The 55,997-nt window shown below is 70.6% G+C and carries 57 protein-coding genes (2 of these 57 only partly in view); 43 read left to right on the forward strand and 14 right to left on the reverse strand.

The features are described from left to right. Both ABIE38_RS12285 and ramB read right to left on the reverse strand, forming a co-directional pair. Positions 1 to 139: the start of a carboxymuconolactone decarboxylase family protein gene (locus ABIE38_RS12285; RefSeq protein WP_354056635.1), read on the reverse strand. 440 nt of this gene lie to the left of the window's left edge; only the first 139 of its 579 coding nucleotides appear in the window; the start codon lies at positions 137 to 139; its stop codon lies beyond the left edge, outside the window. Positions 140 to 144: 5 nt separating this feature from the next. Continuing rightward, the gene (gene ramB, locus ABIE38_RS12290) at positions 145 to 1,599 is read right to left on the reverse strand and encodes an acetate metabolism transcriptional regulator RamB (protein WP_354056637.1); all 1,455 of its coding nucleotides are present in this window, start codon (positions 1,597 to 1,599) and stop codon (positions 145 to 147) included. A gap of 193 nt (positions 1,600 to 1,792) precedes the next feature. Here ramB and aceA point away from each other — a divergent pair, with 193 nt between their 5' ends. The 9 genes from aceA (at position 1,793) to ABIE38_RS12335 (ending at position 11,156) form a co-directional block, all read left to right on the forward strand. Next, entirely contained in the window at positions 1,793 to 3,082 is a 1,290-nt protein-coding gene (gene aceA, locus ABIE38_RS12295) for an isocitrate lyase (RefSeq protein ID WP_354056639.1), read from the forward strand. 160 nt (positions 3,083 to 3,242) lie between these two features. Further along, a complete protein-coding gene (locus tag ABIE38_RS12300) occupies positions 3,243 to 4,163 on the forward strand; it encodes a 3-hydroxybutyryl-CoA dehydrogenase (protein ID WP_354056640.1) in 921 nt (306 codons plus the stop codon). 5 nt (positions 4,164 to 4,168) lie between these two features. Beyond that, complete coding sequence (gene metE / locus ABIE38_RS12305) at positions 4,169 to 6,469, forward strand: 5-methyltetrahydropteroyltriglutamate--homocysteine S-methyltransferase (protein ID WP_354056642.1); 2,301 nt, start codon at positions 4,169 to 4,171, stop codon at positions 6,467 to 6,469. A 77-nt stretch (positions 6,470 to 6,546) separates the two neighbouring features. Beyond that, complete coding sequence (locus ABIE38_RS12310) at positions 6,547 to 6,855, forward strand: hypothetical protein (protein WP_354056644.1); 309 nt, start codon at positions 6,547 to 6,549, stop codon at positions 6,853 to 6,855. An 89-nt stretch (positions 6,856 to 6,944) separates the two neighbouring features. Continuing rightward, positions 6,945 to 8,153 carry a DUF445 domain-containing protein gene (locus ABIE38_RS12315; protein ID WP_354056646.1) on the forward strand — a complete coding sequence of 403 codons (1,209 nt, stop codon included), beginning with the start codon at positions 6,945 to 6,947 and terminating at the stop codon, positions 8,151 to 8,153. A 147-nt stretch (positions 8,154 to 8,300) separates the two neighbouring features. Continuing rightward, on the forward strand, positions 8,301 to 8,822 hold the full coding sequence (locus ABIE38_RS12320; protein ID WP_187700505.1) for a helix-turn-helix domain-containing protein: 522 nt from the start codon (positions 8,301 to 8,303) through the stop codon (positions 8,820 to 8,822). Between the two features lie 79 nt (positions 8,823 to 8,901). Continuing rightward, positions 8,902 to 10,014, forward strand: a complete 1,113-nt coding sequence (locus tag ABIE38_RS12325; RefSeq protein ID WP_354056648.1) for a hypothetical protein — start codon at positions 8,902 to 8,904, stop codon at positions 10,012 to 10,014. Between the two features lie 153 nt (positions 10,015 to 10,167). Further along, the gene (locus ABIE38_RS12330) at positions 10,168 to 10,449 is read left to right on the forward strand and encodes a DUF2516 family protein (protein ID WP_354056650.1); all 282 of its coding nucleotides are present in this window, start codon (positions 10,168 to 10,170) and stop codon (positions 10,447 to 10,449) included. Beyond that, positions 10,446 to 11,156: a MerR family transcriptional regulator gene (locus ABIE38_RS12335; RefSeq protein ID WP_354056652.1), complete on the forward strand. Its 711-nt coding sequence runs from the start codon at positions 10,446 to 10,448 to the stop codon at positions 11,154 to 11,156. The genes ABIE38_RS12330 and ABIE38_RS12335 overlap by 4 nt, the downstream gene beginning before the upstream one ends. Positions 11,157 to 11,162: 6 nt before the next feature. Here ABIE38_RS12335 and purU read toward each other — a convergent pair whose 3' ends face one another. Continuing rightward, a complete protein-coding gene (purU, locus tag ABIE38_RS12340; protein ID WP_182610499.1) occupies positions 11,163 to 12,029 on the reverse strand; it encodes a formyltetrahydrofolate deformylase in 867 nt (288 codons plus the stop codon). Positions 12,030 to 12,083: 54 nt separating this feature from the next. Here purU and deoC point away from each other — a divergent pair, with 54 nt between their 5' ends. Then, entirely contained in the window at positions 12,084 to 12,785 is a 702-nt protein-coding gene (deoC, locus tag ABIE38_RS12345) for a deoxyribose-phosphate aldolase (protein WP_354056654.1), read from the forward strand. A 30-nt stretch (positions 12,786 to 12,815) separates the two neighbouring features. Here deoC and ABIE38_RS12350 read toward each other — a convergent pair whose 3' ends face one another. From ABIE38_RS12350 to ABIE38_RS12365, 4 genes are all read right to left on the reverse strand, one after another. Then, a complete protein-coding gene (locus tag ABIE38_RS12350; protein ID WP_354056656.1) occupies positions 12,816 to 13,766 on the reverse strand; it encodes an NADP-dependent oxidoreductase in 951 nt (316 codons plus the stop codon). A 44-nt stretch (positions 13,767 to 13,810) separates the two neighbouring features. Further along, positions 13,811 to 14,314 carry a metallophosphoesterase family protein gene (locus ABIE38_RS12355; RefSeq protein WP_354056658.1) on the reverse strand — a complete coding sequence of 168 codons (504 nt, stop codon included), beginning with the start codon at positions 14,312 to 14,314 and terminating at the stop codon, positions 13,811 to 13,813. A 31-nt stretch (positions 14,315 to 14,345) separates the two neighbouring features. After that, a complete protein-coding gene (locus tag ABIE38_RS12360; RefSeq protein ID WP_354056660.1) occupies positions 14,346 to 15,182 on the reverse strand; it encodes an LmeA family phospholipid-binding protein in 837 nt (278 codons plus the stop codon). Positions 15,183 to 15,327: 145 nt separating this feature from the next. Next, positions 15,328 to 15,828, reverse strand: a complete 501-nt coding sequence (locus ABIE38_RS12365; protein ID WP_354056662.1) for a DUF2505 domain-containing protein — start codon at positions 15,826 to 15,828, stop codon at positions 15,328 to 15,330. 39 nt (positions 15,829 to 15,867) lie between these two features. Between ABIE38_RS12365 and ABIE38_RS12370 the strand changes: the two genes are divergently transcribed. The 4 genes from ABIE38_RS12370 (at position 15,868) to ABIE38_RS12385 (ending at position 20,960) form a co-directional block, all read left to right on the forward strand. After that, positions 15,868 to 17,052: a UDP-N-acetylmuramate dehydrogenase gene (locus tag ABIE38_RS12370; protein WP_502914782.1), complete on the forward strand. Its 1,185-nt coding sequence runs from the start codon at positions 15,868 to 15,870 to the stop codon at positions 17,050 to 17,052. A 180-nt stretch (positions 17,053 to 17,232) separates the two neighbouring features. Further along, a complete protein-coding gene (yidC, locus tag ABIE38_RS12375; RefSeq protein WP_354056663.1) occupies positions 17,233 to 18,291 on the forward strand; it encodes a membrane protein insertase YidC in 1,059 nt (352 codons plus the stop codon). 458 nt (positions 18,292 to 18,749) lie between these two features. Further along, positions 18,750 to 20,336 (forward strand): ATP-binding cassette domain-containing protein, encoded by a 1,587-nt coding sequence (locus ABIE38_RS12380; protein WP_354056664.1) that lies wholly within the window; start codon positions 18,750 to 18,752, stop codon positions 20,334 to 20,336. Between the two features lie 45 nt (positions 20,337 to 20,381). After that, positions 20,382 to 20,960, forward strand: a complete 579-nt coding sequence (locus ABIE38_RS12385) for a dihydrofolate reductase family protein (RefSeq protein WP_354056666.1) — start codon at positions 20,382 to 20,384, stop codon at positions 20,958 to 20,960. Positions 20,961 to 21,012: 52 nt separating this feature from the next. Here ABIE38_RS12385 and ABIE38_RS12390 read toward each other — a convergent pair whose 3' ends face one another. Further along, positions 21,013 to 21,555, reverse strand: a complete 543-nt coding sequence (locus tag ABIE38_RS12390) for a ferritin (RefSeq protein WP_502914783.1) — start codon at positions 21,553 to 21,555, stop codon at positions 21,013 to 21,015. A gap of 509 nt (positions 21,556 to 22,064) precedes the next feature. On the opposite strand from ABIE38_RS12390, the gene ABIE38_RS12395 reads away from it, so the two are divergent. From ABIE38_RS12395 to urtA, 7 genes are all read left to right on the forward strand, one after another. Beyond that, the gene (locus tag ABIE38_RS12395) at positions 22,065 to 22,772 is read left to right on the forward strand and encodes an urease subunit beta (RefSeq protein ID WP_354056667.1); all 708 of its coding nucleotides are present in this window, start codon (positions 22,065 to 22,067) and stop codon (positions 22,770 to 22,772) included. Between the two features lie 24 nt (positions 22,773 to 22,796). Continuing rightward, complete coding sequence (ureC, locus tag ABIE38_RS12400; protein ID WP_354056669.1) at positions 22,797 to 24,512, forward strand: urease subunit alpha; 1,716 nt, start codon at positions 22,797 to 22,799, stop codon at positions 24,510 to 24,512. Positions 24,513 to 24,521: 9 nt separating this feature from the next. Continuing rightward, entirely contained in the window at positions 24,522 to 25,178 is a 657-nt protein-coding gene (gene ureG / locus ABIE38_RS12405; protein WP_354056671.1) for an urease accessory protein UreG, read from the forward strand. Continuing rightward, positions 25,175 to 26,023 carry an urease accessory protein UreD gene (locus ABIE38_RS12410; RefSeq protein ID WP_354056673.1) on the forward strand — a complete coding sequence of 283 codons (849 nt, stop codon included), beginning with the start codon at positions 25,175 to 25,177 and terminating at the stop codon, positions 26,021 to 26,023. The genes ureG and ABIE38_RS12410 overlap by 4 nt, the downstream gene beginning before the upstream one ends. A 1-nt stretch (position 26,024) precedes the next feature. Further along, positions 26,025 to 26,612: an urease accessory protein UreE gene (locus ABIE38_RS12415; RefSeq protein WP_354056674.1), complete on the forward strand. Its 588-nt coding sequence runs from the start codon at positions 26,025 to 26,027 to the stop codon at positions 26,610 to 26,612. After that, positions 26,602 to 27,291 (forward strand): urease accessory protein UreF, encoded by a 690-nt coding sequence (locus ABIE38_RS12420; protein WP_354056676.1) that lies wholly within the window; start codon positions 26,602 to 26,604, stop codon positions 27,289 to 27,291. The genes ABIE38_RS12415 and ABIE38_RS12420 overlap by 11 nt, the downstream gene beginning before the upstream one ends. Positions 27,292 to 27,422: 131 nt before the next feature. After that, a complete protein-coding gene (gene urtA / locus ABIE38_RS12425) occupies positions 27,423 to 28,649 on the forward strand; it encodes an urea ABC transporter substrate-binding protein (RefSeq protein WP_354056678.1) in 1,227 nt (408 codons plus the stop codon). Positions 28,650 to 28,784: 135 nt separating this feature from the next. On the opposite strand, the gene ABIE38_RS12430 is transcribed toward urtA, so the two are convergent. Next, entirely contained in the window at positions 28,785 to 29,564 is a 780-nt protein-coding gene (locus tag ABIE38_RS12430) for an SDR family oxidoreductase (protein WP_354056680.1), read from the reverse strand. 55 nt (positions 29,565 to 29,619) lie between these two features. On the opposite strand from ABIE38_RS12430, the gene ABIE38_RS12435 reads away from it, so the two are divergent. From ABIE38_RS12435 to ABIE38_RS12455, 5 genes are read left to right on the forward strand one after another with little or no spacing between them, the layout of a single operon-like run. After that, positions 29,620 to 30,609 carry a glycoside hydrolase family 26 protein gene (locus ABIE38_RS12435; protein ID WP_354056682.1) on the forward strand — a complete coding sequence of 330 codons (990 nt, stop codon included), beginning with the start codon at positions 29,620 to 29,622 and terminating at the stop codon, positions 30,607 to 30,609. Beyond that, complete coding sequence (locus tag ABIE38_RS12440) at positions 30,606 to 31,838, forward strand: PP2C family protein-serine/threonine phosphatase (RefSeq protein WP_354056684.1); 1,233 nt, start codon at positions 30,606 to 30,608, stop codon at positions 31,836 to 31,838. Before ABIE38_RS12435 ends, ABIE38_RS12440 begins: the two co-directional genes overlap by 4 nt. Further along, on the forward strand, positions 31,835 to 33,805 hold the full coding sequence (locus ABIE38_RS12445) for a glycosyltransferase (RefSeq protein ID WP_354056686.1): 1,971 nt from the start codon (positions 31,835 to 31,837) through the stop codon (positions 33,803 to 33,805). The genes ABIE38_RS12440 and ABIE38_RS12445 overlap by 4 nt, the downstream gene beginning before the upstream one ends. Then, positions 33,802 to 34,137, forward strand: coding sequence for an STAS domain-containing protein (locus ABIE38_RS12450; protein ID WP_354056688.1), 336 nt, complete (start codon positions 33,802 to 33,804; stop codon positions 34,135 to 34,137). Before ABIE38_RS12445 ends, ABIE38_RS12450 begins: the two co-directional genes overlap by 4 nt. Beyond that, positions 34,127 to 34,585 carry an ATP-binding protein gene (locus ABIE38_RS12455; protein ID WP_354056690.1) on the forward strand — a complete coding sequence of 153 codons (459 nt, stop codon included), beginning with the start codon at positions 34,127 to 34,129 and terminating at the stop codon, positions 34,583 to 34,585. The genes ABIE38_RS12450 and ABIE38_RS12455 overlap by 11 nt, the downstream gene beginning before the upstream one ends. Here the strand turns inward: ABIE38_RS12455 and ABIE38_RS12460 are convergent. Then, positions 34,566 to 35,015 (reverse strand): limonene-1,2-epoxide hydrolase family protein, encoded by a 450-nt coding sequence (locus ABIE38_RS12460; protein ID WP_354056692.1) that lies wholly within the window; start codon positions 35,013 to 35,015, stop codon positions 34,566 to 34,568. The two genes, ABIE38_RS12455 and ABIE38_RS12460, sit on opposite strands and share 20 nt — an antisense overlap. A gap of 49 nt (positions 35,016 to 35,064) precedes the next feature. On the opposite strand from ABIE38_RS12460, the gene ABIE38_RS12465 reads away from it, so the two are divergent. The 3 genes from ABIE38_RS12465 (at position 35,065) to ABIE38_RS12475 (ending at position 38,045) form a co-directional block, all read left to right on the forward strand. Further along, complete coding sequence (locus ABIE38_RS12465; protein WP_354056694.1) at positions 35,065 to 35,946, forward strand: alpha/beta fold hydrolase; 882 nt, start codon at positions 35,065 to 35,067, stop codon at positions 35,944 to 35,946. An 81-nt stretch (positions 35,947 to 36,027) separates the two neighbouring features. Beyond that, positions 36,028 to 37,338, forward strand: coding sequence for a D-inositol-3-phosphate glycosyltransferase (mshA, locus tag ABIE38_RS12470; RefSeq protein ID WP_354056696.1), 1,311 nt, complete (start codon positions 36,028 to 36,030; stop codon positions 37,336 to 37,338). 116 nt (positions 37,339 to 37,454) lie between these two features. Next, on the forward strand, positions 37,455 to 38,045 hold the full coding sequence (locus ABIE38_RS12475) for a type III secretion system chaperone family protein (RefSeq protein ID WP_354056698.1): 591 nt from the start codon (positions 37,455 to 37,457) through the stop codon (positions 38,043 to 38,045). 130 nt (positions 38,046 to 38,175) lie between these two features. Here the strand turns inward: ABIE38_RS12475 and ABIE38_RS12480 are convergent, their stop codons facing one another. After that, positions 38,176 to 39,879 carry a long-chain-fatty-acid--CoA ligase gene (locus ABIE38_RS12480; RefSeq protein WP_354056700.1) on the reverse strand — a complete coding sequence of 568 codons (1,704 nt, stop codon included), beginning with the start codon at positions 39,877 to 39,879 and terminating at the stop codon, positions 38,176 to 38,178. Positions 39,880 to 39,920: 41 nt separating this feature from the next. Between ABIE38_RS12480 and ABIE38_RS12485 the strand changes: the two genes are divergently transcribed. From ABIE38_RS12485 to ABIE38_RS12495, 3 genes are all read left to right on the forward strand, one after another. After that, the gene (locus ABIE38_RS12485; protein ID WP_354056702.1) at positions 39,921 to 40,670 is read left to right on the forward strand and encodes a phosphoglyceromutase; all 750 of its coding nucleotides are present in this window, start codon (positions 39,921 to 39,923) and stop codon (positions 40,668 to 40,670) included. A 111-nt stretch (positions 40,671 to 40,781) separates the two neighbouring features. Further along, on the forward strand, positions 40,782 to 41,978 hold the full coding sequence (locus tag ABIE38_RS12490) for a sensor histidine kinase (RefSeq protein WP_354056704.1): 1,197 nt from the start codon (positions 40,782 to 40,784) through the stop codon (positions 41,976 to 41,978). Further along, complete coding sequence (locus ABIE38_RS12495; protein ID WP_354056706.1) at positions 41,975 to 42,664, forward strand: response regulator; 690 nt, start codon at positions 41,975 to 41,977, stop codon at positions 42,662 to 42,664. The genes ABIE38_RS12490 and ABIE38_RS12495 overlap by 4 nt, the downstream gene beginning before the upstream one ends. 84 nt (positions 42,665 to 42,748) lie before the next feature. Here ABIE38_RS12495 and ABIE38_RS12500 read toward each other — a convergent pair whose 3' ends face one another. Then, positions 42,749 to 43,603, reverse strand: coding sequence for a DUF3109 family protein (locus tag ABIE38_RS12500; protein ID WP_354056708.1), 855 nt, complete (start codon positions 43,601 to 43,603; stop codon positions 42,749 to 42,751). Between the two features lie 33 nt (positions 43,604 to 43,636). Between ABIE38_RS12500 and ABIE38_RS12505 the strand changes: the two genes are divergently transcribed. From ABIE38_RS12505 to ABIE38_RS12535, 7 genes are all read left to right on the forward strand, one after another. After that, a complete protein-coding gene (locus ABIE38_RS12505; protein WP_354056710.1) occupies positions 43,637 to 44,584 on the forward strand; it encodes a Ppx/GppA family phosphatase in 948 nt (315 codons plus the stop codon). A gap of 1 nt (position 44,585) precedes the next feature. Then, complete coding sequence (locus ABIE38_RS12510) at positions 44,586 to 46,241, forward strand: Rv0497 family membrane protein (RefSeq protein ID WP_354056712.1); 1,656 nt, start codon at positions 44,586 to 44,588, stop codon at positions 46,239 to 46,241. A 188-nt stretch (positions 46,242 to 46,429) separates the two neighbouring features. Beyond that, entirely contained in the window at positions 46,430 to 47,272 is an 843-nt protein-coding gene (gene proC, locus ABIE38_RS12515) for a pyrroline-5-carboxylate reductase (RefSeq protein WP_354056713.1), read from the forward strand. Positions 47,273 to 47,556: 284 nt separating this feature from the next. After that, positions 47,557 to 47,778 carry a helix-turn-helix domain-containing protein gene (locus ABIE38_RS12520; RefSeq protein ID WP_017837771.1) on the forward strand — a complete coding sequence of 74 codons (222 nt, stop codon included), beginning with the start codon at positions 47,557 to 47,559 and terminating at the stop codon, positions 47,776 to 47,778. Positions 47,779 to 47,938: 160 nt separating this feature from the next. Continuing rightward, a complete protein-coding gene (locus tag ABIE38_RS12525) occupies positions 47,939 to 48,040 on the forward strand; it encodes a 30S ribosomal protein bS22 (RefSeq protein WP_003855542.1) in 102 nt (33 codons plus the stop codon). Between the two features lie 176 nt (positions 48,041 to 48,216). Continuing rightward, positions 48,217 to 49,383 (forward strand): NAD-dependent epimerase/dehydratase family protein, encoded by a 1,167-nt coding sequence (locus ABIE38_RS12530; protein WP_354056724.1) that lies wholly within the window; start codon positions 48,217 to 48,219, stop codon positions 49,381 to 49,383. Further along, positions 49,380 to 50,513: a lysophospholipid acyltransferase family protein gene (locus ABIE38_RS12535; RefSeq protein ID WP_354056726.1), complete on the forward strand. Its 1,134-nt coding sequence runs from the start codon at positions 49,380 to 49,382 to the stop codon at positions 50,511 to 50,513. Before ABIE38_RS12530 ends, ABIE38_RS12535 begins: the two co-directional genes overlap by 4 nt. Positions 50,514 to 50,567: 54 nt before the next feature. Here the strand turns inward: ABIE38_RS12535 and ABIE38_RS12540 are convergent, their stop codons facing one another. Then, positions 50,568 to 51,626, reverse strand: a complete 1,059-nt coding sequence (locus ABIE38_RS12540; RefSeq protein ID WP_354056728.1) for an HAD family hydrolase — start codon at positions 51,624 to 51,626, stop codon at positions 50,568 to 50,570. 71 nt (positions 51,627 to 51,697) lie between these two features. On the opposite strand from ABIE38_RS12540, the gene ABIE38_RS12545 reads away from it, so the two are divergent. Next, on the forward strand, positions 51,698 to 51,967 hold the full coding sequence (locus tag ABIE38_RS12545) for a glutaredoxin family protein (RefSeq protein ID WP_354056730.1): 270 nt from the start codon (positions 51,698 to 51,700) through the stop codon (positions 51,965 to 51,967). A gap of 5 nt (positions 51,968 to 51,972) precedes the next feature. On the opposite strand, the gene ABIE38_RS12550 is transcribed toward ABIE38_RS12545, so the two are convergent. Then, a complete protein-coding gene (locus ABIE38_RS12550) occupies positions 51,973 to 52,314 on the reverse strand; it encodes an HNH endonuclease (RefSeq protein ID WP_354057036.1) in 342 nt (113 codons plus the stop codon). A gap of 446 nt (positions 52,315 to 52,760) precedes the next feature. On the opposite strand from ABIE38_RS12550, the gene ABIE38_RS12555 reads away from it, so the two are divergent. The 3 genes from ABIE38_RS12555 to ABIE38_RS12565 all read left to right on the forward strand — a co-directional run. Then, complete coding sequence (locus tag ABIE38_RS12555; protein ID WP_354056732.1) at positions 52,761 to 54,134, forward strand: glutamyl-tRNA reductase; 1,374 nt, start codon at positions 52,761 to 52,763, stop codon at positions 54,132 to 54,134. Continuing rightward, the gene (gene hemC / locus ABIE38_RS12560; RefSeq protein ID WP_354056734.1) at positions 54,131 to 55,129 is read left to right on the forward strand and encodes a hydroxymethylbilane synthase; all 999 of its coding nucleotides are present in this window, start codon (positions 54,131 to 54,133) and stop codon (positions 55,127 to 55,129) included. Before ABIE38_RS12555 ends, hemC begins: the two co-directional genes overlap by 4 nt. A 69-nt stretch (positions 55,130 to 55,198) precedes the next feature. Continuing rightward, positions 55,199 to 55,997 carry the 5' portion of a bifunctional uroporphyrinogen-III C-methyltransferase/uroporphyrinogen-III synthase gene (locus ABIE38_RS12565; protein WP_354056736.1) on the forward strand. The gene runs 845 nt beyond the window's last position, so the window shows 799 of its 1,644 coding nt (coding positions 1-799); the start codon lies at positions 55,199 to 55,201; its stop codon lies off the right edge, out of view.

Raw genomic sequence — 55,997 nt, forward strand, 5'->3', positions numbered from 1 at the left:
CGTCGCGGCTGCCGGTGACGCGGGCACCCACGCGGTTGACGGCCCAGCCCACCGGGCCGAGTTCACGGAACCCGCCCGGGCGGATGCGGGGTCGGGCCGGGTCGCGGGAATGGCTGTCGGTGCTGTGCGGCTGGCTCATGGCCGTCAGGGTAGGGCAGGGGAGGCGGCCGGCGAGTGGGGTTCGTCGAGCAGGTACGGCGAGAGCGACGAGCGGTGCGCGTCCACCTTGAGGGTGCGGTTCAGCGGCGGGAAGGCACGCTGCGGACAGGCGGGCCGCTCGCACATGCGACACCCGGACCCGATCTTGGTGGCGGCGTCGGCATCGGCGAGGTCGAGCCCCTGCGCGTAGACGGTGCGGTGGGCGTGCCGGGCCTCGCAGCCCAGACCGATCGCGAACGTCTTGCGGGGTTGGCCGAACCTCATGGGCCGGGTGGTGACGGTCCGCGAGACCCACAGGTGCAGACGCCCGTCCGGCAACTCGGCGACCTGGCGCATGATCTTGCCCGGGAAGGAGAAGGTCTCGTAGACGTTCCACAGCGGGCACGTGCCCCCCGAGGTGGTGAAGTGGACGCCGGAGGCCGACTGCCGCTTGGACATGTTCCCCGCGCGGTCGACGCGCACGAAGCTGAAGGGCACCCCGGAGGCGCCCGGGCGCTGGAGCGTGGACAGGCGGTGGCACACCGTCTCGTAGCCCGTCGCGTAGAAGGTCATCAGGCGTTCGACGTCGTAGCGGAAGTCCTCGGCGGTGTCGAGGAAGCGCTGGTACGGCATGAGCACGGCCGCGGCGAAGTAGTTGGCCAGTCCGCGCTGGGCCAGGGCGCCGGCGGCGGGGGAGCTGAAGGCCCCGTCGGCCACCAGCTGGTCGATCAGCTCGCGGTGCTCGAGGAACGCCAGTTCGGACGCCACCCGGAAGGCCTGCTGCCCTCCGGTCAGGTGCGCAGACAGGTCCAGCCGGCGGTCCCGGGCGGAGAAGCGGTGCCACAGCCCGTCGGGCAGGTCCACGCGGCGCACCACGCGGACGCCGTGGATCTCGGCGAGCCGGTTCTCGAGCTCGGCCCTGACGTCGCCGCGGTTCATGCGGATCCGGGTGGTGAGCTCCTCGGCCGCGGTGTCCAGGGAGTCGATGTAGTTCTGGCGCTGGTAGAAGTAGTCGCGCACTTCCTCGTGCGGCATGGCCAGCGCGAAGGTGTCCGCCTCGTCGGACAGGGCGTTGCGGCTCTCGGTGAGGGCCGCGAGCAGGTCCGCGGAGTTCCGGTACCGCTGGTTCAACACGGCGAAGGCGCGCGCGAGCGACGGGTGGGCGCGGACCAGGTCGATCACGTCGCCCGCGGGGATCCCGGTGGAGACCTGGGGGTCGGACAGGGCCTCGGTGAGCTCCGCGATCAGCCGGGTGTCGGCGTCGGAGGCGAAGAAGGTCGAGTCGACCCCGTACTCCTCCGACAGTCGGGCCAGCACCCGGGAGGTCACCGGGCGCGCGTCCTTCTCGAGCTGGTTCAGGTAGCTGGCGGAGAGCCCGAGCGTCTCGGCGAAGGCGGCCTGGGTGAGGCCGTGCTCCTCGCGCAGGCGGCGCAGGCGAGCACCCATGTGAGTGGTGGTCATGAGCGGCTCCCGCGGGTCGGTGGTGTGCCCCACATTCTTCGCAAAGTTCGCAAGCAATGCAAGGAAACTCGCCAGATTCGCACAATTCCCAGGTAGACGGGCTGCGATGCGTGTGGCATTCTTTCCAGGTACAGGACGCCGCGCTCGCAATTGTGCGAAGCCGGGTCCGCCCCCGAGACAGAAAAGAGTCGCGATGTCGAACGTCGGCAAGGCACGTACCGCTGCAGAGATCCAGCAGGACTGGGACACCAATCCCCGCTGGAAGGGCATCACCCGCAACTACACCGCCGAGCAGGTGGCGGAGCTGCAGGGCACCGTCGTCGAGGAGCACACCCTCGCCCGCCGTGGCGCGGAGATCCTCTGGGACAAGGTCAACAACAAGGACTTCGTCAACTCCCTCGGCGCGCTGACCGGCAACCAGGCCGTCCAGCAGATCCGTGCCGGCCTCGAGGCCGTGTACCTCTCCGGCTGGCAGGTCGCCGGCGACGCCAACCTCTCGGGCCACACCTACCCGGACCAGTCGCTGTACCCGGCCAACTCGGTCCCGACCGTCGTGCGCCGCATCAACAACGCGCTGCTGCGCGCCGACGAGATCGCCCGCATCGAGGGTGACACCTCGGTGGAGAACTGGCTCGCCCCGATCGTCGCGGACGCCGAGGCCGGCTTCGGTGGCGCCCTCAACGCCTACGAGCTGCAGAAGGCCATGATCGCGGCCGGCGCCGCCGGTGTGCACTGGGAGGACCAGCTCGCGTCGGAGAAGAAGTGCGGCCACCTCGGTGGCAAGGTGCTCATCCCGACCAACCAGCACATCCGCACGCTGACCTCGGCCCGTCTCGCGGCCGACGTCGCGAACGTCCCGTCGGTCATCATCGCGCGCACCGACGCCGAGGCCGCCACGCTCATCACCTCCGATGTCGACGAGCGCGACCGCCCGTTCATCACCGGTGAGCGCACCGCCGAGGGCTTCTACAACGTGAAGAACGGCATCGAGCCCTGCATCGAGCGCGCCAAGGCCTACGCCCCGTTCTCCGACCTCATCTGGATGGAGACGGGTACGCCGGATCTCGAGTACGCCAAGCAGTTCGCCGAGGCCGTCAAGGCTGAGTTCCCGGACCAGCTCCTGGCCTACAACTGCTCGCCCTCCTTCAACTGGAAGGCGAACCTGGACGACGACACGATCGCCAAGTTCCAGAAGGAGCTCGGCGCGATGGGCTTCAAGTTCCAGTTCATCACCCTGGCCGGCTTCCACTCGCTCAACTACGGCATGTTCGATCTGGCCTACGGCTACGCCCGCAACCAGATGAGCGCGTTCGTCGAGCTGCAGGAGCGCGAGTTCAAGGCCGCCGAGGAGCGTGGCTTCACCGCCGTCAAGCACCAGCGTGAGGTCGGCGCCGGCTACTTCGACCGCATCGCCACCACGGTCGACCCCAACACGTCCACCGCGGCGCTCAAGGGCTCCACCGAGGAGGGTCAGTTCCACTGACCCCCCGGGTCGTCCTCGAGTAGGGCGACCAGCACGATGGCACCAACACACCGGGGGCCGTGGCCGTCTCCTCGAGGCGGCCCCGGCCCCCGGTCGTGTCGGCGCACCCCCGGGCCGATGCCCGGGCCGACCACCCGGTTCGAAGAAGGACGTGTCGCACATGCCCACCTCCCGCGAGGTAGCCCCGGGACAGGGGTCGATCAGCCGCGTGGGAGTGGTCGGTGCCGGTCAGATGGGGGCGGGGATCGCCGAGGTCTGCGCCCGCGCCCACGTCGACGTCCTGGTGTGGGAGGCCACCCGGGAGCTCGCCGCCGCAGGCCGGTCCCGCATCCTGGACTCCCTCGACCGGGGTGTGTCCTCCGGGAAGATCACCCGGCGCGAGCGTGACCAGGCCGCTCTGCGGCTGCGGTTCACCACCGACCTCGGGGACTTCGCCGATCGCCAGTTGGTGATCGAGGCGATCGTCGAGGACGAGGCGGCCAAGACGGCCGTGTTCCGTGAACTCGACGAGGTGGTCACCGATCCGGAGGCTGTCCTGGCCTCCAACACCTCCTCCATCCCGATCATGAAGCTCGGCACGTGCACCGCGCGGCCCCGGCGCGTGATCGGCATGCACTTCTTCAACCCCGTCCCCGTGCTCCCGCTGGTCGAGCTGGTGAGCACGCTGGAGACGGGGCAGTCCGTCCGCGAGCGCGCCGAGGGGTTCGCCGAACAGGTCCTGGGCAAGCAGGTGGTGCACGCCGCGGACCGGTCCGGAGCCGTGGTCAACGCGCTCCTCGTGCCCTTCCTGCTCTCGGCCATCAGGATGGCCGAGTCCGGGTTCGCCACCCCGGAGGACATCGACAGGGCCATGGTGCTGGGGTGCGCCCACCCGATGGGCCCGCTCTCCCTGGCCGACCTCGTGGGCCTGGACACGGTCAAGGCGATCGCCGACTCGATGTACACCGAGTTCCGCGAACCGCTGTACGCCCCGCCGCCCCTGTTGCTGCGCATGGTCGAGGCCGGACGGCTGGGGAAGAAGAGCGGCCACGGCTTCTATCGGTACGACGTCCCCCGCGTCGCTACCCGAGCCGCCCGCTGACCGCCGTGGCCCCGGAGCTCGAACGCTCGCACCTCGCTCTCAGCCGTGCGTCCAGCGTGCTGGGCTACCCGCGGATCGGTCCGCGCCGCGAGCTCAAGCGCGCGCTGGAGCGCTACTGGCACGGCGACGGCACCCGGTCGGAACTCCTCGCCGTGGGGCGCCGGATCCGGGAGTCGACCTGGCGGGAACTCCGCGAGACCGGGCTCACGCAGATCCCGGGCAACACCTTCTCCTTCTACGACCACGTCCTGGACGACGCCCTGCTGATCGGCGCCGTCCCGCACCGCTTCCGGGACCTGGTCCGCGATCTGTCCCCGCTGGATACCCAGTTCGCGCTCGCGCGCGGCCGTGCGGACGTGGCGCCGCTGGAACTGGTCGCCCTGCAGGGCACCCCGTATCACTACCGCCAGCCCGAGTTCGAGGACTCCTCCGTCCTGGGCCTGCGACCGGCGGAGTTGCTGGCGGAGGTCGCCCGCGCCCACGAGCTGGGGGTCGACATCCGGCCCGTGATCACCGGCCCGGTGTCGCTGCTGCTGCTGAGCAAGCCCGCACCCGGCGCCGCCCCCGGCTTCCGGCCGATCGCGCTGCTCGACCGGGTGCTCGAGCAGTACGAGGCGTTGCTGGAGGCGCTGTCGGGGGCGGGCGTGACCTGCGTGCAGTTCGACGAACCCTGCATGACCATGGAGCGCACGCCGACCGAGATCGAGCAGGTCCGGGATGCCTACGACCGGCTGTCGGCGTGCCCCACCCGCCCGCGGATCCTGGTCACGGGGCAGTACGGGGATCTGGCCGGGGCGCTGCCCGCGCTCGCGTCCACGGGGGTCGAGGCGATCGGTCTCGATCTCGTCCACGGGTACCGGCCCGCGGACGAACTCGCGGCGATCCCGGGACTGGCCGGTAAACGGCTCTACGCCGGGGTGGTCGACGGCCAGAACGTCTGGCGCACGGACAAGTTCGAGGTCCTGGACTACCTGAGGCAGCTCAAGGCCACCTTCGCCGATCTGGTGGTCTCGACGTCCTGCACGCTGCTCCACGTGCCCTACGACGTCGGGGCCGAGGAGGATCTCCCCGCGGAACTCGAGGACGCCCTCGCCTTCGCGCGGCAGAAGGTCGCGGAGGTGGTGTCACTGGCCGACGCGCTGGTGGACGGACCCACGCCGCGCTGGCGGCCCCTGCCGGTGCGGCCCAGTGCGCGCAGGGAGGACGTGCGTGCCAGGACGGCGTCGGTCGACGACGACGACAAGGTCCGCATGCCCTACGCGGAGCGGGCGCCCCTGCAGGCGGGGCGTCTGGGGCTGCCGATCCTCCCCACCGCGACCCTCGGGTCGTTCCCGCAGACGGTGCAGATCCGCCGGGCCCGCCGGGACCTGGCCGACGGCCGGATCGATTACGAGCGCTACTGCGGGTACCTGCGGGAGGAGATCGCCTCGGTGATCCGGCTGCAGGAGGACATCGGACTGGACGTCCTGGTGCACGGTGAGGTCGAGCGCAACGACATGGTGCAGTACTTCGCGGAACTGCTCGACGGGTTCGCCGCGACCCGGCACGGGTGGGTGCAGTCCTACGGGTCCCGCTGCGTGCGCCCGCCCATCCTGTACGGGGACGTGGCCCGGCCCGCGCCCATGACGGTCGAGTGGACGGGGTACGCGCAGACCCTCACCGACCGACCGGTCAAGGGGATGGTGACGGGGCCGGTGACGATGCTCGCCCGGTCCTTCTGTCGGACGGACCTCGCGCTGCCCGAGGTGGCCACCCAGCTGGCGCTGGTGATCCGCGACGAGGTGGCGGACCTCGAGGAGGCGGGGCTGGCGATCGTCCAGATCGACGAGCCGGCCATCCGCGAGCTGCTGCCGCGGCGCGGCGCCGACAGGCGCGCCTATCTCGAGTGGGCGGTGGGCACGTTCCGCCTGGCGTCGGCGGGTGCCCGGCCGGACACCCAGATCCACACGCACCTGAGCTACTCGTCGCTCCAGGTGATGAAGGAGGCGATCGAGGGGCTCGACGCGGACGTCACGGCGATCGTCGCGACCCGGTCGATCGACTGGGTCCTGGACGCCCTCACCGACCACACCCTCACGCGGCAGGTCGCCCCGGGGGTGTACGAGTCTCGATCCGGTTTCGTCCCGGACATCGACCTGCTGCACGAGAGGCTGCTCGAGGCGGTGGCGGCGGTGGGGGTGGACCGCCTCTGGGCGGTCCCGGACGGCGGGCTCAAGACCCGCTACACCTGGCAGTTGGAGCCGAGTCTGCGCAACCTGGTCACCGCGGCGCGACGAATCCGCCGGGCGGTTGCCCGCGGGACCTGAGGTTCCAATAGAATCGGGTCAAGCAACTCCCGGGCCGACGCGTCCGGGATCGGTAGTAGACGAAAGAGGACGACATCATGGCCGGTCAGACCCTCGAGCACACTGGTGCTGCCATCGTCGAGGAGTACTACCCGAAGTACGCGACCGAGGTGGCGCCCACCTACCCGCTGTACTCGACCGAGATCTACGCCGGTTCGGCCATCATGCTGCTGGCGATGAGCATGCTGGGTCTGCCCATCACGGCGCTCGCCTTCTACACCGACGACATGGACGTGTCCCTCGGCCTGGTCGTGGCCGCGGTCGTGGCCACCGTCATCGTCTTCGTCATCGGCCTCGCGGTGTGCATGATCGGGTTCCGCAAGTACGGACGCAAGGACGCACACTGACGCTCGACCCGGTCGCCGCGGCGGGCGGTTCCGCCCTGGTCGCGGGTGACCCGGCGACAGACGCGGAGCGCAGGGCCGCGCTCCGCCGCATGAAGCTGGTCGCGACGGGGTTCCTCGTCGTGGCCGGGATCATCTTCCTCTTCGCCGAGTACTCACTGTCGAACGGCGCCGGGGCCTGGGCCGGGTATGTGCGCGCGGCGTCCGAGGCGGGGATGATCGGTGGCCTCGCGGACTGGTTCGCGGTCACCGCGCTGTTCCGCCACCCCTTGCGGATCCCCATCCCCCACACGGCGCTGATCCGCAAGAAGAAGGACCAGCTGGGGACCTCGCTGGGAACCTTCGTCGGCGAGAATTTCCTCGATCCCGAGATGGTGAGCGAGAAGGTCCGCGGTGCCCGGATCCCCGCGCGGGCGGGCGAATGGCTCCAGGAGGAGGACCACCGTGCGATCGCCTCGGACCAGGCGGCCAAGGCGATCCGGTCCGTCCTGGCGGTGCTGCGTGACGAGGACGCCACGGCGATCATCGAGCGGACCATCGTCGCTCGCATCGCGGAGCCGAAGTGGGGACCGCCCGCTGGTCGGATCCTGGCCGAGCTCCTCGATGAGGGCCGCCACCTGCCACTCCTCGACCTCATGGCCGACCGCACCCACGGGTGGGTCGAGGCCAACCCGGAGACCATCGACCGCTGGGTCCGCGAGAAGGCGCCCACCTGGGCGCCGCAGTTCGTCAACGAGCTGCTCTCCGACCGCGCGTACCGCGAGCTGCGCGAGTGGACCTGGCAGATCAAGGTGGACAAGCAGCACGCGGTCCGTCTGGCCCTGATCGGGTTCGTCGAGGACTTCGCCCGCGACCTCCAGCAGGACCCGGCCACGATGGACAAGCTCGAGATCTTCAAGGCGGAGGTGATGAACCGCGAGGAGGTCCGTCGGGCCGCGGCCTCCGCCTGGACGGCGGCCAAGCGGATGATCGTCGAGGCGACCGAGGACTCCTCCTCGACCCTCCGGGTGAAGATCGACGACCTCCTGCGCCGGTTGGCCGACCTGCTGGTCGACGACGAGAAGGTCCGTGCGCGCCTCGACGACTACATGACCCGCACCGCTGCGTACGTGGCCGTGAACTATGCCGGCGAGGTGACCTCGATCATCGCCGATACCGTCGAGCGGTGGGACGCCGACGAGGCGTCCGAGAAGATCGAGCTGCTCGCCGGTAAGGACCTGCAGTTCATCCGCATCAACGGCACCCTCGTCGGTGCCCTCGTCGGCGTGATCATCCACCAGTTCACCCTGCTCGTCTTCTGACCTGCTCGTTTCCTGACGCGGGCCCTCATCAGGCGCGCCGCGACCCTGTGACCCATCACACCGCTCCTACCGCTTGCTGCAGCTAGCACTCGTTGCTAGCGTTGTCTCCAGACGACGTGAGACGCACGGCGAGAGGAGGTGGACTCCATGGCCGAGAAACGTGGCCGGGAGACCGGCAGGAAGCCCGGGTCCACCGCCGCGCAGGCGGTCGAACCGACCGCCGCGACCCTCGCGCGGAGGGCCAAGCCGACCGGCGAGGTCCCCCGTCACGACGACGTCGCCCCACAGGGCGACGACGACAAGCGCATCTCCGAGTCGCAGGACATCGGGTCGTTCATCCGCGCGCAGCGGGAGGCCGCCGAGGTGTCCATCCGGCAGCTCGCCGAGCGTGCCGGCGTCTCCAATCCGTATCTGAGTCAGATCGAGCGTGGGCTGCGCAAGCCGTCCGCGGAGGTGCTGGGTCAGATCGCACGAGGTCTGAGGTTGTCCGCCGAGGTGCTCTACGCCCGCGCCGGGATCCTCGAGCTGAAGGAGGGGAGTCCGGTGAGGGACGCCATCCTCACCGCGCCCGACCTCACCGAGCGTCAGAGGGAGGTGCTCGTGGAGATCTACGAGTCGTTCCGAACGAACAACGCGACCGCCGCCGAACAGGTCGTCGACGTGCATTGAGCCCGTCCGACGGCGCCCCCGTGGGGCCACGTCACATCCCACCCCGCCACACCTGCATGACAACGATCAAGGAGCCGACATGAGCCAGAAGAAGCCCGTTTCCAAGAAGACCCCCGCCCAGGCCGCCGCCGCGCAGGCCGAGTCGCAGGCCAACCCCAAGGACAACGCACCCAGCGGCCCGCTGGGCCAGGCGCTGTCCGCCGTGCGTACCCCGGTCTACGCCTATGTGGGCGTCAACGACCTCGCGGTCCAGGCCGTGTCCGGTCTGGTCTCGGACCTCCGTCGTCGCGCGGAGGAGGCCGTCACCGACGCCCAGACCAAGGTGAACGAGCGCGTGTCCGATGTGCAGAACCGGGTGACCGAGCGCGTGGCCGACGTGCAGAACCGCGTCACCGAGGTCCCCGATCGCGTGCAGGCGCTGCCGGCCGAGGTCGAGGAGCTGGTCAACCGGTTCCGCCCCGAGGAGCTGCGGAAGGTCGCCGACGCCTACGTCGAGGTCGCGGCCGGGATCTACGGTGGGCTCGCCGCCCGTGGCGAGGACGTGGTGTCCCGCCTGCGCGAGGAGAACCCGCAGCTCGAGGCCGGCCTGGCCCGCGTCAACGAGCAGGTCGCCCGCGCCGCCGGCGCCATGGAGGAGCAGGTCGAGCTGGGCGAGGACGCGCTCGGCACGGTCGCCCGCCAGACCCGCTCGATCGGCGTGAAGGCCGCGGGGCGCGTGTCCAAGGCCGCCCGTCAGGCCGCCGAGGAGGCAGGAACCGCCGCCGACAAGGCCGCCGACAAGGTCGAGGACGCCGCGTACGCCGCCTCGGACGAGGTCCAGAGCGGTGCCGCCAAGGTCGAGGCCCAGGCGGCCCAGGCCAAGAAGGCGACCGCGAAGAAGGCCCCGGCCAAGAAGGCTCCCGCGAAGAAGGCCCCGGCGAAGAAGGCCCCGGCCAAGAGCGCCTCGAAGTCGACGGCCTCCAAGTCGACCACGGCCTCCAAGTCGACCACGGCGTCGAAGTCGGCGTCGACCTCGGCGACCAAGTCGACCCCGGCCGCCAAGACGGCATCGACCTCGGCGACCAAGTCGACCTCCGGGTCGGCGTCGGGCTCGACCTCGGGTTCGGGCTCGGCCGGCACGCCGTCGTCGTCCTCGACGAGCAAGTCCTCGTCGTCGTCGGCCGACAAGTCGTCCGACTCCGACAGCAAGTGAGTCACCGCGGCTGAGGCCGCAGGCAACCGCCCCCGGCCCGCTCTCCTCGAGCGGGCCGGGGGCGGCTCTCGTCACGGGACCACCGGCCCCCTCAACTCCACGCCGTGAACATCGATGGCGGGGGTGTCGGATGCGCCGACTACACTGGTGGCCGTGATAGAAGCATTGCCCGGAACCTGGGGCCTCATCCAGTTGGCGATACAGGCGGCCCTCGTGGCGTGGGCGCTCGTCGGCCTGGTGTTGGCGGTCCTTCCTCCCGCGTCGGCGTACTCGATGGAGGGGAAGTGGCCCAAGCCGGCCTGGATCGGCATCTGCGCCGGTGCCGCCCTCTTCTTCGCGATCCGGCCGTTCGGGATCCTCGGAATCGTGGCGATGGTGGCGGTCGGGGTGTTCTTCGCCGACGTCAGGCCGGCCGTCGGCGGCAGACGCAGGTGAGTTCCAGGGGGTCCGCGCCGCTGCAGCGCATCGAGGAGCTGGCGGAGACCTCCGGCGCGACCGTTCGTAATATCCGCGTTTACCAGGAACGCGGGTTGCTCCAGCCGCCCATCCGCCAGGGCCGGACCGCACTCTACGGGCCGGATCACCGCAGTCGGCTCGACCTGATCCTGCGCCTGCTCAACCGGGGTTACACGTTCGCCACGATCGAGGAACTGCTCATCGCCGAGCGGCACGGGTTCACCCTCGCCGAGTTGCTCGAGGTCGAGAGCGTGCGGGGAGAGCGCCGGCCCACCGGGTCCCGACGGCGACTCACCCGGGCGGAATCCCAGGCGGTCGCCTCGTTCGACATGCCCGAGGAGTTGATCGACGTGGGGGAGTCCCTCGGCCTGATCACCGAACCGGGAGCCGCCGACCACTTCTTCTCCGACGTCTACATGGCCGATCTCCTGCGTGACCTGATCGTCCTCGGCGTGGACGAGGAGGGGATCGAGAAGATCGGGCGCCTGTTCATGGAGGGACAGAGCCGGGCCGCGGAGGCGTTCACCGTTCTGGTGGAGACCGTCCGCGGGGCGGGGATGGACCAGGCGGTACTCGAGAAGCGGGTCCGGTCGATTCTCCCCCGGGCCGGCGCGGCCGCCCGGTTGATCTTCCTCTCGGCCGCCGAGACGCAGCTCACCGAGCGCCACGGGTTCTCCCGGGGCTGAGCCTCGTCAGGTGAACACGACGGTCCGGGCGTCGTGGACGAGGACGCGGTCCTCGAGGTGCCACCGCAGTCCGCGGGCCAGCACCAGCTTCTCGGCGTCGCGGCCCTGCCGGACCATGTCCTGCACCGTCGCGGCGTGGTCGACGCGGATGACGTCCTGCTCGATGATCGGCCCCTCGTCGAGGTCTGCGGTGACGTAGTGGCAGGTCGCCCCGATGAGCTTGACCCCCCGGATGTGCGCCTGGTGATACGGGCGCGCCCCCACGAAGCTCGGCAGGAAGCTGTGATGGATGTTCAGGGCGCGACCGGCCCAGCGGGAGCACAGGTCGTCCGGCAGGACCTGCATGAAGCGGGCCAGGACGATCGCGTGCGGGTCGATGTCGTCGACGATCGAGGACACCTCGGCGAACGCGGGGCCCCGCTCGGCCGGATCCGCAGGGAACGGCACGTGATGGAAGGGGATTCCGTGAGCCTCCGTCATCCCCCGCAGGGTGTCGTGGTTGCCGATCACGGCGCGGATGCGGGCGGGGAAGTCCCCGCTGTCCACCCGGCCCATGAGGTCGTGCAGGCAGTGCCCCTCCTTGGACACCAGGACGACGATGTCCTTCGGCTCCGTGGAGTCGGCGATGTTCCAGTCCGTCTCCGGGCCGAGCTCGGCGGCCACCCGTGAGAATCGACGGCGCAGTTCGTCGAGATCCATCCCGATCGACTCGGCGTCCACGGACTGCCGGGTGAAGAACCAGCGGGAGTTCTCGTCCGCGTGGTAGGCCGCCTCCACGATGGTGCCGCCGAGCTCGGCGAGGAACGTGGCGATGCGGGCAACGATGCCGATGCGGTCGGGGCAACCCAGCGTGAGGACGTAGCGGCGTGACATGAACGGTCATTGTGCCAGCAGGGGGTGTGGGGCAGCCCCGCTAGGCTGGCCGGCATGGACGCCACGCCACAGATTCAGCTGACCCGCGCTCGCATCGCGGCGATGATCGACCACACGTTGCTCTCCCCGGACGCCTCCCGCGAGGACGTGCAGGCCTGTGTGGACGAGGCCCGCGCTCTCGGGGTCAAGGCGGTGTGCGTGAGCCCGGCGATGCTCCCGGTGCGGGCGGAGGGCCTGACGGTGGCGACCGTAGCCGGCTTCCCCTCCGGGAAACACCACGCGTTGGTCAAGGCCATGGAGGGGCGGCTGGCGGTGGATCAGGGCGCCGTCGAGGTGGACATGGTGATCGACGTCGGCGCGGCGATCGCCGGCCTGGTGGACGAGGTGATGGCCGACGTGCTGACGATGCGCGACGCCGTGCCCCCGCCCACCGTGATCAAGGTGATCCTGGAGACCGCCGCGATCCACCGGGCGCTGGGCGAGGAGGCAGGGGACCGGCGGATCGAGGAGCTGTGCCACGCCGTCGCGCGCGCGGGGGCGGACATGGTCAAGACCTCCACCGGTTTCCACCCCGCCGGCGGCGCCAGAGCGCGTGCGGTCGCCGCCATGCACCGGGCGGTGGGCGGGCAGCTCGGGATCAAGGCCTCGGGTGGGATCCGCGACGCCGACACCGCCCGCGCCATGATCTCCGCGGGCGCCACCCGACTGGGGCTGAGCGGCAGCCGCGCGGTGCTCGAGGGGTTCCCGGAGAGCTGACCCCGCCGGCGCCGCTCTCCGGGCCGGGCCTCAGTCGGTGGTGAGCACCATCTTGCCGGTGGTCCGGCCGGTCTCCCCGCGCCGGTGCGCCTCCGCGGCCTGCTCGAGGGGGAAGACCTCGGAGACGGTGGCCCGCAGTGCGCCCTGGTCCACCAACTCGGTGACGGAGACGAGGTCGTGTCGGGAGGCGTCGACGAGCATCCGGATCGCGCGGACGCCCAGTTCGTCGGCCTCGCGGAAGAAGTCGTCCGACCCCACCGGCAGGATCGACACCACGATCCCGCCGGGCCGCAGGGTGCGCAGTGAACGCGTGGACGTGTCTCCGCCGATCGTGTCCAGCACGGCGTCCACGTCGCTGACGGCCTCGGCGACGTCCACCTCGCGGTAGTCGATCGCCTCGTCCACGCCCAGCTCCCGCAGGTAGTCGTGCTTGCCGGCGCTGGCGGTGCCGATCACGTACGCGCCGCGGGCCTTGGCGATCTGGACCGCCACGTGCCCCACCCCGCCGGCCGCGGCGTGGATCAGTACCCGCTGACCGGGCGTGATGTCGGCGTACTCCACGAGCGCCTGCCATGCCGTCAGCGAGACCAGCGGCAGCGCGGCGGCCTGGACATGGTCGAGGGAGGCGGGCTTGGGGGCGAACCAGGCCGCGGGCGCGGCCACGTAATCGGCGTGCGCGCCGTGCCCGAACGGGTAGGAGAGCATGCCGAAGACCTCGTCGCCGGGGGCGAACCGGGCCACCCCGATGCCGACCGCCTCGACGACCCCGGACAGGTCCCAGCCGAGCACGAACGGCGGCGTCCCGAGGAACCCGCCGTTCCCGCGGTGTTTCCAGTCGGTGGGGTTGACGCTGGTGGCCCGGACGCGCACCAGGACCTCGTTGGTCCGCGGCTCGGGGCGAGGGTGTTCGGAGACGACGAGGACGTCCGGATCGCCGAGGGAGTGCTGGGTCACGGCACGCATGGTGGGTCGGTTGGTCATACACCCCAGGGTGGCAGAATCCGCCGGCCGCCGCCCGGCGCCACCTACCGGCCCGGCGGAAGCTGGTGCAGTTCGACCTCACCCACCACGCCGTCGGCGAGGGTGGCGGTCATGAAGGTGCAGTACGGCTGCCGACGGCGGTCGGTCGGGGACCCCGGGTTGAGCAACCGCAAGCCGCTCGACGCCGTGGTGTCCCACGGGATGTGCGAGTGACCGAACACCAGGACGTCGGTGTCCGGATAGGCCTCGCCCATGCGCCTGTCCCGGCCCGCTGACGGCCCGGTCTCGTGCACCACCGCCAGCCGCACCCCCTCGAGGGTCACGCGCGCCACCTCGGGCAACCGGGCGCGCAACTCGGGTCCGTCGTTGTTACCCCAGCACGCGACCAACCGGCTCGAGCGTTGCTCCACCGCGTCGAGCAGTGCCACGTCCATCCAGTCGCCCGCGTGGACCACCACGTCCGCGCCGTCGACCTCGTCCCACACCCGGGGCGGGAGATCGCGGGCGCGCGTCGGGACATGGGTGTCGGCGATGATCAGCAGGCGCATGGGCCCAGTGTGCCGCGCGGCAGGGAGCCGGCTACCGGGTCGACTCCAACACGACGTCGCGTCCGCTGAGGTCGACGACCATGCCGCCCGGGACCACGCGTACCCCTGTCAGCTGGACACCCTCGGGCAGTTCGGCGAGAGCGGAGTCCATCATCGAGACGGTGCCGCCGAGCAGCTCGGGCGGCAGCGCGAAGCCGAGGATCGACGCCTGCGACGGATCCATCTCCAGATTTCCGCCGATCAACCGGGGGGTCACGACCGCCTCGGCGAGGCCGCTGATGGAGACACGGAGCGTGCCCGAGGCCGGGTCCGAGACGATCTCCTGCACCTGGATCAGACCGCCGAGCATGCTGTCGCCGGCGGAGTCCTGCTGCGCGGCGGTGGACATGGCCTGGTCGGAGACGAAGGCGGTCCCGGTCAGCGAGTCCACGTAGGTGAGGTCGTCGGCCGAGCTGACCCCCTCGGCGGTGATGTCGATCGCGGGAGCGGGCCCGCCTCCGCCTTCTGCCGGGCTGCCGTCGGTGGTGATGCGGACGGTGCCCAGGTCACCGCCGAAATACGACAGGATCACCGGGCGCGCGCCCAACTCGACCTGCGCCGGGCTGCCGAGAGAGGCCGTGACCTCCTCCTGGATCCGGTTCTCGATCGCGTTGCGGGTGCCGAACTCGAGCCCCACCACCCCGGCCACCAGGCCGATCACGGCGATCGCGGCGATCAGGGCGATCATCGGGCCGCGACGTCTCCCGCCGGTGTCGCCGTTGTCAGACCGGTCACCTGCCGGTGCAGTGGCGAACTGCTGGGTCTCGGCGTGCTGGACGCCGGGTCGGTCGTGGGCGGGGAGTCGCTGGGTGTCGTGCCGCGGGTGCATTCCGCCAATTGTCGCCGATGCCGGCCCGGATCGCAGAACCCGAGGTCAGCGCCGCGCCAGGCCGCAGGTCTGCGCGGTGTCAGAACCGGGTCGGCGCCGTGCCGACGCGGTGTCAGAACCGGGTCGGCGCCGTGCCGACGCGGTGTCAGCGGGCGGCGGTCCAGCGGTTGAGGTGCTGCGTCTCGGCGTCGAAGAACCGGGTGAGGTGCGACACCACCAGCTTCTCCAGCTTGCCGCCCAGCAGTGGGACGGACACCTTGACCTGGCCTGTCGCCGACTCCACCACCACGCCACCCTGGGAGACGGCCTCCGAGCCGCCGTCGATGACGCCCAGCCCGCCGGCCGCCTCCGCGCGGGCGGAACTCGAGAACCGATCGCCGTCGAAGTCGGCGTAGGTGGTGGTCCGCACGATGATCAACCGGCCGGGCAGGACCTTGCGGGCCACATCCGGGATGTCCTCGTCCGGGATGTGCTGGGTCAGCGTCACCGTGGTGGAGTCCCCGGTGGTCTCGAACGCGTCGAGGGTGTCGTGGGGGCTGCCGATGGCGGCCATGCGGTCGTGCCAGAAGGCCTCGTCGCCGTACGAGCTGAACACGGTCTCGAGGTGGGCGTCGATGTGGGCCGAGTGGGAGAAGCGGGTCGCCATGGGGTCAAACCCTACAAGGGGGCGGTTACTCTCGGACGCGTGCTCCCGCCCTCCTCCGATCGCCGCACCGCTGACCACGCCGACGACGTGATCCGCGGGTTGTCCGCCGTGGCCGGTCTCCGCGTGGTCCCCGACCCCCGCCTGGCCGATCTCACCACCCTGCGCATCGGTGGTCGCCCCCACGCCCTGGTCGAGTGCGAGACGGCCGACGCGGTCACGGCCGCGGTCGGCGCCCTCGATGCCGCCGGCGTTCCGGTCCTCGTGCTGGGCGGCGGGTCGAACCTGGTGGTCGCCGGTGGCCACCTCGACATGGTGGTGGTGGCCGTCCGCAATCGCGAGATCGGATACCGCGAGGCGGACGCGGGCGGCGCCGGCGGAGCGGGCACGGGCGACGCCGGTGGGATCATCGTCCGCGCCGGCGCCGGACTGACCTGGGACGACCTCGTCGCGGACACGGTCGGCCGCGGCTACGGCGGGCTCGAGTGCCTCTCCGGTATCCCCGGCTCGGTGGGCGCGACCCCGGTCCAGAACGTGGGGGCCTACGGCGTCGAGGTGGCCCAGGTGCTGCACCGCGTGCGCTGGTACGACCGCGCCGCCGGGACCGACGAGTGGGTCGAGCCCGCCGCCCTCGGGCTGGCCTACCGCACCTCGGTGCTCAAGAACACGGGGACCGCCGTGGTCCTGGAGGTGGATTTCCGGCTGGATGCCGCCGGTCGCAGCGAGCCGATCCGCTACGCGGAACTCGCCGGCCGACTGGGCGTCGCGCCGGGGGAGCGGGCCGACCCCGCCGTGGTGCGCCGCACCGTGCTCGAGCTGCGCCGCGGGAAGGGGATGGTGCTCGACGACGACGACGCCGACACCTGGAGCGCCGGCTCCTTCTTCACCAACCCGGTGGTCCCCGAGGACCGACTCCCCACGGTGCGGTCCCGGGTCACGGAGCGGCTGGGGGCCGAGCAGGCCGGGCAGATGCCCGCGTTCGCGGCGGCGGGAGGGGTCAAACTCTCCGCGGGTTGGCTGATCGAGCGGGCCGGGTTCGGCAAGGGGCACCCCTCGTCGTCGTCGCCCGCCCGGCTGTCCACCAAACACACGCTGGCGCTGACCAACAGGGGCTCGGCCACCGCCGACGACGTGATCGCGCTGGCGCGCGAGGTTCGCGACGGCGTCTTCGAGGCGTTCGGAGTGGAGTTGCATCCCGAGCCGGTGTGGGTGGGCTGCAGCATCTGACGCTGCTCGACCTCACGCCGGCCACGAACCCGCTGCTCACGCTGTCGCTTCCCACCCCGGCCCCCACCGTTCGCGCTGACCCTGGCACGCTGGGGGGCGGCCTTCTAGTCTTGACCCGGCCTGTTCCGCCCCACCCCGCGCGCCCGCTCCGGCGCCACCGTCCCATCTGGAGATTCGCCCGTGGACCTCTTCGCGTATCCGGTGTCGCTCGTCATGAAGTTCTGGCACTGGGTGCTGAGCTTCGTCGTGGACCCCGGTTCCGGAGTGGCCTGGGTGGGCTCCGTGCTGTTGCTGGTCGTGACGGTGCGGCTGCTGCTCATGCGGTCGATGTACCGGCAGCAGTACTCCATGCGCAAGATGGCGCAGATCGCCCCCAAGATGAAGGAGCTGCAGAACAAGTACAAGGACCGCAAGACCCCAGAGGACCGCCAGGAGCAGGCCAAGGAGATGCAGGCCCTGTACGCGGACGCCGGGGTCAATCCCGCCGCCGGGTGCCTGCCGCTGCTCGTGCAGATCCCGGTGTTCCTGGGGTTGTACTACGTGCTGCTCAACTTCTCGCCGCGTGGGGTGTCGATCGAAGAGGCCTCGACCATGACCAACGGGGCGTTCGGCCCCGACCAGGTCGCCTCGTTCCTCAACGCCGAGATCTTCGGCGTTCCGCTTGCCTCGTACATCCGGATGCCGCAGGACGTCATGGACTCCCTGCACCCCGGGCTCGTGCGCGAGGACATCCTCATGCTGGCCGTGCCGCTGTTCGTGCTGGCCGGCATCGCCACCTTCATCAACATGTGGAACTCCTTCCGCCGACAGAAGGCGGCCAAGGCGGCCGAGCAGGACGCGATCGCGCAGGTCGACGCCGAGGAGAAGGCGGGCGGCCCGGTCGTCGACGGCGAGGTGCTCGAGGTCGACGGCGAGAAGCCCGCAGCCCCCGCGCCCGCCACCACCGGCGCCGCGGGAGCCGGGGCGGGCTCCGCGGCCGCGGGCAAGCCGCAGGACTTCCAGTCGATCGCCGAATCCATGACCGAGTCGATGAACCAGTCGATGAAGATCATGATGTACCTGTTCCCCTTCTTCCCGATCGTGGGCGCGTACTTCTTCAACTTCCCCATCGCGATCGGTATCTACTGGCTCACCAACAACATCTGGACCGCGGTGCAGTCGCACTTCTTCATGGAGAAGCTCGAGAAGGAGCTGCCGATGACCAGCCGCGAAGGCCTCCCCCCCAGCGCGTTCATGTGAGCCAGGCCCACTAGCCCCGCCACGCCCCGCCCAGCCCCGCCACGCCCAGCCCCGCCACGCCCCGCGCCGTATGGACCGCCCCCAGTGGTCGCACTGATCGCGCCCGTGGTCGCAGCTGGCGAGGCGATCAGGCCGATTTCCCGCGATAGCTGCGACCAGTATCCGGGCCGGGGCTCGCCTGCTCTCCGCACCGGGTTGGTCCCATCAGTCGCGAGGGGCCCGGCGAGTCGTCGGATCACGCGCTATGTCGGCTCCCAGCCCAGCGAGCTCGACCGTCCAGCCCTTGCCTCCGGTCTCGCCCGGGCGCAAGTTGCACAACGGAAGTCGGCAAGCGCACGGCGCGATTGCGGGGATACCCGCGGGCGCGGGTGCCAGCCGAGAACTCGACACGAGGAGCCGCAGGACAGTGATCGACCCCAGGTGAGACCCGGCCCACCCGCCACCTCCCTGGAGCATTCATGTCTTCCCTCGTCCTGTCGGACGTCGCCTATGCGTTTCCCGACGACACCACTCTCTTCACCGGGCTCGACCTCACGGTGCACCCCGGTCTGACCTCGCTGGTGGGCCGCAACGGCGCCGGTAAGTCCACGCTGCTGCGCGTCATCGCGGGGGAGTTGTCACCCTCCGCCGGGTCGATCTCCGTCGACGGCGAACCCGCTCGCGCGCCCACGGTCGCGTACCTGCCGCAGCTGCTCGTCGACGCCTCGCCTGGCCGCACCCTCGCCGACGAACTCTCGGTAGGCCCGCAGCTCGCGGCGCTGCGTCGGATCGAGGCGGGAGAGGGCGACGACGACGACTTCGCACGCATCGGTGATGACTGGTCCGTCGCCGAACGGACCCTCGCGCTGCTGGACGAGTTGGGCCTGCCCGCCGACTTGACCAGACCCGTGAGCGAGCTGTCCGGCGGGGAGCGCACGCTCGCGGCGGTGGCGGGTCGGCTCCTGGGGCAGCCCGAGGTGCTGCTCCTGGACGAGCCGACCAACAACCTCGACCGACCGGCCCGGGCCAGGTTGTTCGCGGCGCTCGAGAGGTTCGTTTCCGCAGGGCGGCGGGTCGCGGTGGTGGTGAGCCACGACCTGGAGCTGCTCGAAAGGGTCGATGCGACGGTGGAGCTGCGGTCCGGACGTTGTCGATCGTTCGGTGGGCCGTACTCGCTGTACCGGGAGGTCGCCGATTCCGAACAGTCTGCTGCGGTGCAGTCGCTGGCGGGCGCCCGCAACGGGCTGCGCGCAGAGAAGCGGGACAGGGTCGAGGGGACGGAGAAGGCGAACCGCCGACTCGCGCAGGGGCGTCGGGTGCAGGCCGCCGGCGGAATGCCCAAAATACTCATGAACGCACGTCGCAGGTCCGCCCAGGAGTCCGCGGGCAGACTCCGCGCGGTGCACGAGCACGGAGTCGAGCAGGCGCGCGCGCGGATGCAGGACGCCGCCGCCGCCGTCCGCCGCGAGGAGTTGTTGCGGATTCCGATGCCCGACCCGGGGCTGCCGCCCGGGCGGATCGTGCTTGACGCTCTCGATCCGGTCGCCGGGCGCATTCACCTGACAGGGCCTGCGAGGATACGGCTCGCCGGCCCCAACGGCAGTGGCAAGACCACGTTGCTCCGGCGCCTGTTCGGAGACGGGTCCGCCGGAGCTGGCGACGACGAGGCGGCGCACGTGCCCTGGGCTCTGCTGCCGCAGGATCTGCGGGTCGATCATCCCGACAGGTCGGTGGTGGACGCGATCCGGGCGGTGCGCCCCGATGCCGATCCCGAGCAGGCCCACGCCCACGCGGCGCGGATGCTGTTCACCGGGGAGGCCGGGTTCCGCCGCCTCGCCGAGCTCTCCGGTGGCGAACGCCTGCGCGCGGCGCTGGCGGCGCGGTTGTTCGCGCGGCCGGTTCCGCAGTTGCTGATCCTGGACGAACCCACCAACAACCTCGACCTCGCCGGCGTGGAGGTGCTCGCCGACGCACTCGCACAGTGGCGCGGGGCCCTGCTCCTGGTGAGCCACGACGACGGATTCTGTGACCGGGTGGGGGTGGACGATGTGATCCGGCTCGGCTGACCCCACCCAACTTCACCTGATCGCAGACCACGGAGGGACTCACCCATGCGCAAGCTCATCTACTACATCGCCGTCACTGCCGACGGGTTCATCGCGGACCCCGATGGGCGGACGGACTTCTTCCCGCTCGAAGGCGACCACATGGCCTGGCTCATCGAGCACTACCCGGAGACGATCCCCGGCCACGTCCGCGGCGCGATCGGGCTAGCGGGGACCGCCCCACGGGTGTTCGACACGGTTCTGCTTGGCCGGTCCACCCATCAGGTCGCGGTCGACGAGGGGCTGGCCAGCGGCTACCCGCACCTGCGCCAGTACGTGGTGACGCACCGGCCGGACGACCTGCCGGCCGAGGAGGGGCTCACGGCGTCGGACGAGGACCCCGTCACGCTGGTCCGCCGACTCAAGGCGGAGAGCTCCCCGCTCGACATCTGGCTCTGCGGCGGCGGGGAGCTGGCAGCCGAGTTGATGGACGAGATCGACGAGTTCAGGCTCAAGGTCAACCCGGTGGTGATCGGCCAGGGGCGACCACTCATCGCCGGGTCCACCGGGGCGCGGGCCCTGGTCACGCACCGGCGGATCGGGTTCGACAGCGGGGTGGGCTACGTGGAGTACACCCGCGCCTGACCCACCTGCACCTGCCCCGCCCGCTGCCGGTCGCCGGGCCCGGTGTGTCCGGTCAGACGGCGCCGCCGGCCACCGCGGGCGGGGTGCCGGTGTTGGTGGAGGTGTCGGTCTCCCGAGCGAGGTACTCCTCGATGCGGAACCAGTCGTTGTCCGCGCGCTCGGCGATCGCCACCAGGGTGCTCATGTTGGCGACCTCCTCGACCTGCTCACGCAGGAACCACAGCATGAACTGCTCGCCCAGCGGGTCGGACTCGGCGCGTGCGGCCTGGAACATCGACTCGATCTGACGGGTGACCTGCTTCTCCTGCTCGAGCGCGGAGCGCAGGGCGGCGACGGGGCCCTCGAACTCCGCCTGCGGACCGGGTACGGCCGGGATGGTCACCGGGATGTCGCGGTCGAGCATGTACTGGACCATCATCATGGCGTGGTTCCGCTCGCCGAGGCTGTGCTGGTAGAAACGCCCGGCGAGCTGGGGCAGGTCCTTGGCGTCGGCCCACACGGCGATCGCGATGTACTGCTGGCTCGCGGCGAACTCGTGACCGACCTGCGCGGACAGGAGCTCGGTGAACGACGACGACTTCTTGGCCATGATCATGGCACCCTTCCTCTCGGGGGACCTCGACGGGTGTCGAGGTTCGCCCGGGGCATGTTGCGCCCCAGGGGTCCCAGAGTAGGGCTGGCGACAGCGTTTCACCAGGTCAGTAAGCCTAACCGAACATCGGTAAGCCTGGCCTTGTCGGTGATTCCGCCGGCGGGACCCGCTCCGGCGAGGAGATCGGACGGTCACGGGTCCGGGTCGTCGGCGGGTGCCGCTCCTCGTCGTGGACACCGTTCACCGCTGGGTTCGCAGGGCCCGGGGCGAGCGGTTCTCGTGCCCCCGGCCATCGGTGCTGATGAGTGATTCTTTGCGGCGAGGTTAACGAGATAGCGGTCGAGACTCCGCCCGACCCCCGCAGTGTGTCGCGATTGTTTCAATCAATTGACATTTGGCCTGCACGGGTGATTCACCTTGATCTGTTCACCCGCGGTGGACAATGATCACTGGCAACGCCGAATCGTATGAGAGCGGCTTGGCCCGAATTGCAGTAGTGGAGGAGATGTGCAGTGCACTTGACCCCTAAGGAAGAGGATCGACTTCTCCTTTTTCTCGCTGCGGAGTTGGCCCGACGCCACAGGGGCAAAGGCCTCAGGCTCAGTTATCCGGAGGCCCGCGCGTTGATCGCGGACGAGGTGGTCGAGGCCGCGCGAGCCGGCTCGACCGTCGCCGAAGCCGCTCACATCGGAGCCCACCTGCTCACCGAGGACGATCTGCTCCCGGGAGTCGCGGATCTCGTGGGCACCGTCCAGGTGGAGGGGTTCTTCGACGACGGTCAGAAGCTGGTCACCATCCACGATCCCATCCGGCCGGGGACCCGGTCGGACCCGGCCGAGGCCGAGGTGACACCTGGCGAGATCCTCGTGGAAGACGGTGAGATCGAACTGAACAGCGGGCGCGGCACGTCGACGTTGTCGGTGGTCAACACCGGTGATCGGCCCATCCAGGTGGGCTCGCACTTCCACTTCTTCGAGGTGAATCGCGCCCTGTCCTTCGACCGTCGCGAGGCGTACGGGATGCACCTCGACATCGCGTCCGGCACGGCGGTCCGATTCGAACCCGGCGAGGAGCGAGAGGTCCGGCTGACGGATTTCGGCGGGACCCGGGAGTTGTACGGGCTCAACGATATGACCAACGAGGCGCTGCGCGACCACCCGTCGGACGACCTGATGGACGCTCTCGACTCCGCCGGATTCCTCGACTCCACGACCTCCTGACATTCACGCGAAGGGAACTACTCGATGTCTATTCGCGTATCGCGACAACACTATGCGGAATTGTTCGGTCCCACCACGGGGGACCGCGTACGACTCGCCGACACGGAATTGCTCGCCCGCGTCGAGGCTGACGACACCGTGTACGGAGACGAATCCGTATTCGGTGGCGGTAAGACCATGCGTGAAGGAATGGCGGTCCACAATTCCATCACCAATGCCGAGGGTGCTCTCGACTTCGTCATCACCAATGCACTTCTCATCGACCCGGTTCTGGGTATTCGGAAAACGGATATAGGGGTGAGAAACGGCAGAATCGCGGGGATAGGTAAATCGGGGAACCCGAGACTGATGGACGGTGTCCACCCCGACCTCGTCATCGGGGCCGGCACGGACGTCCGGTCGGGCGAGGGGATGATCGTCACTCCCGGGGCGATCGACGTGCACGTTCACTTCGACAGCGTCGGCCTTGTCGAGGAAGCCGTCTCCAGCGGGATCACCACCATGATCGGCGGCGGATTGGGACCGGTCACCGTCGGGATCACCAGTTCCGGGCCGACGAATCTGTCCCGGATGCTCCGGGCCGTGGAGCAGTTCCCGGTCAATTTCGGGTTCCTGGCCAACGGCAGCGCCGCGCACACGGCGCCTCTCATCGAACAGGGCCTCGCGGGTGCCATCGGCTACAAGATCCACGAGGACTGGGGCGCGACACCGGCCGCCATACGGGCCTCTCTCGACGCGGGCGACGAACTGGGTCTGCAGGTACAGATCCACTCCGACACCCTCAACGAGGCGGGGTTCTTCGAGGACACCATGCGGGCCATCGCGGGTCGCCCGATCCACACCTACCACGCAGAGGGCGCGGGCGGCGGTCACGCCCCGGACATCATGCAGGTCGTCGGCGAATCCCATTGCCTGCCGTCCTCCACCAACCCGACCAATCCCTACACGATCAACACGTTCGACGAGCACCTCGACATGGTGATGGTCTGCCACCACCTCAACCCCCGGATCCCGGAGGACGTCGCGTTCGCCGAATCCCGCATCCGGCGCGAGACCATCGCCGCGGAGGACGTGCTCCACGACATCGGCGCGATCTCGGCGATGGGGTCGGACTCGCAGGGTATGGGCCGGATAGGGGAGACCATCGCTCGGACGTGGCAGCTCGCCTCCCACATGCGCGCGACCCGGGGAGCACTGCCGGAGGACTCCGGCACCGGCGCTGACAACCACCGCATCCTGCGTTATCTGGCCAAGATCACCATCAATCCGGCCCGCATGTTCGGGATCGACCACGAGGTGGGCTCACTCGAGACCGGCAAGCTCGCCGACTTCGTGATGTGGGAACCGAAGTTCTTCGGCATCCGGCCCGAGGTCGTGTTCAAGGGCGGATTCCCCACGTGGTCCGTCATGGGAGAGGCGAACGCCTCGCTCATGACGTGTGAGCCCCTCAAGTACCGACCCCAGTGGGCGGCGTTCGGCAAGACCCCGGCCGATGTATCGGTCAACTTCGTCGCCGGCGCCGCGATCGACGACGGTCTGGGCGACCGGCTCGGACTGGATACGCCCCTGGTCCCGTGCATCGACGCGCGGTCCAAGACCAAGAGCGATCTCCTGCACAACGACTACTGCCCCGATATCCGGATCGATCCGGACACCTACCGGGTCGAAGTGGACGGAGAGCACTGCACCAGCACCCCCATGTCGACCGTCCCACTCGGACGCAGATACACCATCAAATAGGAGATCACCATGGCCGAAGCTATTCGTATCGGTATCGGCGGACCGGTCGGCTCGGGAAAGACCCGGCTTCTCGAGCGCCTGCTCCCGATGTTCCGGGAGGCGGGCATCGACACCGCGGTCATCACCAACGACCTCCAGACCGACGAGGACGCGCAGCGCGTGCGCCGCAGCGGTCTCATCGATCCCGACCGTGTTCTCGCCGTGGAGACCGGCGCCTGCCCGCACACGGCGATCAGGGAGGACCCCTCCGCCAACCTCACGGCGGTCGCCCAGCTCGAGGCGGCGTTCCCCGGCCTCCGGGTCGTCCTCATCGAATCGGGCGGCGACAACCTGGCGGCGACGTTCACCTCGGACCTCGTCGACTACTGGATCTTCGTCATCGACACGGCGGCAGGCGACGACATCCCGCGGAAGAAGGGGATCGGGATGCTCCAGGCGGACCTCCTGGTGATCAACAAGATCGACCTCGCCCCGCTCGTCGGGGCGGACCTCGGGCGGATGCGGTCGGATGTGGAACTCGCCCGCCCGGGCCGGCCGTCGATATTCACCGACCTCCGCTCCGGTGCGGGTCTCGACGAGGTGTTCGGGACACTCGTTCGTGGCGCGATGGTGGGTGTCCCGGCGGGGCACGGCGCGCCGGCGGACCACATGTCCTCCGCGCCGTGAGCCTCCCGGGAGCCGACAGCACCACGCGGAGCCTGTTGGACTGCGCTCTGGTGCGTGGGCGCACGGGCAGGACCCAGATCGCCTCGCTGCACCAGCAGTTCCCTCAGCGCATCACCGTGCCGATGTACGCGGACCCGGAGAACACGTCGGCGGCGTTCCTGTGCATCCAGAACCCGACCGGCGGGGTGTTCCCCGGGGACGACCTCGTCACCCGCATCACCACCGGCGACGACACGCACCTCTACCTCACCTCCCAGTCGGCAACCCAGGTCTTCGCCGGAGGCGAGGGGGCGTCGCAGACCACGACGATCGACATCGGCGCTGGCTCAGTGGTCGAGTTCGACTCCAAGACGGTCATCCCCCACGCCGATTCGAGCTATCGCCAGGTCACCGAGGTGAGTGTGCGGGATTCGTCGGTGTACATCGGCTGGGAGGCGTTCGCCTCGGGCCGGATCGGCCACGGTGAGCGCTTCGCCTACCGCTCGCTCACCGCCCGGTCGGACGTACTCCTCGGCGGCAGGCTCACGGCGCGGGACACCGTTCATCTGACTCCCCTCGAGAGCGATCCGAGGGGCCCCGGCGTACTGGGCGGACACGACTATGTGGCGACGATGCTCGTCGTGGCCCCCGGGCACGACCTCTCCGGGCTCGTGGGGGACGTCCACGCCGCGCTGGACGCGACCCCGGGTGTCAGCGGGGCGGCGAGCGCGCTTCCCGATGACGTCGGCCTATCGGTTCGACTCCTGGCGCACCGCGCCCCGCTCCTCCACCGGGTCCACCAGGAACTCCGGAACATGGCCCGACGATCGGTTCTCCGACTCGGACCGCTCGAGACAAGGATGTGACATGGAAGCAACCACGATTCTCGGCCACGTCACCGATCCCGGGTACGCACGTCGATCGGTTGACCCCGTCCTGGTCCCCTGGGGCGACGCACGCAAGCACCGGCAGGTACTCACGACCGTCGGCGGCCTGCAGCTGTCGGTGACCCTCCCCCGGGGCACCTTCCTGGCAGATGGGGCTGTGATCGCCGACGACGGGACGACCATCGTCGCCATCTCCCGGCCGGCCGAGCAGGCCGTGGTGGTGGACTTCGCGGACAACGTGGGCGTCGACGCGGTCCGGCGGGCGCTGGTCTTCGGCTACGTCCTCGGAAACCAGCACGCGCCGTTGGAGGTCTCTGCAGATCAGTTGCGTACCCCTCTCATGACCAGTGCCGGCACCGCCGAGGAGATGCTGCGCAGTCTGCAGCTGAACGGTCGGGTCGACACCGTCGCCCTGGCCGCGAACGGGTGGACCAACACGTCGGCCGACCATCACCACAGCCACAGCCACAGCCACAGCCACAGCCAAGACAACAGTCACAGCCACAGCGGCGGCGAGCGCCACGACTCGGGCCACTCCCATTCCCACGGGCACGAGCATGACCACTGATCCGCTCCAGGCCGACCTGGCCTGGCTCCAACTCCACGACAGCGCCTTCCCCTCGGGGCGTTTCGTCCACTCGAACGGCCTGGAGGCGTGGTTAGCGCTGCATCCGGACGCCGCGGAAGCGGAGATCCACGCCGCGGTCCGCGCGTACATCCGGGGGAGCGTGGCGACCCTCGACGCCGTCGTCCTCGGTCACGCCTGGCTCGCGGACTCGACGGACGCCCTCGTCGAACTCGACCACCTGGATCGGGCTCACAAGATCACCCGCGCGGCCCGGGTCTCGTCCGAGTCGTGCGGGGGGCAGCTCGCCACCGTGGCGCGGCGGGTTCTCGGCGTGGTCGCGGGCAGCGACTACCTCGGCCGGGTGGTCGCCGGGCGCAGCCCCGGCAACCTGGCGGTCGTCGACGGCGTCGTCCAACGCGCGCTCGGCATCGATCGCGCACGGTCGATCGCGGGCGCGATCCGTTCGAGCTACTCCGGCCTGCTCTCGGCGGCGGTGCGCCTCGGACGACTGGGTCCGATGCGCGCGCAGCAGCTGCTCTTCGACGACACCGCGTGGATCGCGGACCTCGCACGCACCGCCGAATGTGCGCCACTCGCGACGGTGTCCTCTTTCGTCCCCGAGCTGGAGATCGCCGCGATGCGGCACGAGACCGCGTCCGCCCGCCTGTTCAGTACCTAGCTCCCTCCCCAGCCCTCCCTCTCCCGACTGTCCGGACTCGAACAGCGAGCCGGGTTTGTAGTTACCGCTCTGCACCACTCACCGCTCCGCACCCGAAAGGCACACCAATGTCACGACTCCACCGTTCACTCATGACGGCCACCGGTGTCATCACCATCGCCGCCCTCATGACGGCCTGCGGGAGCAGGACCTCCGATGAGAACGCGAGTGCCGCCGAGTCCTGTGTCGACACCTCCGGCGACACGATCAAGGTCGGCGCGATCAACTCGTTCTCCGGTGCGACCGCCATCAACGAGACGGTGATCGGCGACGCCATCACCCTCGCCGTGGAACAGATCAACGAGGACGGAGGAGTGCTGGGCAAGCAGCTCGAGCTCATCTCCGAGGACGGTGCGTCCGAGCCGACGGTCTTCGCCGAGAAGGCGGAGAAGCTCATCGGATCCGATTGCGTCGCGACCGTCTTCGGCGGATACACCTCGGCGAGCCGCAAGGCCATGCTGCCCGTGTTCGAAACCAACAACGCCCTGCTCTACTACGGCCAACAGTACGAGGGCCTGGAGTCCTCGCCGAACATCTTCTACTCCGGTGCCACGACCAACCAGCAGATCGTGCCGGCCCTGGACTACCTGAAGGAGGAAGGGGTCGAGTCCCTCTACCTGGTCGGCAGCGACTACGTCTTCCCCCAGACCGCCAACCGCATCGTCAAGGAGTACGCGGCGGCCAACGGCATCGAGATCCTGGGTGAGGACTACACCCCTCTCGGGTCCACGGACTTCTCGACCATCATCAACAAGATCCGCACCGCGGACGCGGACGCGGTGTTCAACGTGGTGGTCGGCGACTCGTTGGTCGCCTTCTTCCGCGAGTTCGCCAATGCCGGCCTCACCAGCGACGACATGCCGGTCATCTCCATGTGTGTCGGGGAGGAGGAGGTCCGGAGCATCGGAATCCAGAACGTCGAGGGCCACCTGGCGTCCTGGAACTACTACCAGACCATCGACAGCCCCGAGAACAACGAGTTCGTCTCCGAGTTCAAGTCCCGCTTCGGCGAGGCCCGCGTCACCTCGGATCCGATGGAGTCCGCCTACACCGGGGTGTACCTCTGGAAGGCGATGGTCGAGAAGGCCGGCTCCTTCGACGTCAGCGCGGTCCAGGAGGCGGCCGACGGCGTCTCGGTCACCGCGCCGAGCGGAGAGGTGACCGTCGACGGCGAGAACCACCACATCACCAAGACCGCCCGTGTCGGCGAGATCCGCGATGACGGCCTGATCTACACCGTGTGGGAGTCCGACGGCGCGATCGAGCCCGATCCGTACCTCGAGTCGTACGACTGGGCCGAGGGCCTGGCCGGCCAGTAGTGACGCCCCGGCAGCGCCTCTGCCGTCCCGTCAGTGTCGCGAATGGTGGCCGCGTCCCCCCGGAGCCCTCGTCGGGCCGGGGGGACGCGGCCATCGGGTCTCGGGTTGTGGTGCGCCGGGCGCCGGGCGCTCTGCTCAGCGCCGGTGCGCCCGCATCGCCGAGTGCTGGTCCCGCGGCTTGACCACGATCTGGTCCAGATTGACGTGCGACGGCCGGCTCGCCACGAACCCCACGATCTCGGCGATGTCGCGCGCGACCATGGGGGTCAATCCCTGGTAGACGGCGCCGGCCTTGTCGTCGTCGCCGTCGAACCGCACGAGTGAGAACTCGGTCTCGACCATGCCTGGCGCGATCTCGGTGAACCGCACGGGCTGGCCCAGGTGCTCCCCGCGGAGCGTCCGGTGCAGCACAGCCTGCGCGTGCTTGGCGGTGGTGTAACCGCTGCCCTTGTCGTAGGACTCCAGCGCGGCGATCGAGGTGATGGTCACCACCAGCCCGTCGCCGGTCTCCACGAGCACCGGCATGAGGCCGCGGACGAGTCGCAGCGTGCCCAGGACATTGGTCTCCCACATCCACCGCCACTGCTCCTCGTCGGCGTCCATGACGGTGGTCGTGCCCTTGGCGCCGCCGGCGTTGTTGACCAGCACGTGCAGCCGGGGGACGGCCGCGCAGAACGCCTCACACGAGTCGGGATCGGTCACGTCCAGGGGGATGGCGGTGCCGCCGATCTCGTCCGCGAGCGCCTGCAGGCGCTCGAGTCGCCGGGCGCCGACGACCACATGGAACCCCTGCGCTGCGAGTTCGCGCGCGGTGGCCTCACCGATCCCGGAGGAGGCGCCGGTCACCACCGCGATGCGGGTGTCGGAGGGGAGGTCGGCCATGCGCGCGCGGGCGGCGGGGTGATCGAAGCTCATGGGATCAGGCTAGAACAGCGACTCCCGCGATGCGCGGCGGCGACAATGGACACCGATGCGTGCGGTGTGGATTGTCCTGGTCTCGGTGGTGATGGCGGCGATGTGCGTGGCGTGTGGGTCCTCCCGGCAGTGCGATGTCTCCGACGACCCGGTGGCGGTGCCCCTCGACGCCCCCGGCCAGGCGTGTCCGCGCTTCGGCGTGAGCACCCCCGGAGGTCCGGCCGCCCCGGGGGAGTACCACGCCGTCGCCGACGCGGTGGGGACCCGGCCGAGCGTGGTGATGTGGTTCGTCGACTTCTCCTCTCCGCCCCCGATCGCGGAACTCGACGCCGTCCGGGGGTGGGGGGCGGACCCGGTCATCACGTGGGAACCGTGGCGCTGGGTCGCGGACGGCGAGTACGACCGGTCGGCGTTCCCCATGGAGCAGATCGCGGCGGGCGTCCACGACGACCACCTGTATCGCTGGGCCGACGAGCTGGCCGCCTGGGGCGACACGGTGTACCTGCGGTTCGCACACGAGGCCAACGGCGACTGGTACCCGTGGAGCCCGGCGGGTGGTACCCCACCGCAGACGTACGTGGACGCGTGGCGGCACGTCCACGACCTGTTCGCCGTCAAGGGGGTCGACAATGTGAGGTGGGTGTGGACGGTCAACGTCCCCCACCCCGGCAGCAGTACCATCGCCCCGCTCTACCCGGGAGACGACTACGTGGACGTGGTGGGCGTTGACGGCTACAACTGGGGCACGACACAGGCGTGGAGTTCCTGGCAGGAACCGGAGGAGATCCTCGGTCCCACCCTGGACCAGGTGGCCGATCTCGCGCCGGGGCTGCCGGTGATGGTCACCGAGGTGGCCAGCGCCGAGGCGGGTGGGTCCAAGTCGGAGTGGATCCGGGATCTGGTCGCGTATCTTGAGTCGAGAGACGAGTTAACGGCGTTCCTGTGGTTCGACCACCACAAGGAGGCCGATTGGCGTCTGGCCAGCACCCCGGAGTCCGCCGAGGCCATGGCGGGCGCCTTGAACAGAGAGCACCGCACGAGATGACCCCCCACCCGTGGAGCGTCCCCGCCCCCGTCGAGGCCGAGCGTGTACGCGACGTGGAACGACTCGGGATGCTCGACACCCCGCCCGAGGGTCGCTTCGACCAGGTCACCAACATGGCGCGCCGGGTTCTGGGGGTGCCGGCGGCGTCCCTGTCCCTGATGGACGGCGACAGGCAGTGGATGAAGTCGATCCGGGGGCTCGAGGTCGACGAGGTGCCGAGGGACAAGACGGTCTGCCGCACCACCATCGCGCGGGCGTACCGACGTCCCGACGACCCGGTGCTCATCATCCCGGACGCCGCCGCTGACCCGGAGTTCACGGAACTCCCCGGCATCGGTGGACCGGACGGGGTCCGCTTCTACGCCGGATACCCGCTGTTCGGCCCCACCGGGCACCCGGTGGGCACCTTCTGCATCTACGACACCGAACCGCGGCATCTGGACCCGCAGCAGATCGAGGCGTTCACCGAACTCGCCGAGTGGGCGCAACGGGAACTCGAGCGTTCGGCGGAGTTGGACCGGGCCGCGGAGATCCAGACCCAGCTGCTCCCGCGCCCCCTCACCGGGCTCGACGGTTACCGGGTGGCCGCGGTCTGCCTCCCGGCGTTCACGGTCGGCGGGGACTTCTTCGACCATTACTGTGGCGGTGGGGCACTGATGGTCACCGTTGCCGACGTGATGGGCAAGGGACTCGGGGCGGCGATCCTGTCCTCCTCGGTCCGCGCCTCGGTCAGGGGGGCGTCGCGGGTGCTGGAGCGGTACGGCTCGGGCGCCGGCGCACAGGACACCGGGGCGGTCACGACGCTCGCGGCCGAGCACCTCACCGAGGACTGCGAGCACACCTCCACCTTCGTCACCGCACTCCTCGCGGCGGTCGATCTGCCCACCGGGGCGATCCACTACACAGACGCCGGCCACGGCCTGGCCCTGATCCGGCGCGCCGACGGGCGCATCGACCCCCTCGAGGAGGGCGGCCCCCCGATAGGCATCCTCCCCGGGACCACCTGGACTTCCGATGAGGCGCAGCTGGAGCCGGGTGATGTGTTGGTGATCTGCTCGGACGGCCTGCTCGATCTGCTGGACGAGGGCAGCGACCCCGCCGCGTTGTGGGAATTCGTGGCCCCCCACACCTGCCCCGACGGCCTGGTGACGGCGACCCGCGAACTGGTGGCGGGTCGGCCGCCACTGGACGACGTGACCGTGGTGGCGGTCCGGAGAGAGGCGGCGTGAGCACGGTCCCGGCGCCGCCGGTGCCTCGCAGCGAGTACCCGTCGCCCTACCTGCGACTGCTCATCGTGGTGACGGTGATCGTGGGGCTGAACTACATCGTGTGGCGGTGGCTGTTCTCGGTCAACTGGGACGCCTGGTGGATCGCCGTCCCGCTGGTGCTCGCGGAGACGTACAGCCTGATCGATTCCATCCTGTTCGCTGTGACGATGTGGCGGCTGAGGCGCCGCCCCGAGCCGCCGCCCGCGCCGGAGGGGCTCACCGTCGACGTCTTCATCACCACCTACAACGAGCCGCTCGACCTGGTGCTGAACACTGCGGCGGCCGCCAAGCGCATCCGCTACCCGCACCGCACCTGGATCCTCGACGACGGCGCGCGTCCGGACCTGGCGGCCGCCGCCGCGGAGCTGGGGGTCGACTACCTCACCCGGTCGGCCAACTGGAAGGACAAGCCCCGCCACGCCAAGGCGGGCAACCTCATCAACGCCCTGCTCCACACCGACGGGGAGTTCCTGCTGATCCTGGACGCGGACCAGATCCCGGAGCCGGAGATCCTCGACCGGACCCTCGGGTACTTCACGGACGACGGGATGGCGCTGGTCCAGACGCCGCAGTACTTCACCAACGTCCCCGAATCCGACCCGTTGGGCAGCCAGGCTCCTCTGTTCTACGGCCCCATCCAGCAGGGCAAGGACGGGTGGAACGCCGCGTTCTTCTGTGGGTCGAACGCCGTGCTGCGGCGTGAGGCGCTGATGCAGCTCGGCATCACCGGGTACGTCAAGGCCGTCGAGGACGGGGTGGATCGCGCCCTGCGGACGGCCGGCAGGGTGATCAGGCGGGCGCAGCGTGCGGTCCCGGCGGACCAGCCCGAGGTCACCGAGGCACTCGGCTCCGTCCGGCGGGCCGTGCGCACCGCCCGCGCCGAGCTCAGGGCCGGCGCGTCGCTGGCGGAGATCACCTACGGCTTCCAGCAGACGGTGGACGCCGCCGCGCGAGCGGTGGTGGACGCCGACATGGGAGCGATCCGGGCGGACCTCGAGGCGATCGCGGCACTGGATGAACACGGCTCGGACGCGCTGGTGCTGGACGATCTCGTGCTAGACCAGCTCGCGGACCGCGAGTGGTCGCCGCTCGGGGCGGTCGAGTCGGTCCGCGCCCTGATCCGTGCGGTGGACATCGACCGGGCCGACGAGGCCGAACCGACCCAGGCCCTGGCGACCATCTCGGTCACCGAGGACATGGCCACCGCGATGCGTCTGCACGGCGCCGGCTGGCGGACCGCCTACCACCACGAGATCCTGGCGTACGGTCTGGCTCCCGAGGATCCCAAGACCATGCTCACTCAGCGACTGCGGTGGGCCCAGGGCACCATCCAGGTGATGTTGCGTGAGAACCCGCTGGTGCAGCGGGGCCTCACCCTCGCCCAGCGACTGATGTACTGGTCGACCATGTGGAGCTACCTGTCGGGCTTCGCGGCCCTGGCGTACTTCGCCGCCCCGGTGAACTATCTGACGCTCGGGGTGATGCCGGTCCAGGCGTGGAGCGTGGACTTCTTCGCCCGACTGATCCCGTTCCTCGTCCTGAGCCAGCTCCTGTTCTTCATCGCCGGCCGCGGGAACCCGACCTGGCGGGGGCAGCAGTACAGCCTCGCCCTTTTCCCCGTGTGGATCGCGGCGTGCTGGACGGCCGCGCGCAACGTGTACTTCGGCAAGCCCCTCGACTTCGCGGTCACCCCCAAGACCCGCCAGGGCGAGGACGCGACCCCGTGGTACCTCTTCCGGCCGCAGTTGATCGTCATGGCGTTCCTCGTGGTGGCGGCGATCATCGGGGTCGTCCGCCTGTACCTGGGGGCCATCTCCGTCCTGGGCGTGACGGCGAACCTCGTCTGGGTGGTGTTCGACCTGTTCATTCTGTCGGTCGTCGTCCGGGCCGCTCGCTACCGTGGACCCGACAGAGAAGGAGCGTCATGACCGCCTACGACATCCGTGAAGCCGGCACCGCCGTGGTGGTGCAGCCGACCGGTCGACTGAACATGGTGGCCGCGCCCGGCCTCCGCGACCAGCTGCGCGACCTGGTCGACGGCGGGTCCCGCCGGGTGGTGGTGGACCTCAGCGCCACCGAGTTCATCGACTCGTCCGGCCTCGGGGCGCTGATCTCCGGGCTCAAGGCCGCGCGGCAGGCCGGTGGAGACCTTCGCATCGCGGCCCCGAACACGCAGGTGAAGAGCGTGCTGAAGCTCACCCGGCTCGACCGGGTGCTCACCGCCCACGAGTCGGCGGACACCGCCTTCGATGGCGACTGACGATCGCCGGGAGCTGACCCTCACCACTGGCGAGGGGACCCTCGACCGGGTCCTCGACCTGATCGGGGAGATGCTCTCCGCCGGCCGGGTCGAGGAGGAGGCCCGGTTGAGGTTCGAACTCGCCGTGGCGGAGATCGGCGCGAACATCATCGAGCACGCGGGGGACGGTGGCCCGGTGACCCTGACCCTGGTGCTGGAGCTGGCGCCGGATCGTCTGGAGGCCCGGTTCACCGACGACGGCAACCCCGCCCGGGTGGACCTGCGGGCCGTGCAGATGCCGGACGTGTTCGCCGAACGCGGCCGCGGTCTGGCGATCGCGCTGGAGGCGCTCGACGAGTTGGAGTACCGCCGCCGCGGTGGGGAGAACGTCTGGCGACTGGCCTGCTACCGCGACCGCCCGGGAGAGCAGCCGGATGACGACGACGAGGTCAGCGACCCCGTCCGGTGAACATCCCCACCAGACCGCGCACCGCGCCGAGGGCCATGTCGGACTTGGAGAAGTAGTCCTGCCAGCCGCAGACGAGGCCGTCACGGACCTCGAGGCGCCCGCACACCCAGAAGCCGCAGCGGAAACGCCCGATGCCCAGGTAGTCAGTGCGTTCGGTGAGCACGATCGTGGGGGAGCCGGGGGTGGTCGGGTCCGCCGGGGCGCCCACGGCGAGGTGGTGGATCTCCGCGTCGAAGTCCACGTTGGCGCCCATGGCCGACAGTGCCTTGACCACGTCACGCTTGCCCCGGATGGTGGGGAGCCCGATGTTGGCCCACCACACGTCGTCGGCCAGCAGGTCGGCGGCGGCGGGGACGTTGCCCGAGACGAGGGCGTCGAAGAAGGTGCGGACCACGACGTCGGAGTCGATCTGGGTGGTGGTGGTTGCCATCCCGCCACGGTAGCCGCCCGGCGCGGGGCCTGGTGGCAGGATTGCCGGCATGACTGTTCCGGAACCCTCCACCGCCGTCTCGTCCGCCGTCTCCTCTGACGGCACCGTCATCGCCTACCGCGTCCTCGGCGACCCCGCCGCACGCCCGCTGGTGCTGGTCCACGGCTGGGCCCAGTCGAGCGCCTGCTGGGGGCCGGAGCTGCTGGCCTCGCTGGCCGAGCGGTTCCGGGTGGTGGCGGTGGACCTGCGCGGCCACGGCCACTCCGGCGTCGCGGAGGCGGGATACGACTCGTCGGAGCAGTGGGCCGACGATCTCGAGGCGGTGCTCGACGCCGCCGGGATCGGTGAGGCCGGAGTCGACGAGGCCGGAGTCGGCGGGGGTGGAACCGGCGCCGGCGCGATCCTGCTCGGCTGGTCCTATGGCGGGATCGTGGTCTCCGACTACCTGGCCTCGCGCGGTGAGGGTCGGGTCGCCGGGCTGGTGCTGTGCGGCGCGGTCACCGCGGTCTCCCGTTCGGCCGGCGGCGCGGTCGGTCCGGCCATGATGGCGGTCGCCGACGGCGGGTTCGAGGAGGACCCGGGCACCGCGATCGCCACCCTCGCGGGCTTCGGCACCGCCATGATGCGTTCCGGCGACGGCGTGAGCCGTCAGCGGATCTTTGGCCTGTCCCTGGCCACGCCCCCCGCCGTGCGGCAGAAACTGCTCACGCGGCGGGTGGACCACGACGACACCCTGCGCGGTCTGACGATCCCCGCGTTGGTCATCCACGGAGAGCACGACGGGGTGGTACTGCCCTCGGCCGGCCGGGCCAATGCCGAGATGATCCCGGACGCGCGCTACGTGGGCTTCGCCGAATCGGCACACGCGCCCTTCCTCGAGGAGATGCCGCGGTTCCTGTCCGAACTCGACGACTTCGCCGCCGAGCTGTAGCGGCGGATCCGCGACGCGGCGACGGGCGGGTCGCCCCGCGCCGGAGTGCGCCTCGTCGTCGTCGCGGGCACAATCGGTGAGGTGACCGTCTCCGATCTCCGCACCGGCGCCGAGGCCCCCCTCCCGCGGCGCATCGCCGTCCTGTCGTTCCACACCTCGCCGCTGGCCCAGCCGGGCACGGGCGACGCGGGCGGGCTCAACGTGTACGTGCTGCAGACCGCCCGTCGGCTGGCCCGGCGCGGCGTGGAGGTCGAGGTCTTCACCCGCGCCACCCACTCCTCGCAGCGCCCGGTCGAGCAGGCCGGCGACGGCGTCCTGGTCCGCAACATCGTGGCCGGGCCGTTCGAGGGCCTGCGCAAGGAGGACCTGCCCACTCAGCTGTGCCCGTTCGTCGCCGGTGTGATGCGGGCCGAGGCCGGCCACGCGCCCGGGCACTACGACCTCATCCATTCCCACTACTGGCTGTCGGGGCAGGCCGGATTGGTGGCCTCCGAACACTGGGGCGTGCCGCTGGTGCACACCGCGCACACCCTGGCCGAGGTGAAGAACGCGGTCCTGGCCGAGGGCGACACCCCGGAGCCGGAGTCGCGGCGCATCGGGGAGCAGCAGATCGTGGACTCCGCGCACGGGCTCGTGGTCAACACCACCGGCGAGCGCGACGAACTCGTGGGCTACTACGACGCCGACCCCGCCCACATCGACGTGGTGCCACCCGGCGCCGATCTCGAGCAGTACACCCCCGGCACGCAACGCGGCACCGAGCGGGCTCGCCGCGCGTTGGGTCTCTCGCAGCGGTCCGAGGTGATCGCGTTCGTCGGCCGGATCCAGCCGCTCAAGGCCCCCGACGTGATCGTCCGCGCGCTGGCGGAGATCGTGCGGGAGCAGCCGCACCGCGACGTGCGCCTGATGGTCGTGGGCGGGCCCAGCGGGTCCGGGCTCGAGCGCCCCCACTCGCTCATGGACCTGGCCGAGGAGCTGGGCGTGGCCGACCGGGTGAGCTTCCTCGCGCCGCGGCCGCCGTCGGAGCTGGTCGACGTCTACCGCGCCGCCGACATCGTGGCCGTGCCGTCCTACTCCGAGTCGTTCGGGCTCGTGGCCCTCGAGGCCCAGGCGTGCGGCACGCCCGTGGTGGCGGCGGCGGTGGGCGGCCTGCCCACCGCGGTGGACCACGGCCGCACCGGGATCACCGTGGACGGGCACGATCCGCGGGTGTGGGCGGAGACGTTGGTGGGACTGCTCGACGACGACGAGCGCCGCCTGTCGATGTCGCGGGCCGCCCCGGTCCACGCCTCGGCGTTCTCCTGGGATTCCACGGCCGACGGACTGCTCGCCTCGTACGCGGGCACGATGGCGTCCTACCGAGCCCGGCGGGAGGCGGCCGCCGCGTCCTGATCACCCGCGGCAGCGGCGCGGCCGGCACCGGCGCAGCCCGCGAGCCCGGCCCCGTCCGAACCAGCCCCCGTGACGAATCGCTCACGAGTCCAGGCCGTCCAACCGAAGGAGTCACGATGATCGACCCCACCGAGACCAAGCGCATGGACGACGACAGCGGTGCCGACGACAGCGGTGCCGTGCCGCGTGGTGCCGACGACGTCGACCGCCCCACCCTCGAGTTGATCCGTAACTTCCTGGTGGAGCGTGACATCGAGTCGACGCTGGCCGACGGCCGCGTTTTCGTGGTGCAGCTGCCAGGGGAGAAGCGGCTCAAGACCGCCTGCCATCTGACGGTGAACCGGGAGAGCGTGCGGGTCGAGGCGTTTGTCTGCCGCAAGCCCGACGAGGACTTCGAGAGGGTCTACAAGTACCTCCTGCGGCGCAACCGTCGGCTGTACCAGGTGGCGTACACGCTGGACAACAACGGCGACATCTACTTGGTGGGCCGGATGCCGCTGGTCGCGGTGACCGAGGAGGAGCTCGACCGCGTGCTCGGCCAGGTGCTCGAGGCGGCCGACCACGACTTCAACATCCTGCTCGAGACCGGTTTCCACACCTCGATCCGCCGCGAGTGGGAGTGGCGCGTCTCGCGCGGAGAGCCGCTGCGCAACCTCGACGCCTTCCGCCACCTCACCGAGGACCTGCCGCAGCCGGGCAACGGGTAGCCTCGGCGCCCATCCCTCGGCGCCCATCCCTCGAGAAGAGCGTTCCGCGCACCCTCTTCTCGGCCGATGCGTGCGGGACGCTCTTGTCGATGGGGTGGAGCGTCGCGGATGCGGACCGCCGCGGCTCCCGTCAGATCTGCTCGGCGACCTTCTTGCGCAGGACCTTGCCCATCGGGTTGGTGGGCAGCCCGTCCAGCGCCACGAATTCCCGGGGGACCTTGTACCCGGCGAGTGAGGCCTTGCAGTGGGCGCGCAGGGCCGGGGCGTCGAGCTCGGTGCCCGGCTCGAGCACGACCGCGGCCACGACCTGCTCGGCGCCGTCCGGTCCGCGCCGGCCCACCACCGCGCAGTCGGCCACGCCCGGGGCCCTGCGCAGGACCGTCTCGACCTCGGACGGATAGACGTTGAACCCGCCGGTGACGATCATCTCCTTGATCCGGTCCACCACGTGCAGGAAGCCGTCGGCGTCCTGCGTCACCACGTCGCCGGTGCGTAGCCAACCCTCGTGGAAGGTCTCGGCGGTGGCCGCGGGGTTGCCCCAGTAGCCCGGGAAGACCTGCGGCCCCCTGACCAACAGCTCGCCGGGTTCGCCCGGGGCGGCGTCCACGGTGGGGTCGTCCTTGTGAGCGACGCGGATGTCGGTGTCCGGGAAGGGCACGCCGATGCTGCCGGCCCGCCTCGCCGTCGACATGGGGTTGCCCACCGTGATGGGCGAGGTCTCGGTCATGCCGTATCCCTCCACGAGCAGGCCCCCGGTCGCGGCCTCCCACCTGGCGATGAGTTCGGCGGGCAGGCTCATCGCCCCGGAGAACGAGTGCCGCACGCCGTGCAGCGTGATCCCCCGCCGGTCGGCCTCCTCGAGGATCTTGGAGTAGATCGGCGGGACCGCCGGTATGAAGGTGGGCAGGTCCTTGGCGAAGATCGGCATGATGAGGGCCATGTCGGGTGTCGGCACGAGTTGGAGTCGCGCGCCCTTGGCGATGCCGAACACGACACACATCGTCACCCCGTAGGCGTGGAACATCGGCAGCGAGGCCAGGAACCGCTCCCGCCCCGGTTCGAGGTCGGGCACCCAGGCCTCGCCCATCTTGGCGTTGGCCACGAGATTGGCGTGGGAGAGCGTGGCTCCCTTGGGTGTTCCGGTGGTGCCGGAGGTGTACAGGATCAGCGCGAGGTCGTCGGCCTCAGGGCGCGGATGGGAGAAGTCCAGCTCGGGCCCGGTCTCCAGCTCGCGCCAGTCCAGGGTCCCGGGAGCGGGCACGGAGAGCTTGGCCCGCGAGGCGCGCAGCGAGGGGACGGGGAGGAACTTGAGTGCCAGGCGCTTGGCCGCGGGGAGCTCGTCGAGCAGGTCGACGGCGATGATGTGCTCGATCTGGGTGCCTGGGCGGTCGGCCAGCTCGCGCACCATGTCGGCGACGACGTTCCAGGTCACGACCACCTTCGCGCCGTGGTCGGCGAACGGACCCTCGAGCTCGTCGGCGGTGTAGAGCGGGTTGTGCTCGACCACGATCGCGCCGATCCGCAGCGCGGCGTAGAACACGACGATCCCCTGCGGACAGTTGGGCAGCAGGACGGCGACCCGGTCCCCGCGCCCCACCCCGAGGCGGCGCAGTCCCTCGGCCGCGTGACGGACCCGGCTGCCGATCTCGGAGTAGGGGGTCAGTCGGCCGAAGAACTCGGTCGCGGGCCGGTCGGAGTAGGTGCGCACGGCGTCGTCGAACTGGTCTAGCAGCGTGGTGGTGCCGTAGTCGAGGTCGTGCGTGGTGCCCGGGGTGTAGTGGGCGGTCCACGGCCGGTCGGATCGATCGGGGGTGTCTCCGGCGTGTGTGGTCATGTCTGCACCGTAGTCCTCGGGCGTCGGGTCATAATGACCGTATGGCTTACGGAACCCTCGTCCTGCTGCGTCACGGTCAGTCCACGTGGAACGCCTCCAACCAGTTCACCGGATGGGTCGATGTGGACCTCACCGACCTCGGACGCGAGGAGGCGGTCCGCGGTGGCAGACTCCTCGCCGAGGAGGGCATCCTCCCGGACGTGCTGTACACCTCGTTGCTGCGCCGGGCCATCACCACGGCCAACATCGCGCTGGACGCCTGCGACCGGCACTGGATCCCCGTCGTGCGGCACTGGAAGCTCAACGAGCGGCACTACGGCAAGCTGCAGGGCCTCAACAAGGCGGAGATCAAGGACGAGTTCGGTGACGAGCAGTTCATGCTGTGGCGCCGGAGCTACGACACGCCGCCGCCGGCGATCGACTCCGGCAACGAGTACTCGCAGTCGGCCGACCCCCGCTACGCGGACCTTCCGGAGGTCCCGCTGACGGAGTGCCTCAAGGACGTGGTGGACCGCTTCATCCCGTACTACGCGGCCGAGATCGCGCCGCAGCTGGCCGAGGGCAAGACGGTCATGGTGGCCGCCCACGGGAACTCGCTGCGCGCACTGGTCAAGCACCTCGACGGCATCTCCGACGAGGACATCGCGGGCCTGAACATCCCCACCGGCATCCCGCTCGTCTACCGCTTCGACGACTCCGGTCTGGTCTCCAACCCGGGGGGCACCTACCTCGACCCGGAGGCCGCGGCCGCGGGAGCCGCCGCCGTCGCCAGCCAGGGCGCCCAGAAGTAGGTGTCGCTCCGGTGAACACGCGGCGAACCCCCGTCCACCTGCGGACTTCCCGTAGATGGACGGGGGTTCTCCGTTGTCGACGCCGATTCGCCGCACCGTAGTATCTGCCTCGTGCAGGTCAGTCTCGGGATCGCCCTCGCGATCATCGCCGCAGTGGTCGGCTTTGTCGTCGGCGGGCTCGTCATCCCCCGGCTCGACGCCCGCCGTGAGCTCCGGCTCGCCGAGCAGCAGGGGCCGAGCCGGTTGGAGGTCCTGCGGGCGGTGTACCACCAGGCGCCGTACGCGCTCGCCGTGGTGGACCGTCACCAGGACGTGGTGCTCTACAACCGTCGCGCCGCCGAGCTGGGGATCGTGGACGACCGGCTCCTGGTGGACCCGGTGTGGCGCGCCGCCGAGATCACGTTCGCCAGCGGCGAGCCGTCCGTGTTCGACCTGCCCGCCAAGATCATCACGGGGCGTCGCCGCATCCCGTCGGTGAGCGGCCGCAGCGAGATCCTCGGCGGCCATCTCGCTCAGTTCGCGGTGGTGTTCGCCGACGACGATTCCGAGCAGCGGCGCATGGAGGCCGCACGACGCGACTTCGTGGCCAACGTGTCCCACGAACTCAAGACACCGGTGGGGGCCATGGCCGTGCTGGCCGAGGCGTTGTTGGAGTCCAAGGACGACCCGGAGTCGGTCGAGTACTTCGGCGGCCGCGTGGTGAGCGAGGCCCACCGTCTGGGCAAGATGGTCTCCGAGCTGATCGAGCTGTCCAGGCTCCAGGGCGCCGAGCGGATCCGTGATCCCGAGCCGGTGGACGTGGACGCCGTGGTGGACGAGGCCGTGCGCAGATCGGCGTCCGCGGCGGAGGCGGCCGGGATCGAGTTGATCACCGACGCGCCCTCCGGGCTCGAGATCTCGGGCGACCTGACCCTGCTGGTCACCGCGTTGACCAACCTCATCTCCAACGCCGTCAACTACTCCCCGGAGCGCACGCCGGTCTCGATCACCCGGGCGCTCGATGGGGACACCGTGATGCTGCGGGTCACCGACCGGGGGATCGGCATCGCGCCCGAGCACCAGACCCGCGTCTTCGAACGGTTCTTCCGCGTGGACAAGGCCCGGTCCCGGGCCACCGGCGGGACCGGGCTGGGGTTGGCGATCGTCAAGCACGTCGCCCAGAACCACAACGGCGGCGTCAGCATCTGGAGCCGACCCGGGACCGGGTCCACGTTCACACTCGAACTCCCGGCCCATGTGGAGCCGGATGGCGAGGGGGCCCGACCCCCCGCCGAGCACGACCAACAAAGAGAGGACCAGGTGCCGTGACCAGGGTGCTGATCGTAGAGGACGAGGCTTCGCTCGCGGATCCGTTGGCGTTCCTCCTGCGCAAGGAGGGCTTCGAGGTCACCATCGCCGGCGACGGCCCGACCGCGCTGGAGAGCTTCGACGCGGAGGGCGCGGACATCGTGTTGCTGGACCTCATGCTCCCGGGCATGTCCGGAACCGACGTGTGCAAGCGACTGCGGGTGACCTCGAGCGTCCCGGTCATCATGGTGACCGCGCGGGACAGCGAGATCGACAAGGTGGTCGGGCTGGAGTTGGGGGCCGACGACTACGTCACCAAGCCCTACTCGGCCCGCGAACTCATCGCCCGCATCCGGGCCGTCCTGAGGCGCGGTGCCGACACCGAGGGGGACCAGCCGGACGAGATCGGTGTCCTCGAGTCGGGCCCGGTGCGCCTCGACATCGAGCGGCACACGGTGACCGTGCGCGGGTCGGTGGTGACCCTCCCGCTCAAGGAGTTCGACCTGCTCGAGTACCTGCTGCGCAACTCGGGCCGGGTGCTCACCCGCGGTCAGCTGATCGACCGCGTCTGGGGGTCGGACTACGTGGGGGACACCAAGACGCTGGACGTGCACGTCAAGCGGCTGCGCTCGAAGATCGAACAGGACCCGGGCAAGCCGGTCCACCTGGTGACGGTCCGCGGCCTGGGCTACAAGTTCGAGGGCTGACCCGCCCGGGCCGACCCGCGGGCCCATCCGGCCTCGAGCGCACCCGGGCAGGCTTATCCGACTGAGTCGGTCTGAACCCGCTCCTTATCCGACGGAGTCGGTCTGCGCCCGCTCCGTCGCGGGGTGCACGGCGACGATTCCCAGCTGGCGGCGGCGCCGGCACGCCGCGGCCAGCACCTCGTAGCAGTCGGCACCCAGCAGTTCCACCAGCTCGTCCCGCAGGGAGACGAAGACCGGGTCGGCCCCGACGTGCGCCTCGGGCGATCCGGTGCAGTACCAGTCGAGGTCCAGCCCGCCGGGGCCCCAGCCGCGGCGGTCGTACTCGCCGATACGCGTGTGGAGGACCTCCACCTCGTCGGGCCGGGTCTCCCACTCCTGCGTGCGCCGGATGGGCAGTTGCCAGCACACGTCGGGCTTGGACTCGGGCAGGGTCCGCCCGGTCCGCAGGGCCATGTGGTGCAGGGCGCAGCCCGAGCCGGCCGGGAAGCCGACGTCGTTGAAGAATACGCAGCGACCGGCATGGCGGCGCGTCCGCAGAGCGGGCTCGGGCGCGCCGCCGTCCCCGGTGAGTTCGTCCTCTTCCAGCCACGGCTCGAGATCGCCGCCCTCGGCCTTCGCGGCGTCCAGCGCGGCCCCACGGTGCTGCCAGTCCTCGGGTCCCAGGAGTTCGACGTTCACGGTCAGGCGTGTGCGGTCGTCGTCGTCGCAGAGAAACGCGCCGTGGGTGCAACAGCCGGAATCGGGTTGGTCGGCCTCGATGCCGTGGCAGGCCGGGGTGCCGAACACGCAGGTCCACGAGGACAGCAACCAGGTCATGTCCGCGGAGATCAGGTGCTCGTCGTTCGCGGGGTCCGGGAACGTGTACCACTCGCGGGGGAAGTCGAGGGGGACTTCCGGGGCGGGCGCGCCCGGGGTGCTGGTGCGTTCGGTGGCGGTCACAACCAGCGACCGTAGACCGTTTAGGGTGGGCGTGTGAGATTAGGTGTCCTGGACGTCGGGAGCAACACGGTCCATTTCGTGGTGGTCGACGCCCATCGCGGCGGGCACCCCACGCCCATGAACGACTCCAAGACCCGTCTGCGGCTGATCGAATACCTCGACGAGGACGACAACATCTCCAAGACCGGCATCGCCCGGCTGATCGACGCGGTCAACGAGGCCGCCGATCTGGCCAAGGCCACCAAGTGCCGCGAGGTCATGGCCCTGGCGACCTCGGCCGTGCGCGACGCCGCCAATTCGGACGCGGTGCTCGAGAAAGTCGAGAAGGAGACCGGGATCGAGTTGCGCGTGCTCTCCGGCGAGGACGAGGCGCGGATGACCTTCCTGGCCGCCCGCCGGTGGTTCGGCTGGAGCGCCGGTCGGATCGTCAACCTCGACATCGGTGGTGGCTCGCTCGAGCTCACGAGCGGCGAGGACGAGCTGCCCGAGCACGCCTTCAGCCTGCCCCTGGGCGCGGGCCGGCTGACGCACGACTGGTTCAAGACCGATCCGCCCGAACGCAAGCGCATCAACCAGCTGCGTGACTTCATCGACGCCGAGCTGGAGGGCCCCGCCAGGGACCTGCGGGCGGCCGGTGCACCCGACCTGGCCTGTGCCACCTCCAAGACGTTCCGCACGTTGGCGCGCCTCACCGGTGCGGCGCCGTCGTCGGAGGGGCCGCGGGTGGAGCGGATCCTCACCGCGTCGGGTCTGCGGCAGGTGATCGCCTTTATCTCTCGCATGACGGCCGCCGACAGGGCAGAGTTGGAGGGCATCAGCTCTGACCGGTCGCATCAGGTGGTCGCGGGAGCGCTGGTGGCGGAGGCGTCGATGAGGGCTCTGGGGTTGGAAAGTGTGAAAATCTGCCCGTGGGCTCTGCGGGAGGGGCTCATACTGCAGCGTCTCGACCGGGACGCGGGCGGCGACGGAAAGGGGAGCTGAGATGGCCGAGGATCAGGACGGTCAGCAGATCACCGTGGCGGAGCTGCTCAAGCGCATGGGCGCGGAGCAGTCGGACGCGGCCGCACCGAAGGGTCGCCGGCACCGGCGGGCCGACGAGGGCGGCAGTGGCGTGAGCGTCTCCGAGCTCACCGGCGAGATCCCGCGGATCACCGACGACACCGAGCTCAGTAGCCGCGCCGCGCGCCGACGGGCCCGTGAGGCCGAGGAGACGGCCGCCGGGGCGGGGGAGAATACCCCCGAGACGACGACGAGCGCGGCGAGCGCTCCGACCGCCGAGAGCGCGGCTCCCCAGAGGTCGGGGCGTCGTCGGGCGCCGGAGACGGATGCCTCCGGTGAGGGTCGGGCAGAGGCTGCGCAGGCTCCGGAGGCGCCCGGGAAGCGCAGGGCTCAGACGCCCGCCGCGCCGACCACGCCGCAGTCACAGTCACCAGCTCAGCCGAAGTCGCCGTCACCGGCTCAATCGCAGCCGCAGGCGGGCCACGATGCGCGCCCGCAGACCGTGCCGCAGCCCCAGGTTCGGCAGCAGCAGACCCCGCCTCCGCCGGCTGACCACGATTCTCCCGCCGACTCCGGCAGGAAGGGCGGCCTGCGCGGACTGCTCGGCCGCAAGCGCAAGGACAAGGACGCGGACCGGGCGCAGTCCGGGGCTCCCGGGGTCCGGCCGGGTCCGGCGGGGCGTTCGGAGACCACGCCCGGCGTCGCCGCCGGTGCCGCGGCAGGTGTCGCCGGCGCCGCCGCTGCCGGAGTCGCCGCGTCGAGGAGCGATGCGGACGCGTCCCGGTCGGCAGCGCCGGTGAAGAAGACCGACGCACCGACCGCCTCCGCGCCTCCCGTCTCCGCACCTTCCGCCTCCGCACCTTCCGCGGCAGCGACGCCCACAGGCGCAGCGGCCTCGGCGACGGGGCAGAAGCCCGGAGTGCAGAAGCCCGCCGAGCAGAAGCCCGCAGGGCCCACGCCCACCGTCACGTCCGCGCCCACTGCGAGGTCCGCGACCGGCACCGAGTCCGCTCCGGCGGGAGATGCGGCGCAGTGGGGTGTCCCGTCGGGTAGTGGCTCGACCGCACACAAGGCACCCGATGCGCCGACCGGGGACGCCGCCGGTGCCGCCACGGGACCAGCCGCCGCGGGAGCAGCCGCCGCCGGTGCCGCCACGGGAGCAGCTGCCGCAGGCGCAGCGACCGCCGGCGCCGCACGGGACCACCACGCCACGACCGCGCAGGCGACCCCCGCGCACACCGGTCCGGCGCAGGCGACCCCGGCACAGGGTGCAGCCGCCCAGGCGGCCCCGGCCCACCACCGGGCGACCTCGCGGCCCGACGCCACGACCGACCACGACCCGGATCACGCGCCAGAGGGCGCCGAGCCGGCCGTGCGCTCCTCCACCACGGAATGGCTGGTCCTCGTGGCGCAGGTGCTGGCCTCGGGCGTCGCGGGCGCAGCGCTGTTCATCGGCTTCCAGCTGCTGTGGCGCGATCTGCCGTGGGTGGCCATGGCCCTGGCGCTCGTGGTGATCGTCGGGCTGGTCGCCATGGTCCGCGTCCTGCGTAGGTCGAACGACATGGTGAGCATCGCGCTCGCGGTGATCGTCGGTCTGGGCGTGACCTGCGGGCCCCTGTTGCTCAGAGTGGTCACCTGACCGGCCCACCCGATCCGTCACCACTCCGCCCGCACCTCTCACGGTGCGGGCGGAGTCGTCTGCACACCCGCCCGCCGAACCCCGTGCGACCGTCGGCCGCGTCGAGGCCGACCGCACGAACCGCGCGGGGCTGATCGCGCGGGATCAGCCGTGCAGGACCACCGGGGGTGTGTGGCACTGTTGTGGGCATGACGAGAATCGCAGTGGTCGGTGGCGGACGCATCGGCGAGGCCCTCATCGCAGGACTCCGGAAATCGGGCACGGAGCCCTCGGACATCGTGGTGATCGAGGCCGTCGAGTCCCGCGCCGCCGAACTGGCCAAGAAGTACTGCATCCTCTCCACCAGCCTGGACATCGGCTGCGAGGGGGCGGATGTGATCGTGGTGGCCGTCAAGCCCGGCGACGTCCCCGCGGTCGTCGACCGGGTCGGCGACGCGATCTCCGACAGCGTCCACGAGTCGATCGTGGTGTCGTTGGCGGCCGGCGTGCCCACGTCGGTGCTGGAGAACAAGCTCAGCGCGGGATCTCCCGTTGTGCGGGTGATGCCCAACACGGCGATGCTCGTGGGGCAGGGCGTCTCGGCGGCGTGCAAGGGTCGCTACGCGCGCGACGAGCACCTGGAGCAGGTGGTCCGGATCATGGAGAGCGTGGGCGCCGTTGTCGTCGTCGAGGAGTCCAAGATGGACGCCGTGACGGCCGTGTCCGGCTCGGGCCCCGCCTACTTCTTCCTCCTGGCCGAGGCCATGGTGGACTCGGCGGTCGAGCAGGGCCTTCCCCGTGACGTCGCGCTGCGACTCGCGGCCGGGACCGCCATGGGCGCCGGTGCCATGCTCACCGCCGGCGGTGACGGTCCCGCCGACCTGCGCGCGGCGGTCTGCTCCCCGGGAGGCACCACGGCGGCGGCGATCCGGCGGCTCGAGGCCGGGGGCTTCAGGTCCGCGGTCGCGGACGCCGTGGAGGCGTCGGCGACCAGGTCGATGGAACTGGCCCGCGCAGCGCAGACGGCCGAGGACGACGAGCGGGACGACTGACCCGACTCCAGGGCATCGCCCATCGCCCATCGCGGCCCATCGCGCTCCACACGCCCCACACGTCCCGCCAGGTGAGAGAACGGCCACCTGGCGGGACGTCGCATTTAGCACAAGCCCTGTTCAGGGCGGGTGAGGTCGCGGTCGGACGGCGTGTCGTCAAAGTTATTTGCCCACTCCCGTCGCATTGATCACACCCTTCACGCTAGGCTCATACCCAGCACGTGCGTGTCCGTACCGCAGGAGGGGAAGCCTGCGGCACGACGCGTGCCACGAAGGGTTGTGAGATGGCGACTACCGACAAGACCGAAGGCGGCGCACAGGCGGCGGGGGGTTCCCAGTTCCTGACCGTTGCCGAGGTCGCAGCGCTCATGCGCGTGTCCAAGATGACGGTCTACCGGCTCGTCCACTCGGGCGAACTGCCCGCGGTGCGGGTGGGGCGGTCGTTCCGCGTGCATTCCAAGGCGGTCCACGAGTACCTGGACACGTCGTACTTCTCCGCCGGCTGACCCGCTCCGGGTCGGCCCCCGGGCCCGTTTTCGTCGCGGCCCCACCTGCGGGTAGTCTGGACGGGTTCCGTACCGGCTTCCGAGCCCGCTTAGATGCCGGAACGCAGTAAGCCCGCTGTAAGGCCCCAGACCAGTAGTCGACAGGTAGGTGACCCCCGATATGGGTTCTGTGATCAAGAAGCGCCGCAAGCGTATGTCCAAGAAGAAGCACCGCAAGATGCTCCGCCGGACGCGCGTGCAGCGTCGCAAGCTCGGTAAGTGAGTCCGGCGGCGCCTCGATAGCGCCCGGACTCACGCCTGTAGCAGATGCCCGTCACCCGGAAACGGTGGCGGGCATCGGTGTGTCCCGGGGTGGTGTCCCGGAGTGTGTGTAGCAGCACGTCCGGGGTACGCGGACCGGGCAACGGAGCAGGGGGGTCCACCGCTACAGTGGTCTGGGTGAACCCCGAAGCACCAACCCGTCGGCCCGCCCGGGCTGTCGCCGTCGTGGGCGGGAGCCGGTACCTCGGCGCCCACCTCGTGGGGATGCTGCTCCGGACCGAATCCGTCGAGCGCGTCCTGGCCATCGACTCCGTCAAACCCTCGCCGCAACACCGCCGTCGGATGAGGGACGCCGAGTTCGTCCGCCTCGACCCGCAGTCGCCGCGCCTCCAGGGCATCCTGCGCGACGCCGGCATCGACACCGTGGTCCACGCCGGACTGCACCACACCGACTTCGCCCCGGGCGGCCGCGCGGCCGTCAAGGAAGCCAACATCATGGGCTCGATGCACGTGATCGCGGCCTGTGGGCGGGCCGCGACCGTCACGCGGTTCGTGTTGATCTCCTCGACCACCGTCTACGGCTCCTCGGGCGTGGACCCGGCCATGTTCACCGAGGACATGGCGGCTCGCCGCCAGCCCAGCGGCGGCATCCCCCTGGATCACCTGTCGGTCGAGGGCTACGTGCGGGGGATGTCCCGCAAGCGGCCGGACATCGACGTGACGATCCTGCGGATCCCCGCGATCCTCGGTCTGCCCGAACCCACGGTGTTCGGGGAGTTGCTGGCGCCCTCGATCGCCCCGGTGCTGGCGGGCTATGACCCCCGCATCCAGTTGCTGCACCCGCAGGACGCGCTCGACGCCCTCCTGCACGCCACGATGGGAGCCGCACCGGGGACGTTCAACATCGCCGGCGAGGGGATCCTCACGCTCACCCAGGCCATCCGGCGGGCCGGGCACGTCCCGCTGCCGGTGCCCCCGCAGACGTTCAAGCTCGCCGTGCGCCTGCTGTCGAGTCAGGGGCTGCGCGACATCGGGGCCTCGCAGTTGCGCTACCTGCGCTTCGGGCGCGCCGTGGACACCACGCGCATGCGCGAGGAGTTCGGCTTCACGCCCCGGTACTCCACCGAGGAGGCACTGCACGCCTACCTTGTGGACTCCGGCACCGAGCCGCTCATCACCCGCGCCACGCTCGAGCGCAAGACCGCCAAGGTCGCCGCCATGCTCCCCGCGCCCGTGGCCGACCGGCTGCGCGCGGGAGTGGACACCACCCTGTGCGAGCTCGAGGCGATCGGCGCACTGCCCGATCCGAACGAGCACGATCCGAGCATGGAGGAGGCGCTGTGAGGGGCCCCGAATTCGACCTGAGCCAGCCACTCGGTGGGCCGCGCTGGGGGGAGGGCCGCCGCGACTCGCGGAGCGACCGCATCGTGGGCGAGGGTTTCCTCGGCGCCACCAGCCACAGCGACGCCGCCGCCACCGAGATCGGCCGGATCGTCGACCGGTTCCTCACCTCGGTGCGGGACACCCTGGGCCAGGTGATGGAGGCGCTGCCGGTCGACGCCGAGATGCTGGGTCCCGTCCGCGACGTCGCGAGGGGAGTCGACGTGATGCTCGCGACCGGCGACGTCAGCGCGCTGTCCGGGCTCGTCGACGCCATCAACGGTGTCGGCGAGCTGATCGCCACACGCGTCACCGGTGGCTACGAGGTCGACGAGTTCGGCTTCGACGAGCACTTCCACAGCACCATCTGGCTACCGATGTGGCGGCCGCTGTTCGAGCACTGGTTCCGGGTCGAGGTGATCGGCGCCGAGAACATCCCCGCCGAGGGCGCGGGGCTGATCGTCTCCAACCACGCCGGGGTCCTGCCGTTGGACGCGATGATGACCACGGTCGCCGTCCACGACCACTCGGGCCGCGCCCTCCGGCTGCTGGCGGCCGACCTGGCGATGACGCTGCCGGTCTCCGCCCCGCTGGCGCGGCGGGCCGGGGCGACCCTCGCCTGCGCTGCCGACGCCGAACGCCTGCTCGAGAGCGGACACGTGGTGGCGGTGTGGCCCGAGGGCTACAAGGGGCTGGGCAAGCCGTTCTCTGACCGGTACCGGCTGCAGCGCTTCGGCCGCGGTGGATTCGTGTCCACGGCGCTGGACGCCGGCGCGCCGATCATCCCGTGCTCGGTGGTGGGCTCGGAGGAGATCTACCCCAAGATCGGCGAGTTCTCCCCGCTGGCGCGGCTGCTGGGCGTCCCGTACCTGCCCATCACGCCGACGTTCCCCCTGCTCGGCGGCCTGGGCGGCATCCCGCTGCCCACCAAGTGGACCATCGAGTTCGGCGAGCCCATCGAGACCTCACATCTGGGTCCGGACGCCGGCGACGACCCGATGATCGTCTTCGAGATCACCGACCAGGTCCGCGAGACCATCCAGAACACGCTGTTCCGGAACCTCGCGCGCCGCGGGAGCGTCTTCTTCGGCTGACCCGCGTGGCGGTCGTGCCGGGCCGGCGCGTTCCGGGCCCGGCCGCGCGTCGGCTCAGAACATCCGTCGGATCTGGCCGATCGTCCGCGCACCGTACGAGGATTTGACGGCCGCCCGGGCTCCGGCGAGCCCGCCCACCGCGAGCACGCCCGGGACCGCCTTCTTGGCGGCCTTGCGCACGGTGCGGAAGTCCTTGATGTCCCAGCCGTTCTCGGAGGCGTACTTGCGCAGCCGCCCGTCCGGGTTGATGGCCACCGGGTTGCCGACCATGGTGAGCATCGGCATGTCGTTGAAGCTGTCCGAGTACGCGTAGCACTTGGACAGGTCGAAACCCTCGGCCTCGGCGAGGTTGGAGATGGCGTGCGCCTTGCCGGGCCCGTGCAGGATGTCGCCCACCAGGCGGCCGGTGTACACACCGTCCTCCTCCTCGGCCACGGTCCCGAGCGCACCCGAGAGCCCGAGCCGCGCCGCGATCACCCGCGCGAGCATCACCGGCGTGGCGGTGACCAGCCAGACCTGCTGGCCGGCGTCGAGGTGCATCTGCACAAGCGAGCGCGTGCCCGGCCAGACGCGGTCGAGCATCGAGGTGTCCACGACCTCCTCGCTCAACGCGGTCAGCTCGGCGACGGTGTGGCCCTTGACGAAGCTCAGCGCCTTGTCGCGGCCCGCGGCCACGTCGTCGGCGTTCTCCTTGCCGGAGACCCGGAACTTGACCTGCGACCACGCCATCGACGCCACGTCCTGCGCCGTGAAGAACTTGTGCTTGGCCAGGCCACGCGCCAGCAGGATGATCGAGGCGCCCTGGATCAGGGTGTTGTCCACGTCGAAGAACGCCGCGGCCTGCGGGTCGGGGACGAACCGCGTGGCGGCGTGGTCGTCGTGGTCCTCGGTGGGCGTGGCGTCGGCGAGCGGGGGACCGGGCTCGGCGCCGGGCTCGAGCTTGACCGCGTTCCTGGCCGAGGCCTCGCCGGCGACGCGCTGGTCGCGGGCGTTGCGCCGGCGCCAGACCAGCCGCCCGATCGCACTGGTGACGTCCGCTCGTCCGGGCAGCCGGAGACTGTTGCCCCCGGTGTCGGAATCGGGATCGTCGGTGGCGTCGGTGTGGTCGTTCACCGGGTGGACCTCCTAGTGGGGGTGGGACCCCATCCTAGGGGAGCCCAGAGGGGGTGGGGCACTATCAGGGCATGGTGCACACGGTGACCCTGCTTACCCGCGAGGGCTGTGGAAGTTGCGTCCGGGTCCACGGGCAGTTGGTCCCGTTGTGCGCGACGGCGCACGCGCGGCTCGAGGTGGTGGACGTGGACCGTGCTGCCGACCCCGAACTCGCGGTGGAGTACGGCGACCGCCTGCCGGTGGTGCTGGTGGACGGCGCGGAGCACTCGTGTTGGGAGGTCGACGACGACGAGCTGAGTGCCGACCTCGCGGCCCCCGAGCCGTTCCGTGGCTGGGGGTGAGCCCGCTACTCCTCGGCGAGCAGGCCCTGCAGGATCGTCGCGTGCCGGAGCAGGAAGGCGCGCTCGTCGAGCTTCTTGCGCCGGAGCCAGCCGGTGACCTCGCTGTTGTGCTTGCTCGCGTTGCAGGAGGCGCAGGCGGGGACCACGTTCTCCAGGGTGTAGCGCCCGCCGCGGGAGACGGGCATGACGCAGTCGCGCTGCAGTGCGGGGCCCTGCGCCCGGCAGTAGGCGCACCCGCCCCAGGCGCGGAGGAGGTCGACCCACTGCGGGGTGGTGAGGTCGTTGTCGACCCTAGCCAGTCGCCGCTTCCGTCGCTTCGCGTACCGCGCGCGTGTCGCCGCGGACACGGTGGTGGAGGACCTTGTGGTGGTGGACCTGCGGCGTGGTGGCACGGCGCAACCGTACGTCGCTCGCGTGCGCCCGGTGGAGCGCTGTCCGCGCGCGTGTCGCCGCGGGCCCGGGCCGCCGAGGGTCGGCGCTGCTCATGGCGGCCGCACGGCGTCCCCCGGGCATAGCATCCGCCCCGGCGACGGTTTTGTCCCGGGGTGCCAAGCGGGTTACGGTGGAGTTCGTTGCGGGTCGATCGCAGGCTCAGGCCACGGCCGTCCCGGCAGGGGAATCCACTGGGATTCGCCCTGTACGCAGCCGTGCACACCGACAGGAGACGACCGACTGTGGATCACCGTTCCGCGTGTGCGTCGAGTGTCGTCCCGTCGTTCCCGGTGTCCCGAGTTGACGCATCGGTGCCCATTCTGGCATGGGCCCCATCGGCACTCGCGTCCGGGGGTCGGCCGTGAGCATCCTCCTGGTGGGTCTGTCCCATCACAGCGCCCCGGTCGCCCTGTTGGAGTCGGTGGCCGTCGCGGAAGCCGATCGGGACACCCTCACCGAGAACCTGATCAGCGGCAGCCACGTCGACGAGGCGATGATCGTCACCACCTGTAACCGCGTTGAGGTCTACGCGGCGGTGGAGGCGTTCCACCCGGCGCTCGACGACGTGGTGGGTCTCCTCTCGCGGCACTCCGGTCTCTCGGCCGACGAACTCAGCCGCCACCTCTATGTCCGCTATTCCGAGTCGGCCGCCGAGCACCTGTTCTCGGTGGCCTCGGGCCTGGACTCGATGGTCGTGGGCGAGCAGCAGATCATCGGACAGATCCGCACGGCCTACCAGTCCGCGTCCGACATCGGCGCGGCCGGCACCACGCTGCACCGACTCGCCCAGCAGGCCCTCCACGTGGGCAAACGCGTCCACACCGAGACGGGCATCGACTCGGCGGGCTCGTCGGTGGTGTCGGTGGCGCTCGACCGCGCCGCGGAGATCCTCGCCGAGGGGGCGACCCCCGAGACCTCCGGGTCCCAGTCCCGCCGTCTCGACGGGCGCCGCGCGGTCGTGCTCGGAGCGGGTGCGATGGGCGGGCTGGCCGTCGCGCACCTGGGCCGAGCGGGGATCGCTCATATCGACGTCACCAACCGCACCCCGGAGCGCGCCGATCGTCTCTCCGAGATCGCCCGCGACGCCGGCACCCCGGCCTCGGCGTTCCCCATGGAGGACCTGGCCGACGGGATCGCCGCCGCGGACATCCTCTTCACCTGTACCGGCGCGGTCGGCGCGGTCGTGACCCTGGGCGACGTGCACACGGCGATCGCCCGGCGCGGACCGGGGCGTCCGTTGGTGATCTGCGACCTGGGCATGCCTCGCGATGTCGACCCCTCGGTCTCGGGCCTGCCGGGCGTGACCGTGCTCGGCATCGAGGAGCTCAACGCCGACCCGGCCACCTCGGCCGCGGCCGCCGACGCCGACGCCGCCCGGACGATTGTCGACACCGAGCTCGCCGCGTACACGCAGGCCGAGCGCATGGCCGGGGTCGGGCCGCTGATCGGCCAGCTCCGCGGCCGCGGCGGACAGGTGGTCGCCGCCGAGATGCGACGGCTGGATTCGCGACTGCCGGAGTTGGACGACAGGGTCCGCGACGAGGTGGCCAACACCGTGCGACGGGTGGTGGACAAGCTGCTGCACCCGCCGACGGTGAGGTTTAAGGAGCTCGCCGCGCAGCCGGACGGCGAGAACCTGGCGGCGGTCGTGAGGACGCTGTTCGACCTGGACAGCGCGGATCGTCTGGACGCGAGCAGTGTGGACGCCAGCAGTGTGGACGAGGAGGCGTCATGAGCAGGACCCTGAAGGTGGGGACGCGCGGGAGCAACCTCGCGACCACGCAGGCCGGGCACGTGCGGGACGCGCTCATCGCCGCCGGCTACCCGGCAGAGCTGGTGATCGTCCGGACCCGGGGCGACGTGGTGATGGCACCCGTCGAGCGGATCGGCGTGGGCGTGTTCACGATGGAGCTGCGCTCCGCGCTCGAGCGCGGCGACTGTGACGTCGCCGTCCACTCGTACAAGGACCTCCCGACCGCGCCCGACGACCGGTTCGCCCCGATCGCCGTGCCGCCGCGGGTCGACCCCTCGGACGTGCTCATCGCCCGCGACGGGCTGACCCTGACGACGCTCCCCGAGGGTGCGCGCGTCGGGACCTCGGCACCCCGCCGGCGGTCCCAGCTCGCCGCGCTCCGGCCGGACCTGGACCTGCACCCGCTGCGCGGCAACATCGACACGCGCATGTCCTACGTGACCAGCGGGGACCTGGACGCGGTCGTGTTGGCCGCCGCCGGGCTCGACCGCGTCGGCGTGGGCGAACGGGCCACCCAGCGGTTCGGCATCGACGTGATGCTCCCCGCCCCCGCGCAGGGTGCCCTCGCCGTCGAATGCCGCGCCGACGACGCCGGCGCCGCCGAGGCGATCGCACTGCTGGACCACCTCCCCTCCAGGATCCGGGTGACCGCCGAGCGACGCCTCCTCGCCGAACTCGAGGCCGGGTGCACCGCCCCGGTCGGGGCGCGCGCCGAACTCGACGGGGGAGTGCTCACACTGCACGCCGTCGCCGCGTCGCACGACGGCACGACCGTCCTGCGCACCGAGGGCACCACCGTCACCGCGGACCACCCCGACGGTCCCGTCACCGCTGCCGACGAGCTGGGTCGCCGGCTCGCGGCGGACCTGCTCGGCCGGGGCGCACGAGACCTGATGTCCGAGAAGTCCCCCGAGGAACGGGCCCCGCTCGTCCCGAGGGAGTCGACGACGGCGCCCCCGACCGTCACCGAGACCTGATCCATGTCCCCTGAAGCTCCCCGTCGCGCGCAGCCAGCGCGCGACACCCACCCCACGGAGAGACGAACAATGACTCGAGCACGTACCACCCGCCCCGGAACCGTCCGCTTCGTCGGCGGCGGTCCAGGCAACGCGGGGATGCTCACCTGCAGGGCCCGGGAGGTCCTCGCGGGTAACGCGCTGGTCTTCGCCGACGCCGACGTCTCCGCCGAGGTGCTCGCGCTCGTCGCAGGCGACGTCCCGGTCCCGGAGGACCTGCTCGACGCGCGCCGCGCCGAGATGGACGCCGCCGTCGCCGCCGAGGACAAGGCGGAGATCAAGAGGCTGAAGACGCTCCCGGCTCCCACCGCCGCGGACGTGCGTCCCGTCCTGGGAGAACCGGCCGCCGTGGCCAAGCAGCTCGTCGCCGAGGCCAAGAAGGGCCACGACGTGGTGCGGCTGGTCACCGGTGACCCGATGACCACCGACGCCACCGTCACCGAGATCGCGGCCGTCGGCCGCACCGTGGTGCCGTTCGAGGTCGTGCCGGGCGTCGCCGAGGCCACCGCCGTCCCCGCGTTCGCCGGCATCGCCCTGGGGTCCGGGTACGTGTTCGCCGACGGCCGCGGCAAGGTCGACTGGGCCTCCCTCGTCAACTCGCCCGGCCCGATCGTCCTGCGCACCACCGGACGGCACCTCGCCGAGGCCGCCTCCAACCTCGCCGAGCAGGGCCTCGCGGCCGGGACGCCCGTCACCGTGACCTGCGCCGGTTCGCTCTGTGCCCAGAAGTCCGCCGACGGTACCCTGGCCACCATGGCCGAGGTCGGGCGCGAGATGGACGGTGACCTCGTGGTGACCATCGGCAAGTCCGCCGGTGAGCGCCACCGCC

Source organism: Dietzia sp. 2505, from assembly GCF_040546785.1.
Lineage (GTDB): Bacteria > Actinomycetota > Actinomycetes > Mycobacteriales > Mycobacteriaceae > Dietzia.

Coding starts and splice junctions, on each gene's coding strand:
- ramB (WP_354056637.1), bottom strand. CDS start 1,599: ATGACCACCACTCACATGGGTGCTCGCCTGCGCCGCCTGCGCGAGGAG.
- aceA (WP_354056639.1), top strand. CDS start 1,793: ATGTCGAACGTCGGCAAGGCACGTACCGCTGCAGAGATCCAGCAGGAC.
- ABIE38_RS12300 (WP_354056640.1), top strand. CDS start 3,243: ATGCCCACCTCCCGCGAGGTAGCCCCGGGACAGGGGTCGATCAGCCGC.
- ABIE38_RS12310 (WP_354056644.1), top strand. CDS start 6,547: ATGGCCGGTCAGACCCTCGAGCACACTGGTGCTGCCATCGTCGAGGAG.
- ABIE38_RS12315 (WP_354056646.1), top strand. CDS start 6,945: ATGAAGCTGGTCGCGACGGGGTTCCTCGTCGTGGCCGGGATCATCTTC.
- ABIE38_RS12320 (WP_187700505.1), top strand. CDS start 8,301: ATGGCCGAGAAACGTGGCCGGGAGACCGGCAGGAAGCCCGGGTCCACC.
- ABIE38_RS12325 (WP_354056648.1), top strand. CDS start 8,902: ATGAGCCAGAAGAAGCCCGTTTCCAAGAAGACCCCCGCCCAGGCCGCC.
- purU (WP_182610499.1), bottom strand. CDS start 12,029: ATGTCACGCCGCTACGTCCTCACGCTGGGTTGCCCCGACCGCATCGGC.
- deoC (WP_354056654.1), top strand. CDS start 12,084: ATGGACGCCACGCCACAGATTCAGCTGACCCGCGCTCGCATCGCGGCG.
- ABIE38_RS12350 (WP_354056656.1), bottom strand. CDS start 13,766: ATGACCAACCGACCCACCATGCGTGCCGTGACCCAGCACTCCCTCGGC.
- ABIE38_RS12355 (WP_354056658.1), bottom strand. CDS start 14,314: ATGCGCCTGCTGATCATCGCCGACACCCATGTCCCGACGCGCGCCCGC.
- ABIE38_RS12360 (WP_354056660.1), bottom strand. CDS start 15,182: ATGCACCCGCGGCACGACACCCAGCGACTCCCCGCCCACGACCGACCC.
- ABIE38_RS12365 (WP_354056662.1), bottom strand. CDS start 15,828: ATGGCGACCCGCTTCTCCCACTCGGCCCACATCGACGCCCACCTCGAG.
- ABIE38_RS12380 (WP_354056664.1), top strand. CDS start 18,750: ATGTCTTCCCTCGTCCTGTCGGACGTCGCCTATGCGTTTCCCGACGAC.
- ABIE38_RS12385 (WP_354056666.1), top strand. CDS start 20,382: ATGCGCAAGCTCATCTACTACATCGCCGTCACTGCCGACGGGTTCATC.
- ABIE38_RS12390 (WP_502914783.1), bottom strand. CDS start 21,555: ATGATCATGGCCAAGAAGTCGTCGTCGTTCACCGAGCTCCTGTCCGCG.
- ureC (WP_354056669.1), top strand. CDS start 22,797: ATGTCTATTCGCGTATCGCGACAACACTATGCGGAATTGTTCGGTCCC.
- ureG (WP_354056671.1), top strand. CDS start 24,522: ATGGCCGAAGCTATTCGTATCGGTATCGGCGGACCGGTCGGCTCGGGA.
- ABIE38_RS12415 (WP_354056674.1), top strand. CDS start 26,025: ATGGAAGCAACCACGATTCTCGGCCACGTCACCGATCCCGGGTACGCA.
- ABIE38_RS12420 (WP_354056676.1), top strand. CDS start 26,602: ATGACCACTGATCCGCTCCAGGCCGACCTGGCCTGGCTCCAACTCCAC.
- urtA (WP_354056678.1), top strand. CDS start 27,423: ATGACGGCCACCGGTGTCATCACCATCGCCGCCCTCATGACGGCCTGC.
- ABIE38_RS12430 (WP_354056680.1), bottom strand. CDS start 29,564: ATGAGCTTCGATCACCCCGCCGCCCGCGCGCGCATGGCCGACCTCCCC.
- ABIE38_RS12435 (WP_354056682.1), top strand. CDS start 29,620: ATGCGTGCGGTGTGGATTGTCCTGGTCTCGGTGGTGATGGCGGCGATG.
- ABIE38_RS12440 (WP_354056684.1), top strand. CDS start 30,606: ATGACCCCCCACCCGTGGAGCGTCCCCGCCCCCGTCGAGGCCGAGCGT.
- ABIE38_RS12450 (WP_354056688.1), top strand. CDS start 33,802: ATGACCGCCTACGACATCCGTGAAGCCGGCACCGCCGTGGTGGTGCAG.
- ABIE38_RS12455 (WP_354056690.1), top strand. CDS start 34,127: ATGGCGACTGACGATCGCCGGGAGCTGACCCTCACCACTGGCGAGGGG.
- ABIE38_RS12460 (WP_354056692.1), bottom strand. CDS start 35,015: ATGGCAACCACCACCACCCAGATCGACTCCGACGTCGTGGTCCGCACC.
- ABIE38_RS12465 (WP_354056694.1), top strand. CDS start 35,065: ATGACTGTTCCGGAACCCTCCACCGCCGTCTCGTCCGCCGTCTCCTCT.
- ABIE38_RS12475 (WP_354056698.1), top strand. CDS start 37,455: ATGATCGACCCCACCGAGACCAAGCGCATGGACGACGACAGCGGTGCC.
- ABIE38_RS12480 (WP_354056700.1), bottom strand. CDS start 39,879: ATGACCACACACGCCGGAGACACCCCCGATCGATCCGACCGGCCGTGG.
- ABIE38_RS12485 (WP_354056702.1), top strand. CDS start 39,921: ATGGCTTACGGAACCCTCGTCCTGCTGCGTCACGGTCAGTCCACGTGG.
- ABIE38_RS12510 (WP_354056712.1), top strand. CDS start 44,586: ATGGCCGAGGATCAGGACGGTCAGCAGATCACCGTGGCGGAGCTGCTC.
- proC (WP_354056713.1), top strand. CDS start 46,430: ATGACGAGAATCGCAGTGGTCGGTGGCGGACGCATCGGCGAGGCCCTC.
- ABIE38_RS12520 (WP_017837771.1), top strand. CDS start 47,557: ATGGCGACTACCGACAAGACCGAAGGCGGCGCACAGGCGGCGGGGGGT.
- ABIE38_RS12525 (WP_003855542.1), top strand. CDS start 47,939: ATGGGTTCTGTGATCAAGAAGCGCCGCAAGCGTATGTCCAAGAAGAAG.
- ABIE38_RS12545 (WP_354056730.1), top strand. CDS start 51,698: ATGGTGCACACGGTGACCCTGCTTACCCGCGAGGGCTGTGGAAGTTGC.
- hemC (WP_354056734.1), top strand. CDS start 54,131: ATGAGCAGGACCCTGAAGGTGGGGACGCGCGGGAGCAACCTCGCGACC.